This window comes from Janthinobacterium sp. YR213, from assembly GCF_900099875.1.
Taxonomy (GTDB): Bacteria; Pseudomonadota; Gammaproteobacteria; order Burkholderiales; family Burkholderiaceae_D; genus Janthinobacterium; species Janthinobacterium lividum.
In genome coordinates this window covers 114663-172333 of record NZ_FNDA01000008.1, presented here as the reverse complement: position 1 = coordinate 172333, position 57671 = coordinate 114663, and the positions used below count along the sequence as shown (strand labels likewise).

The 57671-nt window shown below is 61.3% G+C and carries 47 protein-coding genes and 4 tRNA genes (2 of these 51 cut by a window edge); 24 read left to right on the top strand and 27 right to left on the bottom strand.

Going from position 1 to position 57671, the window contains the following annotated elements; genetic code table 11:
- Positions 1 to 65, bottom strand: partial view of a glutathione binding-like protein gene (locus BLT98_RS27215; protein ID WP_092613294.1) — the 5' portion only. 634 nt of this gene lie to the left of the window's left edge; the window shows 65 of its 699 coding nt (coding positions 1–65); the start codon lies at positions 63 to 65; its stop codon lies off the left edge, out of view.
- A gap of 177 nt (positions 66 to 242) precedes the next feature.
- Between BLT98_RS27215 and BLT98_RS27210 the strand changes: the two genes are divergently transcribed.
- Positions 243 to 668, top strand: a complete 426-nt coding sequence (locus tag BLT98_RS27210; RefSeq protein ID WP_070280118.1) for a hypothetical protein — start codon at positions 243 to 245, stop codon at positions 666 to 668.
- Positions 669 to 672: 4 nt separating this feature from the next.
- Here BLT98_RS27210 and BLT98_RS27205 read toward each other — a convergent pair whose 3' ends face one another.
- The gene (locus BLT98_RS27205) at positions 673 to 2325 is read right to left on the bottom strand and encodes a methyl-accepting chemotaxis protein (protein WP_034781259.1); all 1653 of its coding nucleotides are present in this window, start codon (positions 2323 to 2325) and stop codon (positions 673 to 675) included.
- Between the two features lie 313 nt (positions 2326 to 2638).
- On the opposite strand from BLT98_RS27205, the gene BLT98_RS27200 reads away from it, so the two are divergent.
- Positions 2639 to 3004, top strand: coding sequence for a hypothetical protein (locus tag BLT98_RS27200; RefSeq protein ID WP_034781254.1), 366 nt, complete (start codon positions 2639 to 2641; stop codon positions 3002 to 3004).
- Positions 3005 to 3135: 131 nt separating this feature from the next.
- Here the strand turns inward: BLT98_RS27200 and BLT98_RS27195 are convergent, their stop codons facing one another.
- Complete coding sequence (locus BLT98_RS27195) at positions 3136 to 3540, bottom strand: hypothetical protein (RefSeq protein ID WP_092613291.1); 405 nt, start codon at positions 3538 to 3540, stop codon at positions 3136 to 3138.
- Positions 3541 to 3711: 171 nt separating this feature from the next.
- Here BLT98_RS27195 and BLT98_RS27190 point away from each other — a divergent pair, with 171 nt between their 5' ends.
- Positions 3712 to 4554 (top strand): AraC family transcriptional regulator, encoded by an 843-nt coding sequence (locus BLT98_RS27190; RefSeq protein WP_225317128.1) that lies wholly within the window; start codon positions 3712 to 3714, stop codon positions 4552 to 4554.
- A gap of 54 nt (positions 4555 to 4608) precedes the next feature.
- Here the strand turns inward: BLT98_RS27190 and folE are convergent, their stop codons facing one another.
- Together folE and nudC are read right to left on the bottom strand one after the other, a co-directional pair.
- Positions 4609 to 5175 (bottom strand): GTP cyclohydrolase I FolE, encoded by a 567-nt coding sequence (folE, locus tag BLT98_RS27185; RefSeq protein WP_034781250.1) that lies wholly within the window; start codon positions 5173 to 5175, stop codon positions 4609 to 4611.
- Positions 5176 to 5249: 74 nt separating this feature from the next.
- On the bottom strand, positions 5250 to 6089 hold the full coding sequence (nudC, locus tag BLT98_RS27180) for an NAD(+) diphosphatase (protein ID WP_092613393.1): 840 nt from the start codon (positions 6087 to 6089) through the stop codon (positions 5250 to 5252).
- A 293-nt stretch (positions 6090 to 6382) separates the two neighbouring features.
- On the opposite strand from nudC, the gene BLT98_RS27175 reads away from it, so the two are divergent.
- From BLT98_RS27175 to BLT98_RS27155, 5 genes are all read left to right on the top strand, one after another.
- Complete coding sequence (locus BLT98_RS27175) at positions 6383 to 8728, top strand: catecholate siderophore receptor Fiu (protein ID WP_070280121.1); 2346 nt, start codon at positions 6383 to 6385, stop codon at positions 8726 to 8728.
- A 384-nt stretch (positions 8729 to 9112) separates the two neighbouring features.
- Positions 9113 to 10426, top strand: coding sequence for a dicarboxylate/amino acid:cation symporter (locus tag BLT98_RS27170; protein WP_034781235.1), 1314 nt, complete (start codon positions 9113 to 9115; stop codon positions 10424 to 10426).
- Between the two features lie 108 nt (positions 10427 to 10534).
- Entirely contained in the window at positions 10535 to 11527 is a 993-nt protein-coding gene (locus BLT98_RS27165) for a porin (protein WP_070280122.1), read from the top strand.
- 121 nt (positions 11528 to 11648) lie between these two features.
- Positions 11649 to 13559 carry a sensor histidine kinase gene (locus tag BLT98_RS27160; protein ID WP_092613285.1) on the top strand — a complete coding sequence of 637 codons (1911 nt, stop codon included), beginning with the start codon at positions 11649 to 11651 and terminating at the stop codon, positions 13557 to 13559.
- Complete coding sequence (locus BLT98_RS27155; protein ID WP_034781227.1) at positions 13552 to 14895, top strand: sigma-54-dependent transcriptional regulator; 1344 nt, start codon at positions 13552 to 13554, stop codon at positions 14893 to 14895. Before BLT98_RS27160 ends, BLT98_RS27155 begins: the two co-directional genes overlap by 8 nt.
- Here the strand turns inward: BLT98_RS27155 and BLT98_RS27150 are convergent, their stop codons facing one another.
- Together BLT98_RS27150 and BLT98_RS27145 are read right to left on the bottom strand one after the other, a co-directional pair.
- Entirely contained in the window at positions 14896 to 15633 is a 738-nt protein-coding gene (locus tag BLT98_RS27150) for a metallophosphoesterase family protein (RefSeq protein ID WP_092613282.1), read from the bottom strand.
- Positions 15630 to 16196, bottom strand: coding sequence for a GNAT family N-acetyltransferase (locus tag BLT98_RS27145; RefSeq protein ID WP_092613391.1), 567 nt, complete (start codon positions 16194 to 16196; stop codon positions 15630 to 15632). The genes BLT98_RS27150 and BLT98_RS27145 overlap by 4 nt, the downstream gene beginning before the upstream one ends.
- A 177-nt stretch (positions 16197 to 16373) precedes the next feature.
- On the opposite strand from BLT98_RS27145, the gene BLT98_RS27140 reads away from it, so the two are divergent.
- Positions 16374 to 17222 carry a MipA/OmpV family protein gene (locus tag BLT98_RS27140; protein ID WP_092613279.1) on the top strand — a complete coding sequence of 283 codons (849 nt, stop codon included), beginning with the start codon at positions 16374 to 16376 and terminating at the stop codon, positions 17220 to 17222.
- Between the two features lie 6 nt (positions 17223 to 17228).
- Here BLT98_RS27140 and BLT98_RS27135 read toward each other — a convergent pair whose 3' ends face one another.
- Entirely contained in the window at positions 17229 to 17738 is a 510-nt protein-coding gene (locus BLT98_RS27135) for a GNAT family N-acetyltransferase (protein WP_139179388.1), read from the bottom strand.
- 254 nt (positions 17739 to 17992) lie between these two features.
- Here BLT98_RS27135 and BLT98_RS27130 point away from each other — a divergent pair, with 254 nt between their 5' ends.
- From BLT98_RS27130 to BLT98_RS27120, 3 genes are all read left to right on the top strand, one after another.
- Positions 17993 to 18910: an ABC transporter ATP-binding protein gene (locus BLT98_RS27130; RefSeq protein ID WP_092613273.1), complete on the top strand. Its 918-nt coding sequence runs from the start codon at positions 17993 to 17995 to the stop codon at positions 18908 to 18910.
- A gap of 10 nt (positions 18911 to 18920) precedes the next feature.
- Positions 18921 to 22502, top strand: coding sequence for an ABC transporter permease/M1 family aminopeptidase (locus BLT98_RS27125; protein WP_092613389.1), 3582 nt, complete (start codon positions 18921 to 18923; stop codon positions 22500 to 22502).
- 135 nt (positions 22503 to 22637) lie between these two features.
- The gene (locus BLT98_RS27120) at positions 22638 to 23066 is read left to right on the top strand and encodes a hypothetical protein (protein WP_092613270.1); all 429 of its coding nucleotides are present in this window, start codon (positions 22638 to 22640) and stop codon (positions 23064 to 23066) included.
- 6 nt (positions 23067 to 23072) lie between these two features.
- On the opposite strand, the gene BLT98_RS27115 is transcribed toward BLT98_RS27120, so the two are convergent.
- From BLT98_RS27115 to ssb, 6 genes are all read right to left on the bottom strand, one after another.
- On the bottom strand, positions 23073 to 24296 hold the full coding sequence (locus tag BLT98_RS27115; protein ID WP_070280128.1) for an MFS transporter: 1224 nt from the start codon (positions 24294 to 24296) through the stop codon (positions 23073 to 23075).
- A gap of 19 nt (positions 24297 to 24315) precedes the next feature.
- Positions 24316 to 25074, bottom strand: a complete 759-nt coding sequence (locus tag BLT98_RS29005) for a nucleotidyltransferase domain-containing protein (RefSeq protein WP_139179387.1) — start codon at positions 25072 to 25074, stop codon at positions 24316 to 24318.
- A complete protein-coding gene (locus tag BLT98_RS27110) occupies positions 25071 to 26156 on the bottom strand; it encodes a DUF455 family protein (RefSeq protein ID WP_092613264.1) in 1086 nt (361 codons plus the stop codon). The genes BLT98_RS29005 and BLT98_RS27110 overlap by 4 nt, the downstream gene beginning before the upstream one ends.
- Before the next feature lie 108 nt (positions 26157 to 26264).
- Positions 26265 to 27386 (bottom strand): tRNA lysidine(34) synthetase, encoded by a 1122-nt coding sequence (locus tag BLT98_RS27105; RefSeq protein ID WP_092613261.1) that lies wholly within the window; start codon positions 27384 to 27386, stop codon positions 26265 to 26267.
- Between the two features lie 134 nt (positions 27387 to 27520).
- A complete protein-coding gene (locus BLT98_RS27100) occupies positions 27521 to 27745 on the bottom strand; it encodes a hypothetical protein (protein ID WP_131688859.1) in 225 nt (74 codons plus the stop codon).
- 283 nt (positions 27746 to 28028) lie between these two features.
- Positions 28029 to 28538 carry a single-stranded DNA-binding protein gene (ssb, locus tag BLT98_RS27095; RefSeq protein ID WP_034781209.1) on the bottom strand — a complete coding sequence of 170 codons (510 nt, stop codon included), beginning with the start codon at positions 28536 to 28538 and terminating at the stop codon, positions 28029 to 28031.
- A 381-nt stretch (positions 28539 to 28919) separates the two neighbouring features.
- Here ssb and uvrA point away from each other — a divergent pair, with 381 nt between their 5' ends.
- The gene (uvrA, locus tag BLT98_RS27090) at positions 28920 to 31769 is read left to right on the top strand and encodes an excinuclease ABC subunit UvrA (protein WP_070258657.1); all 2850 of its coding nucleotides are present in this window, start codon (positions 28920 to 28922) and stop codon (positions 31767 to 31769) included.
- A gap of 276 nt (positions 31770 to 32045) precedes the next feature.
- On the opposite strand, the gene BLT98_RS27085 is transcribed toward uvrA, so the two are convergent.
- Positions 32046 to 33917, bottom strand: a complete 1872-nt coding sequence (locus BLT98_RS27085) for a phosphoenolpyruvate carboxykinase (GTP) (protein ID WP_034781200.1) — start codon at positions 33915 to 33917, stop codon at positions 32046 to 32048.
- Between the two features lie 356 nt (positions 33918 to 34273).
- Between BLT98_RS27085 and BLT98_RS27080 the strand changes: the two genes are divergently transcribed.
- Entirely contained in the window at positions 34274 to 35287 is a 1014-nt protein-coding gene (locus tag BLT98_RS27080) for a D-2-hydroxyacid dehydrogenase family protein (RefSeq protein ID WP_092613258.1), read from the top strand.
- Here the strand turns inward: BLT98_RS27080 and BLT98_RS27075 are convergent.
- Positions 35275 to 36048, bottom strand: coding sequence for an L-asparaginase (locus BLT98_RS27075; RefSeq protein WP_092613255.1), 774 nt, complete (start codon positions 36046 to 36048; stop codon positions 35275 to 35277). The genes BLT98_RS27080 and BLT98_RS27075 overlap by 13 nt on opposite strands.
- A gap of 178 nt (positions 36049 to 36226) precedes the next feature.
- Here BLT98_RS27075 and BLT98_RS27070 point away from each other — a divergent pair, with 178 nt between their 5' ends.
- Both BLT98_RS27070 and BLT98_RS27065 read left to right on the top strand, forming a co-directional pair.
- Positions 36227 to 36712: an asparaginase domain-containing protein gene (locus BLT98_RS27070; protein WP_034781194.1), complete on the top strand. Its 486-nt coding sequence runs from the start codon at positions 36227 to 36229 to the stop codon at positions 36710 to 36712.
- Positions 36713 to 37319: 607 nt separating this feature from the next.
- Positions 37320 to 39977: a TonB-dependent receptor gene (locus tag BLT98_RS27065; RefSeq protein WP_244517741.1), complete on the top strand. Its 2658-nt coding sequence runs from the start codon at positions 37320 to 37322 to the stop codon at positions 39975 to 39977.
- A 136-nt stretch (positions 39978 to 40113) separates the two neighbouring features.
- Here the strand turns inward: BLT98_RS27065 and BLT98_RS27060 are convergent, their stop codons facing one another.
- Entirely contained in the window at positions 40114 to 41010 is an 897-nt protein-coding gene (locus tag BLT98_RS27060; RefSeq protein ID WP_034754435.1) for a recombination-associated protein RdgC, read from the bottom strand.
- 118 nt (positions 41011 to 41128) lie between these two features.
- Entirely contained in the window at positions 41129 to 42283 is a 1155-nt protein-coding gene (dinB, locus tag BLT98_RS27055; RefSeq protein ID WP_092613249.1) for a DNA polymerase IV, read from the bottom strand.
- A 173-nt stretch (positions 42284 to 42456) separates the two neighbouring features.
- On the opposite strand from dinB, the gene BLT98_RS27050 reads away from it, so the two are divergent.
- From BLT98_RS27050 to BLT98_RS27015, 8 genes are all read left to right on the top strand, one after another.
- Positions 42457 to 44616, top strand: coding sequence for a S9 family peptidase (locus tag BLT98_RS27050; protein ID WP_092613245.1), 2160 nt, complete (start codon positions 42457 to 42459; stop codon positions 44614 to 44616).
- A 100-nt stretch (positions 44617 to 44716) separates the two neighbouring features.
- Positions 44717 to 44792 (top strand) — tRNA-Val (locus BLT98_RS27045).
- Between the two features lie 54 nt (positions 44793 to 44846).
- Positions 44847 to 44923: transfer RNA gene (locus tag BLT98_RS27040), tRNA-Asp, on the top strand.
- 217 nt (positions 44924 to 45140) lie between these two features.
- Positions 45141 to 45216, top strand: a tRNA-Val gene (locus BLT98_RS27035).
- 56 nt (positions 45217 to 45272) lie between these two features.
- Positions 45273 to 45349 (top strand) — tRNA-Asp (locus BLT98_RS27030).
- 112 nt (positions 45350 to 45461) lie between these two features.
- Positions 45462 to 46559 (top strand): hypothetical protein, encoded by a 1098-nt coding sequence (locus BLT98_RS27025; RefSeq protein WP_244517739.1) that lies wholly within the window; start codon positions 45462 to 45464, stop codon positions 46557 to 46559.
- A complete protein-coding gene (locus BLT98_RS27020) occupies positions 46550 to 47176 on the top strand; it encodes an ATP-binding cassette domain-containing protein (protein WP_070280137.1) in 627 nt (208 codons plus the stop codon). The genes BLT98_RS27025 and BLT98_RS27020 overlap by 10 nt, the downstream gene beginning before the upstream one ends.
- A 136-nt stretch (positions 47177 to 47312) precedes the next feature.
- Positions 47313 to 47651 carry a CzcE family metal-binding protein gene (locus BLT98_RS27015; protein ID WP_070280138.1) on the top strand — a complete coding sequence of 113 codons (339 nt, stop codon included), beginning with the start codon at positions 47313 to 47315 and terminating at the stop codon, positions 47649 to 47651.
- Positions 47652 to 47719: 68 nt separating this feature from the next.
- Here the strand turns inward: BLT98_RS27015 and ahpF are convergent, their stop codons facing one another.
- From ahpF to BLT98_RS26970, 9 genes are all read right to left on the bottom strand, one after another.
- Positions 47720 to 49315 carry an alkyl hydroperoxide reductase subunit F gene (ahpF, locus tag BLT98_RS27010; RefSeq protein WP_092613242.1) on the bottom strand — a complete coding sequence of 532 codons (1596 nt, stop codon included), beginning with the start codon at positions 49313 to 49315 and terminating at the stop codon, positions 47720 to 47722.
- Positions 49316 to 49413: 98 nt separating this feature from the next.
- The gene (gene ahpC / locus BLT98_RS27005; protein WP_034780873.1) at positions 49414 to 49977 is read right to left on the bottom strand and encodes an alkyl hydroperoxide reductase subunit C; all 564 of its coding nucleotides are present in this window, start codon (positions 49975 to 49977) and stop codon (positions 49414 to 49416) included.
- A 188-nt stretch (positions 49978 to 50165) separates the two neighbouring features.
- A complete protein-coding gene (locus BLT98_RS27000) occupies positions 50166 to 50570 on the bottom strand; it encodes a DUF3597 domain-containing protein (RefSeq protein WP_034780875.1) in 405 nt (134 codons plus the stop codon).
- 170 nt (positions 50571 to 50740) lie between these two features.
- On the bottom strand, positions 50741 to 53584 hold the full coding sequence (locus BLT98_RS26995; RefSeq protein WP_244517737.1) for an EAL domain-containing protein: 2844 nt from the start codon (positions 53582 to 53584) through the stop codon (positions 50741 to 50743).
- Between the two features lie 134 nt (positions 53585 to 53718).
- The gene (gene rbsD / locus BLT98_RS26990) at positions 53719 to 54111 is read right to left on the bottom strand and encodes a D-ribose pyranase (RefSeq protein WP_034780878.1); all 393 of its coding nucleotides are present in this window, start codon (positions 54109 to 54111) and stop codon (positions 53719 to 53721) included.
- 13 nt (positions 54112 to 54124) lie between these two features.
- Positions 54125 to 55033 (bottom strand): ribokinase, encoded by a 909-nt coding sequence (gene rbsK / locus BLT98_RS26985; protein WP_092613236.1) that lies wholly within the window; start codon positions 55031 to 55033, stop codon positions 54125 to 54127.
- The gene (locus tag BLT98_RS26980; protein ID WP_092613234.1) at positions 55030 to 56088 is read right to left on the bottom strand and encodes a LacI family DNA-binding transcriptional regulator; all 1059 of its coding nucleotides are present in this window, start codon (positions 56086 to 56088) and stop codon (positions 55030 to 55032) included. The genes rbsK and BLT98_RS26980 overlap by 4 nt, the downstream gene beginning before the upstream one ends.
- 14 nt (positions 56089 to 56102) lie before the next feature.
- Positions 56103 to 57074 (bottom strand): ABC transporter permease, encoded by a 972-nt coding sequence (locus BLT98_RS26975; protein ID WP_034780885.1) that lies wholly within the window; start codon positions 57072 to 57074, stop codon positions 56103 to 56105.
- Positions 57075 to 57091: 17 nt separating this feature from the next.
- On the bottom strand, positions 57092 to 57671 hold the 3' end of the coding sequence (locus BLT98_RS26970) for a sugar ABC transporter ATP-binding protein (RefSeq protein ID WP_092613231.1). The gene runs 971 nt beyond the window's last position; 580 of the gene's 1551 nt are visible here — the last part of the coding sequence; the start codon falls outside the window, past its right edge; it ends in the stop codon at positions 57092 to 57094.

Sequence of the window (57671 nt, the reverse complement as noted above, 5' to 3'; positions counted from 1 at the left end):
GCTTCTTCCAGGAACATCGTCACTTTGTGCCCGTTGGGCGTGGTCCAGTAATACAGGTCGATCATCGTGGTCTTTCCAGATAGATAAGTAGGGCAGGCGGCCTCCGCATCACTATTGTCGCGCCGCAACTGATATGCATGGATATAATGCCACGTAAGCGAAAAACAAGACGGCGCAAGCATTCACTAGCGCCGTCACGCAGGCATCCCGACATTCCCGAGCACCAACCAAGAAAGCCGACCATGCGCAAACTCCTGATCGTCATGCTGTCCGTCCTGCTGTCAGGCTGTGTCCAGGACTTCGCCATCTACATGTTCGATGGACAGGACCATTCTCTGACCGTGCGCCGCCAGCAACGTTATTTTTGGCAAGATACCGTGGAAGTGCAGCTGATGGCGACCAATCTGCCGCAATGCCAGCGCCTGCATACCCTGTCGACGGACGCGCCAGCCGACATCACCGTCGAGCTGTTTGCAGCCGGCGATGGCATCTGGAATATCCGCATGGGCAAGCAGCTGTGGCAGGCGGAAACGAATACCTGCAATGCGCTGACGGAAATGGAAAACGACCCGAAAGCCGACCTGGGCCAGCCGGTCGGGCAATTCGTGGTCGTCGATGACAAGCTGGAATTCGAACCGGCGCCGCAGGCGGCGGCGCCAGCCCAATAAAGTCCTAGCGCGCCGCCAGGCTGCGCAGCGGCTTTTTCGCCACGGCGCGTGGCGCGCCAGCCGAACTTGCCGCCAGGCGCGGCGACGTCCCCATCCCCGGCTCCTGCGCCGACAGCTTGAAGCGCGCCACCAGTTGCGCCAGCACGGCCGCCTGGTCCTGCATGCTCGACGCCGCGGCCGCCGCCTCTTCCACCAGTGCCGCATTTTGCTGCGTCACGCTATCCATCTCCGTGATCGCCTGGTTGACGTGGCCGATGCCCGTGCTTTGCTCGTGCGAAGCGGCCGTGATGTCGGCCATGATGTCGGTCACGCGCGAAACGGAAGCCACCACCTGATCCATGGTCGTGCCCGCCTGTGCGACGAGCGTGCTGCCTGCCGCGATGCTGTCGACGGAAGCGCCGATGAGTTCCTTGATTTCCTTCGCCGCGCCAGCGGACCGTTGGGCCAGATTACGCACTTCCGACGCCACGACGGCAAAGCCGCGTCCCTGCTCGCCGGCGCGCGCCGCTTCCACGGCCGCGTTAAGCGCCAGGATATTCGTCTGGAAAGCGATGCCATCGATGACGCCGATGATGTCGACGATCTTGCGCGACGAAGCGTTGATGGTATCCATGGTGCCGATCACTTGCGCCACCACGGCGCCGCCCTGGCGGGCCACGGCGGAAGCGGACTGCGCCAGTTCATTCGCCTGCACGGCGTTGCCCGCGTTTTGTGTCACGGTCGAGGTCAATTCCTCCATCGAGGCCGCCGTTTCTTCCAGCGAACTGGCTTGCATTTCCGTGCGTGCCGACAAGTCCATATTGCCGCTGGCAATCTCGCTCGATGCCGTGGCAATCGTCTCGGCGCTGTGGCGGATTTCACTGATCGCATCGACCAGGTTGGCTTGCATGGTTTTCATTGCGTACAGCACGCTGTGGCGGTCGTTGGCATGCGTGCGCACGACGCCGCTCAAATCGTTATTCGCGATCTTTTCGGCCACGTCGGCCGCATACTCGGGATCGCCGCCCAGCGCATGGCGCAAGCTGCGGTTGATCACGACGACGACGGCGGCCAGCAACGCACACACGAGTACCAGCACGCCCAGCGAAGTCAGCAGCGACTGGCGGAAGGCCGCATCGATATCATCCATGTACACGCCCGTCACGATGGTCCAGCTCCATGGCTTGTAGGCCACCACGCGGCTCATCTTCGGTTCCGGGGTCTTCTGGCCGGGACGGGGGAAATAATAGTGGACGAAGCCCTTGCCTGCATCGGTCTTGCCGACGGCAACGATGTCGCGGTACAGATAAGTGCCGTTGGCATCTTTAAAATCCGACATGTTCTTGCCATCGGTTTGCGGTGCGGCGGGATTCATCACGACGACGGCATCGAGGTTGATGATGGACAAATAACCGGTTTCGCCGAAACGCATGCTCTTGATGACGGCCGTGGCCTGCTTCTGCGCTTCTTCCTTCGTCAAGGCGCCGCTGGCGGCCAGGTCGCCGAACATCTTGACGGCGCCCAGGCCCAGGTCGGCGGCATTGCTCAGGTCGGCGCTGCGCTCTTCGATGCGGATCTTGCGAACTTCCAGCGCGTTATAGACAAAAATAACGGTGATGCACAACAAGCTGCAAATCAGGGGAATCCATAACTTCTGCTGGAACGTCAATTTCTTCATGCTGTGTCTCCAACTATCTATTTGCGGCGATGGGGCGTGGCCCGCTTCCTGCCCTGCAAGCCAGGAATGCGGCGGCGACGGTGCTCTGGCGGCACCGTTCAGACTGCTTCAGCATACGCTCGAACGACCGATATTTACAATGCCGGGAAGCAATGAATTTTGCCCAGTGTTGTTAATGCGTTGCGACAATTGATGAGAATTGATGCTGCATTGCAGTAAAAAAGCATGCAGATAGGCATCGGCAAGGCAGGCGGGGGTGGCGTGCCTGTGTCAAAATGCACGCCGTATACTCGACGAATCACGAAAGAACAGCATGACCAAGAATGAAGCCATGAAACGCATCAACGACCGCCTGGGCAAACCCACCCTGACGGACAAGAACACGCATTTTGCCAGCGTCGCCAGCTATGGCACGGACGAAGGCTGGTGGCTGAAGATTCCCTTCCTGACGTTCAAGCAGGAATTGCACTTCATCCTCAACAATGAAAAAACGAAAAGCTTCCAGCACCTGAAAATCGGCGCCAACCAGATCCTCAGCCCCGGCATGAAGTTCCGCAGCACGGGCGGCGCGGCCGACGCCTTCATGTCGGCCTCGGCGCCGAAACGCCTGGTCGACCTGCTCGACGGCGGCAGCAAGTACAACTTCACCAAGCATTTCGTCAACGACTACCGCTACTAAAACACCTGACCAAACCTACTGCGCGGCGCGCTTTGCGGCCTGCGATGCTCACCGTACTAGAAGTACGGTTGCGCTTCTTAGCCACAAATCACTGCCGCTCGCTACGGTTTTTTCAGGTGCTCTTGAGTTTGTCAGCCCTCCCTTGGCGGCAGCCACGCCCTGAGCAAATGCTGCGCGATGTCGAGCGCGTCGTCGCGGCTGGTGCCGAAATGCAAGGGATAGCCCCAGAACTTGCCGAACATCACGGCAAAGGCCTTGCCGGCCAGGCGCTTGGCGGCGCTCGGTTCGACCAGCACCATGCCCTGGATATACGCGCGGATGGCCGCCTTGTTCTGCTTCATCCATAGTGAAGCCCGCTTGCGCTCTTCCTGCGGGTGTTCATGCCCATCTTCGTCAAAGCCTTCCTCGCTGAGAATGACAAACGCCTGGCGGCGCGCCAGCAGCGCGTCAAACTGGGCAAACAGAATATCGGGCTGGACAGGCGCTGCCTCGCGGCGCATCCAGACGAGGGGAAAAGTGGATAGATCAAGCTGCATGGTAATGACTCCTTCAAGGGGGTTGCCGTTCCTCCTCACCTTCATCAGAACACGGGCGGCGGCGGTTGCCGTTGAAGCGGGGCTGCGGATGCCCATACGATAGCGTTGGCAGCGCTGCGCGTCATTGCATAAAATAGCCACAATATTATTCAATCCAGCCAAAGTAACCCCATGCCCCATCCCCTCTTGCCCAGCATGCTGACGGCCCACCTGGGTCTGGACGACGACGCTTCCATCCTCGATTTCGACGTCGATGGCGTGCTGCGCCCCTTGCTGGCCGTGGGCCTGGCCAGCGTGCCCGAGGATGCGGAGCAGGCGCCGCATCAGCACCGCAAGGGGCAGTTGCTGTATGCCACGCGGGGCGTGATTCATTGCGAGGTGGAAAGCGGCGTGTGGATCGTGCCACCGCAGTGCGCCGTGTGGATACCAGGCGGCCTGATGCATGCTGCGCAGGGCGTGGGCGAGGCGGAATGTTATTGCCTGTTTATCGAGCCGGCCATGGCGCCAGCCTTGCCGGCCGTCTGCTGTACCGTGGCCGTCTCGCCCTTGCTGCGCGAACTGATTGCCAAGGCGGCCGGTTTTCCCACCCTGACCGTGCTGCAGGGCGCGCAGGAACGCCTCGTGCTCACTTTGCTCGACGAGCTGGCGGCCGCGCCCGTGGAAGACTTGCATCTGCCGATGCCGCGCGATGCGCGCTTGCGCTGCCTGGCTTCCCTGCTGCTGGCGCAGCCTGCCGATAAAAGTACCCTGGCCGAATGGGCCAGCCGCATCGGCATGAGCGAGCGCAGCATGACCCGGCAGTCACTGGAGGAAATGGGCATGAGCGTGGGCCGCTGGCGCCGGCAATTGCACGTCATCCTTGCCTTGCAACGGCTGGCGCAAGGGCGCAGCGTGAAAGCGGTGGCGCTGGAACTCGGTTACGAAAATACCAGCGGTTTCGTCACCATGTTCCGCAAGGCCGTGGGCAAGCCACCGGCGCGCTACCTGGCGGAACGGGAATCCAAGAGGCTATAAAACGCATAAAAAAAGGCGGCATATGCCGCCTTCATCTTGCATCGTCGCTGAAAATCAGACTTCGCGCGCCAGCGCCAGAAATTCCGTGCGCAGCGCCAGATTCGGCTGCATCTCGCCCAGCATGGCCGAAGTGATGGTTTCTTCGCCCGGCGTGCGGATGCCGCGGCTTTCCATGCACAGGTGGCGGCAGCGTACGACCACGCCCACCGATTTCGGTTCCAGCACTTCCATCAGGGCATTGGCGATCTGCATCGTCATGCGTTCCTGCACTTGCAGGCGCTTGGAGAAGCAATCGACGAGGCGCGTCAGTTTCGACAGGCCGACGATCTTGCCGTTGGGCACATAGCCGATGGTGGCCTTGCCAAAGAATGGCGCCAGATGGTGCTCGCAATGGCTGTAGACGGGAATGCCGCGCACGACGATCAGCTCGTTGTACTGTTCCGCGCCATCTTCGAAGGCTTTCAGCAAATCCACCGGATCCTGGCCATAGCCGGACGTCCAGTGTTTCCAGGCTTTTGCCACGCGCGCCGGCGTTTCCAGCAAGCCAGGACGCTGCGGATCTTCGCCAAGGCTGCTGATCAACCGGCGCCAGTCGTTTTCGGAGAATTCTTCTTGAGACATGCTAAACCACCCTAAAATTTTCAATTGCCGCCAGTATATAGAAAATGCGGCAAGCTGCCCGAGCAGTCCCCGCTTTACGACACTGCCGGCGGACGGTGGGCGCCGACCAGCAGCGCGGAAATCGACACGCTTGAACTCGCTTCCGGCCACGCATCGCCGGGGCCGAACCAGCGCGCCTCGGCGATTTCATTCTCGTCGAGGCGGATTTCGCCATCGAGGTAGTCGGCCGTAAACGCGATCATCAGCGAATGGGGAAACGGCCAGGATTGGCTCATGAAGTACTGCAAGTTATGCACGCGCAAGCCCACCTCTTCCATCACTTCCCGGTGCACGGCTTCCTCGATCGATTCGCCCGCTTCCAGGAAGCCGGCCAGCGGACTGAAACGCTGCGATGGCGAATGCTTGTGCATGGCCAGCAGCACCTGGTCGCCCTTGCGGATGAGTACCATCATGGCTGGCGAAATACGCGGATACGCGAGCATGCCGCAGGCGGCGCATGTGAAGCAGCGCTCGCCAGGCGTGCGCTGCATGGGCGTGGCGCATACGCCGCAATGGCGGTGCGTGCGCGCCCACTCGGCCAGTTGCGCGGCGCGGCTGGCCAGGCCCAGAAAAGCATCGTCGACGGCATTAAACAGCGAACGCATGCCGTGCCAGGCCAGAGTGCTATCGGCGGGCAACAGCTCCTCATCCGTCCAGACGGTCTGGCAATAACGGCCCTGCCACAGGCCCACGGGCTGGGCGCGGCTCAGGTCGATATCGAGCGCGGCCGCCTCGGCGGCATTGGGTAGGGCCAGCTCGGACGTGCGCAACAATAAACGTCCGCGGTGAAAGACGAATGTGAGCGTGTCGGCTGCCGCCGGGGCCGGTTCGGGCGCATCGATCAGGGGAACAAAGGCTTCGGGAGTTTGCAGCATGCTTGGCGGAAATTTGTAAAGGTTGCTCATCATACTCCCGCCGGCGGACGCCTGCGCGCATAGCAGCGGCCAGGCCGCAAAGCAAGCATTCATGGGCCATGACAGTGTTTTTTTTGCGGCACACCCAATCCGTTGCGTAAACGATACTGATAACGATTCTCATTTACGAAATAGCGCCCAGTTATTACAATACGGCCTATTCCGTCTCCATCGCCAGCCACTTGCCCGCGTGCCCAAGCACAGCGGCGCAGAGCCAGCCAGGAACCACTACCTGACCTTATCGAGAGAGCAAGATGGCAATCAAGAGCCGCAAACACGCCCCAACCCGTTTCAACCAGCACATCGGCGCCGCCCTGGCCGTGATGCTGCTGCCCGTCGCCGCCCAGGCGGCAGACCCGGCCGGCCAAAGCGCCCCGGCATCGCAGCAAACCCTGAACGAAGTCAAGGTCATTGGTTCCAAGGAAAACGACTTCAAGGCCGAAAAAGCCTCGTCGCCAAAATACACGGAAGAGCTGGTCAATACGCCGCAAACCATCGTCGTGATCAAGAAGGAATTGATCGAGCAGCAAGGCGCGCTGACCCTGACGGACGCGCTGCGCAACACGCCTGGCGTCGGCACTTTCTTCCTCGGTGAAAACGGCAACACCAACACGGGCGACGCCGTCTACATGCGTGGTTTTGATTCATCCGGCAGCATCTATGTCGATGGCGTGCGCGACGTGGGTTCCATCTCGCGCGACGTCTTCAACATCGAACAGATCGATGTATTGAAGGGCCCGGCGGGCACGGACAGCGGCCGCGGTTCGCCGACCGGTTCGATCAATCTGGTCAGCAAGACGGCCACCATGGAAAACAAATTCAATTCCCTGCTGACGGCGGGCAGCGGCAAGCAGAAACGCGCCACGGCCGACTGGAACCGCATCCTCGACAGCGATACCGGCACGGCATTGCGCCTGAACCTGATGACGCAGGACAGCGGCAACGCGGCGCGCGATGAAGTCAAGAACAAGCGCTGGGCCTTCGCGCCCACCGTCACCTTCGGTATCGGCAAGCCGACGCGCATCACGGCCAGCTACCTGCACGTGGATCAAAACAACGTGCCCGACGGCGGCGTGCCGACAATCGGCTTGCCTGGCTACTCGACGCCGGACGTCCCCACGAAGGACAAACCGATCATCCGCACCTACCTGAACAGCGCGGCCAAGGTCGATCCGAAGAATTTCTACGGTTCCACCTCGGACTATGACAAGATCAAGGCCGACATGGGCACCTTGCGCATCGACCATGATTTCTCGCCGAACGTGCAAATCCAGAACACCACGCGCTACGGCAAGACCCAGCAGGACTACCTGCTGACGGCCTTCATGGCCAACACCGCCAACCTGAATACTGACAAAGCTGGCGCAGTGAAAGACAATCCGTCGACCTGGACCCTGGCGCGCTCGCTGCGCACCGTCAAGGACCAGGAAAACACGATCCTGACCAACCAGACCGTGGTCAGCGCGCAATTCGACACGGGCGTGCTGAAGCACTCCCTGGTGGCCGGCGCCGAGTTCACCAGCGAAAAACAGACCAACTACAGCTATGTGCCCGCCAGCCTGGGTACCTTGCCGGCAGCGAACCTGTACAACCCGAATCCGCGTGACACCGTCACCGGCCATAACCCCGTACGCAGCGGCGCCTTCACGGAAGGCGAAGTCAACACGCAAAGCCTGTATGTCTTCGACACCATCAAATTCGGCGACAAGTGGCTGTTCAACGGCGGCGTGCGCTTCGACCATTTCAATACCACGTATGACGCCATCACCCTGCAAACGGCCGTGACTGCGCCCGCGGTACAGCCATTGCCAGTGGGCACGCCGATTCCTACCCACCTGACCCTGAGCGACACCCTGGCCAACGGCAAGATCTCGGCCATGTACAAGCCGACGCCGGACAGCAGCGTGTACGCCTTGCTGGCCACGTCGAAAGCGCCACCTGGCGTCAACTTCGCCCTGAGCGCCGCCGCCAGCAGCGCGCAAAACCCGAACTATGACCCACAGGAAACCATCACCAAGGAAATCGGCACCAAGTGGGACTTCCTGAAGCAAAAACTGTCGCTGTCGGCCGCCGTCTACCAGACCACCGTCAAGAATGAAGTGGAGCAGGATCCGGTGATCTCGACCATTTATTACCAGACCGGCAAGAAGCGCGTGCAAGGCCTGGAACTGGGCGTGGTGGGCGAGATCATGCCGAACTGGCTGGTCAGCGCCGGCTATACCCGCATGAATACCAAGGTCGAGTCGAACAAGGTCTTCACGGCCAGCGGCGACAAGAACCTCACCTACACGCCAAAACAGGCGTTCACCAGCTGGACTTCGTACACCCTGCCGTTCGGCCTGAAGATCGGCGGCGGCGCGCGTTACGTGGGTGAAATGCTGCGCGGCACCGATGGCGCCGTCGGCACGCCGGCCCGCGTGGATGCCTACTGGGTCTTCGATGCCATGGCAACCTATACCGTCAACAAGAACCTCGACTTGCAGCTGAACGCCTACAACCTGGCCGACAAGACCTATGTGGCGGCCATCAACAAATCCGGCTTCCGCTACACCCCGGGCCAGCCACGTTCGTTCAGTCTGACGGCGAATATCAAGTTCTAACGTCAAGAGAACACGCATTGCGTCACATCAAGCCCCTCTTCGGAGGGGCTTTTTTATTGTCCTGCCAATCTTGTCTTTTTGGCGCACCGCCGCCCTGCCGCGACTAGCGTATGAAAAGTCATACAGCGATATCCCGCCGCGTCCAATATTTCGCGCAAGCACGCCAAGTTGCGACATCTAAACAACAAAAAAGCTTCCTTAAATCAACAACTTAAGAAGTTAGGTTCCAAATTCCCATTTCAGGCATATCCTTTGCTATGTACAGGTTTTGCTGCAAATAATCGCTGGCACGCAAGGGCTTGTTTTTGAGAAATATTGACTCCAAGCTTGAGTTGCTCGCTATCAATAATCCGCTCACAGCGGCGTTTCACCGGAGGAGTCAAAATGAAAAAGAAACGGCCATTAACCCTGTACATCCTGATTGCCATGATCCTCGGCATTGCCGTGGGCTATGGATGCAACACCGCCTTCCCTGATGCCAAGCTCAGCGCTCAGATCGCTGGCAATATTTCCATCGTCACCGACGTCTTCCTGCGCCTGATCAAGATGATCATTGCGCTGCTGGTGTTCTCCACCCTGACGGTCGGTATCGCCCACATGGGCGACGGCAAGACGGCGGGCCGCATCGGCCTGAAAGCCATGTGCTGGTTCGTCGTTGCCTCGCTGGTGTCGCTGGCGCTGGGCATGGTGCTGTCGAACCTGATGCAGCTGGGAACCAACCTCGGTTTGCCATTGCCGGACATCCACGCGTCGACGAATCTGAAAACGGCCGCCTTCACCTTGAAAGATTTCTTCACGCACCTGGTGCCGAAGTCGCCGATCGAGGCCATGGCCAACAATGAAATCCTGCAAGTGCTGGTGTTCTCGATCTTCTTCGGCGGCGCACTGGCCGGCCTGGGCGAATCGGGCAAGACCCTGACGGCCGTCGTCGACCAGCTGGCACAAGTCATGCTGCGCATCACTGGCACCATCATGAACCTGGCCCCGCTGGCCGTGTTCGCTGCCATGGCCTCCGTCATCACCACCCACGGCCTGGGCGTGCTGGTCACGTTTGCCAAGTTCATGGGCGGCTTCTACGTAGGCCTGCTGTGCCTTTGGGCCCTGCTGATCGGTGCCGGCTTCGTCGTCATCGGTCCGCGCATCTTCAAGCTCGTCGGCCTGATCCGCGAACCGTTCCTGCTGGCATTCTCGACGGCCAGCTCGGAAGCGGCCTATCCCAAACTGCTGACGGCGCTCGACCAGTTCGGCGTGGACCGCAAGATTTCCAGCTTCGTGCTGCCGATGGGCTACTCCTTCAATCTGGACGGCTCGATGATGTATTGCACCTTTGCCGTGCTGTTCATTGCGCAAGCCTATGGTATCGACCTGTCGATCGGCACCCAGATCACCATGCTGCTGCTGCTGATGCTGACCTCGAAAGGCATGGCCGGCGTACCGCGCGCCTCGCTGGTGGTGATTGCCGCTACCCTGAACCAGTTCAATATTCCGGAAGCGGGCCTGCTGTTGCTGATGGGCGTCGACCAATTCCTCGACATGGGCCGTTCGGCAACCAACGCAGTCGGCAATGCCGTCGCCACGGCCGTCGTCGCCAAGTGGGAAGGTGGCCTGGCCACCGAGGAAGAAGCAGCCGCGGCCAACGCGGCCAGCCAGAACACGGAAAGCCATTGGGGCGAAGCGGATCACGCTAGCAAAGCCTGATAGCGCCATGGCCCGCCACAAGCGGGCCATTTATTTGTTGTCCATGTTGAGTAACAAGCAGTCAGGTAGTGCGATCAGTAGTCATCCCAACTTATTAGAGAGATTTTCATGAAAAAAGTCCTGTTTACCCTGCTGGCCCTTGGCGCAGCTTCCGGCGGCGCGCTGGCCCAATCGAGCGTGACCATCTATGGCGTGGCTGACGCCGGCCTGGTGTTCGACAAGGATGCGGCTGGAGACCGCCTGAACCGCGTCGCTTCCGGCGTCGCCTCGGGCTCGCGCATCGGCTTCAAAGGCAAGGAAGACCTGGGTGGTGGCCTGGCCGCAACCTTCGTGCTGGAAAGCGGTTTCAATATCGACACCGGCACCTCGGGCCAGGGCGGCTTGCTGTTCGGCCGCCAGGCATATGTCGGCCTGACCGGCAGCGCCGGCGCCGTCACCCTGGGCCGCCAGTACTCGCCGTACTACCTGGCCCTGCGCGACGTGGCCGATCCGTTTGTCATCGGCCTGGCCGGCACGGCATCGAACCTGATGGCGACGAATATCCGCGTTGACAACATGGTGCAATACACCACGCCAACCTATAGCCACCTGTCGGCCGACCTGGCGTATGGCTTTGGCGAAGTAGCTGGCGACAATGCGAAAAACCGCAGCATGGGCGGCGCCGTCCACTACATCGACGGTCCACTGAACGTGACCCTGACGCACCACCGCAAGGAAAATGCGCTGGCGACCCAGCAAACGCGCAACACCCTGCTGGCCACGCGCTACGACTTTGGCGTATTGCAAGGTAACTTCGGCTACGCCGACAACCGCGCCCTCGACAACAGCAAGAGCAACGACATCCTGGTCGGCTTCAGCGCACCGTTCGGCGCCACCAAGCTGGTCGCGTCCTACATCCGCCACAACGACAAGAGCAACCTGAACCGTGACGCCCAGCAATGGGCCATCGGCGCCTTCTACGCCCTGTCCAAGCGCAGCGACCTGTACACCGGTTACGGCCATATCAGCAACAAGAACGGCGCCACCTTCGTCGTCGGCAATGCCACCGACAATGGCACCGGCAACAGCGGTTTCAATTTAGGCATGCGTCATACCTTCTAAGGACGTCGAGCTGTCCGTGACATAGAAGTGTGAGCCGCCGGATGCATATCCGGCGGCTTTTTCTTTTTACGCAATATTTAAATGCGATACTGTGGGTTCTTGCAAGTTGGCAGCTGATTTTATGAATAGCAGTACTACGAAACCCTCCCTTTCCTGGCGCCAGCGCCTGTCGCAACGGTCGGGCCGCGAAACGCTGGCCTGGGGCGTGGTGCTGGCCGCCTGCCTGGCCACCGTCTGGCTCGTGTATTTCTGGACCGAACGCATCGCCATCGGCAAGCTGCAAGCGAGCGGTGCGCAACGCCTGGAAGTGTATGTCAGCAGCCTGGAAAATGCGCTGGAGAAATACGACTTCCTGCCCAAGACCCTGGAGCTGAACCGCGACGTGATTCGCCTGCTGCAGCACCCGGAAGACCCGGTGCTGGTCGATACGGTCAACCATTACCTTGAGCAGATGAATGACCAGGCAAAATCCTCGACCATTTTCATCAGCAACCTCGACGGCAACACGCGGGCCGCCAGCAACTGGCAGCAGCCCGACAGCTTTATTGGCGACAATATCTCGTTCCGCCCCTACGCCCAGGACGCGTTGCGCGGCACGCCGGGCCGCTTCTATGGCGTGGGCACGACGCGGCTGGAGCCCGGTTACTTCTTTGCCCACGGCATCTACCAGAATGGCCACATGCTGGGCCTGGCAACGGTGAAGGTAAACCTGGAAAACCTGGAAAAACGCTGGGTGCAAGGCGCCGACAAGGTCATGCTGGCCGACGAGCATGGCGTGATCTTCCTCAGCTCCATGGCGGACTGGAAGTACAAGACCCTGGCGCCGCTGTCGCCCGCGATCGTCGAGGAACTCAACCGCACGCGCCAGTATTATTCGAAGCAGCTCGCAGCCATCCCCTTCGTTTCCGACCGCCAGCTGGGCAATGGGGCGCGCGTGATCAGTGTGCGCGAACAGGAACATGCCGACACGCCACCGAAGATCAGCTCCAGCGTCATGACGCAGATCAAGCTCAAGTCCCCGCAAGGCTGGACATTTATTTACCTGTCCGACCTGGCGCAAGCGAAGGCCAGCGCGCGCGCGGCGGCCGCCTTCTCTTGCGTGCTGCTGGGCTTTTTCATGCTGCTGTTCTTTTACCTGCGCCAGCGCCGCGCGGCCGTGGCGCAAAAACTGCGCGCCCGCGAAGACCTGCAGCATGCCTATGACAACCTGGAAGCCATGGTCGAGGAACGCACCTCGGAACTCAATGCGATGACGCAAAGCCTGAGCCAGGAAATCGAGGTGCGCAGCAAGGCCGAGCAAAAACTCCACATCACGCAAAACGAACTGTTTCAAGCAGGTAAGATGGCGGTACTGGGACAAATGTCGGCCAGCATCACGCATGAACTCAACCAGCCACTGACGGCGCTGCGCACCATGTCCGACAATGCCGTCATCCTGCTGGAACGGGGACGGTTCGACGACGCGCGGCGCAATCTGGCGAAGATTTCGCAAATTGCGGCCAGGATGGGGACCATTACGGGCCAATTGAAGATTTTTGCGCGCAAGTCGACCACCAGCCTGACCTCCGTCTCGATCCCCACGGCGATCAGCAATGCCCTGTTCCTCGTCGAACGCCGGCTGCAGGTGGAAAATGTGCGTTTCACCCTGCAACTGCCGCCCGAAGATATTTTCGCCATGTGCGAAAGCAACCGCCTGGAGCAGGTGCTGGTGAACCTGTATGCCAATGCGCTCGACGCCATGAATGGCAGCGACGTGCGCAGCCTGCGCGTGGCCGTGGAATGCACGCCCGAACACGTGCTGATCCACGTGGCCGACACGGGGCCCGGCTTGTCCACGGAAGTGTGCGAACACCTGTTCGAACCGTTCTTCACGACCAAGCCGCAAGGCCTGGGACTGGGCCTGGGACTGGCCATTTCCGAACAGATCACGCGCCAGTTCGGCGGCGTGCTGCGCGCCGAGAACGCCCCCGGCGGCGGCGCCATCTTCACCATCGAACTACAGATTGCAACGCAGGAGGAAAAACATGTTTGACGGCTTGAAGGTCTTGCTGGTCGAGGACGACCCCACCGTACGCGAGGGCAGCGAGCAGGCACTGCAGCTGGCCGGCCTGGACGTGCTGGCGTTTCACTCGGCCGAGCTGGCCTATAAACTGCTGACGCCGGATTTTCCCGGCATCGTGGTCAGCGACGTGCGACTGCCCGGCATGAGCGGCCTGGAATTGCTGCAAGCGGTCAAGACACTCGATGCCAACCTGCCCGTGATCCTCGTCACGGGCCACGGCGACATCACGATGGCCGTGCACGCCATGCGCACGGGCGCCTACGATTTCATCGAAAAACCGTATTCGTCCGAGCAACTGGTCGACGTCATCCTGCGCGCGCTGGAAACGCGGCGCCTGACCCTGGAAGTGCACAGCTTGCGCCGGCAACTGGAGGACGGCGGCGGCATCGAATCGCGGTTACTGGGCAATTCCGTGGCGATGCGCGACATACGGCGCCTGATCCTCGACGTTGCAGACGAACCGGCCGACGTACTGATCTATGGCGACACGGGCACAGGCAAGGAAATGGTAGCCCGCTGCCTGCACGACTTCAGCCACCGCCGCAAGCACAACTTCGTCGCCGTGAACTGCGGCGCGATTCCGGAAAGCATATTTGAAAGCGAAGTCTTCGGCCACGAACCGGGCGCGTTTACGGGCGCGGCCAAGCGGCAGGTGGGCAAGATCGAGCACGCGGATCAAGGCACTTTTTTCCTCGACGAAATCGAAAGCCTGCCCCTGTCCCTGCAAGTCAAATTGCTGCGTGTACTGCAGGAACGCTATATCGAGCGCCTGGGCTCGAACGTGCCCACGCCCGTCGACGTGCGCGTCATCGCGGCAGCCAAGCTGGACCTGGAAGACTTGTCGCAGCAACAGAAATTCCGCAGCGACCTGTACTACCGCCTGAATCTGATCGTGCTGCATCTGCCGCCGCTGCGCGAGCGGCGCGAGGATATTCCCATCCTGTTCGAGCACTTCGTGCTGGCCGCCGCCGCCCGCTACAACCGCGCCGCGCCCGTCGTCTCCAGCGCGCAGATGCGCAACCTGATGGCACATTCCTGGCCCGGCAACGTGCGCGAGTTGCGCAATATCGCCGACCGCTTCGTGCTGGGCATCGCCGGTGGCGCCTCGAGCCTGCTGGCGGCCGGACTGGCCAGCCCCCTGTCACTGGCGGAACAGGTCAACGGCTTCGAACGCGCGCTGATCGAACAGGAATTGCGCGCATATTCCGGCAACGTCAGCGAAGTGAGCACAGTGCTCGGCTTGCCGAAACAGACCCTGTATCACAAGATGCAGAAGTACAACCTGGTGGCGGAAGAGTTCCGCTAATCAGCCAACCCGGCCCGTGCGCAAGGGCGTGACCCAGTCGGGCCGCCCATTCGCCAGCGCCAGCCGGGCCGCCTTTTCCCAGTCATATGCCACGGCATGCAGCTGCGCCGTCCAGGCACCATCGCTTCCCTGTTCGGCGATGGCATAGCGGGCATGCGGCGCGCCGTTTTCCATCACGTGCGGATAACCATGGTCGTCGTCGTAGGCTTGCAAGCCCACGCTGCCCGGATTGACGATCAGCCGCCCATCGGGCAGGCGCACCTGGCGCGGCATGTGCGTATGGCCGCACAGGATCAAGGCCGCGTCCGTCATACCGGCCCGTTCGGCCACCTCCTCCGGCGTGGCCGCGCGGCTGCCTTGCGGCGTGACGCTGTCGAGAAAATATACGAGGTCGCTGTTGGGCGTGCCATGCACGAGCAGCACGTCCTGCCGCAGGCGCACGGTGGCGGGCAGCGCCGCGATCCAGTCCAGCTGCTGCGGCAGCAGTTGCGCGCGCGCATAGGCATCCGAGACGCCCATGCGGGCCGGATCGCCCAGCAACTGGCGCTCGTGATTGCCGCGGATGGTGGGCAAATCGAGCGCCATCAGACGCGCCGCCGTGGCGCGCGGCTGCAAATGGCCCGAAACGATATCGCCAAGGTTGACAGTCACGTCCACGCCACGCCGGGCGATGTCGTCCAGCACGGCCTCAAGCGCATCCAGGTTGCCGTGGATATCGGAAATAGCGGCGATTCTCATGTTACCTCCCTGTGCAACCATTCTGCACGCGTCAGACGATACAGGCAATGCGTGCGCAATGCATGTCCTGGCGGTAAGGCCGGATGCTCGAAAGTGGCGGCCTCGCGGCGCATGCCCAGACGCGCCATCAGCGCGCTCGAGCGCACGTTGGGCAGCGCCGTAAACGCGACGATTTCCGGCAGCTGCAAGCGCTCGTAACCAGCCTGCAGGGCGGCCTGCGCCGCTTCCTGCGCGTAACCTTGTCCCCAGTAATCGAACGCCAGGCGCCAGCCGATTTCCACGCACGGCGAACATGGCAGTTGCGCAGCGGGAATATGCAAGCCCGTCATGCCGATGAAGGCATCGTTTGCTCGCAAGGCAACGGCCCATAAGCCCCAGCCCCGCTCGTCGATCCAGCCGCTACAGCGCCGCGCCATGGCGTCGCTGGCTTCGCGCGACAGGGCCGCCGGGAAATATGCCATCACGCGGGGATCCGCATTCAGGGCCGCGAACGGCGCCAAGTCGCTGTCGCGCCACTGCCGCAGCATCAGTCGCGGCGTCATCAGTTCCATAATCTCCTGCATCGTTTCCATCCCTTCATTACCAGTCGTTACAGTGGATTTACCGGCGGTAGGACAAGTCCGACGGCCACTTGCGACGTGCGGCTACGTAATTTAAAAGTAACAATTGCTACCATTTCCTCATTGCACTGTTGCCCAAAGCGTCGCGACAGTTTTCACTTTATCTTGAGGAGTAGCCCCATGTTTGCCATGTCCGTGTCCACCCGCCTGTCCCCACCACGCCCGCACCACCTCGCCTTGCGCGGCGCCATGATGCTGGGCATGCTGGGCATTGCCACGGCCGCCGCCACGGCGCGGGCCGAACCGTCGCCGACCCTGGACCGTGTCAGCATTTCGGTGGGAGCGTTTTCCGCCGATCCGCGCATCAATGTCGGCGCCGACACGCAGTTTGGCCGCATCGACGCGCCCGAATCGAATCCCAGCCGCACCACCATTCCCCGCATCAAGGCCGAATTGCTGATCGGCGACCATCATGCCCTGGCATTCGACTACTACCGCTACGACAAATCCTACACGCCAACGCTGACCGGCCAGACCACCATCAATGGCCAGCCGGTTTCCGGCACCGCCACGGCGGACGCCGACCTGAAGCTGGACCTGGCCAAGATGTCCTACCGCTGGTGGCTGGGCAGCGGCAACGACACCTTCGGCATCGGCCTGGGTGCCGCCTACTACAATGCCAACCTGAACGGCACGGCCACCGGCGTCGTCAATGGTGAGACGGCCACGGCGCGCGATTCCATCGGCGAGCACGCGTTCGCGCCGCTGCTGGAAGTAGGCTGGCGCCACGCCTTCACGCCGGACTTGCGCATGTATGCGGAAGCGTCGGGCATCAAGAAAAATGGCGGGCGCATCAACGGCCACATCTACGGCGGCAATATCGGCGTGGAATGGTTTCCGTTCAAAAATATCGGTTTCGTGGCCGACTACGGCATCTCGAAAATCAAGCTGCACCGCGACAGCGAACGCGATGCCGACTTGAACGTGCGCCTGACGGGGCCGTCGGCGTATGTGAAAGTGCGCTTCTAAACGAGTTCAAGCCGCCGGTTTCAGCAAAGTCAGCTGGAACTGCGGCAAGTCCGGATCGTCCCACGCCTCGACGCTGGCAAACGGCAGGCGCGCAAACGCCTGCCGCCAGAACGCGCAGGCAGCGGCATCGTCGCGAAACGTCGCCACCAGCCACGTCTGCGCGCTGTCCAGCAGCACGCGCCGCACCACTTCAAGCGCCACGCCCCGGCGCCGGTATTTCTTCAGGATGAAAAAGTCGCTGAACTCCTGCACGGCCAGCTCACCCGCCATGCCAGGCTCCGTGATGAAAAAACCGGCCAGTTCGCCATCGACCTCGATCCAGCTGGCCGTGTGGCCGGCGCCATGCACATACGATGCCAGCCCCGCATCGCACACATCGTAGCGGCCGTCGGCCAGCAGCGCCTCGCAGCTCCAGGCGGAATTGTCATAACAGTAGAGCTGGAACAGCCGCGCCAATGCGCCCTCTTCGCCCGGGGCAATGGCGCGCAACGCGATGACCTTGTTTATTGCATGCATGAAGAACTTTCCCGCACGATGGCGTTGATCCAGTCCGCGATCTTATCACCGTCACTCATCCCCGCCCTCCGGCATTTCATGCCTGCATTTCCTCCCTTGGTCGCAAAACCATTCTTTTCCTTTCAGTTGCATATACATTATTGTTTTTAAGTAACGTCCGCCATCGCGGCTGATAAAAACAAGGGGGATCCCCTTCCACAGGCCGGCAGGCATGCATCTGCCGGCTTTTAGACCCATGTCCTGGAGAGTGCTGCATGCTAAAGATCAAACAGCTGAACAAAACATATGCCAATGGCGTCAAGGCCATCAACAATGTCAGCCTGGAAATTCCCAATGGAATGTTCGGCTTGCTGGGGCCGAATGGCGCAGGCAAGTCTTCGCTGATGCGTACCATTGCGACATTGCAAGATCCCGATAGCGGCAGCATCCATTTCGACGGCGTCGATGTGTTGCAGGACAAGGCCGGCTTGCGCCGCCAGCTCGGCTATTTGCCACAGGATTTCGGCGTGTATCCGAAGGTCAGTGCGGAAACCCTGCTCAACCACTTTGCCGTCCTGAAAGGCTTGACGGAGAAGGGGCCGCGCAAGGAAGCCGTGGAAGCCTTGTTGCAGCAAACCAATCTGTGGGAAGCGCGCAAGCGCAACCTGGGCACGTATTCGGGCGGCATGCGCCAGCGCTTCGGCATCGCCCAGGCGCTGCTGGGCGCGCCGCGCCTGGTGATCGTCGACGAGCCCACTGCCGGCCTGGACCCGGACGAGCGCAACCGCTTCCTGAACCTGCTGGCAAAGATCGGCGAGCAGGTGGTGGTGATCCTGTCGACGCACATCGTCGACGACGTGACGGACCTGTGCCCGCGCATGGCCATGATCGTCAAGGGTCAAGTGCTGGTGCAGGGCGAACCGCAGGCGGCCATCGACACCTTGCACAACAAGGTGTGGCGCCGCAGCGTCAGCATGGAAGAACTGGCGCAGTACCAGCAGTCGCACAATGTGCTGTCGACGCGCCTGGTGGGCGGCAAACCGCAAATCAATGTGTATGCCGACAGCCAGCCCGACAGCGGCTTCGTGCAGATCGCTCCGGACCTGGAAGACGTGTACTTCCTGCATGTGCGCAACGCGGCCCGCGACGGCGCTGCCGTTCCCGCTGCGGCACCATCCGCCGTCGCGGCGTAAGGAGCACACCATGTGGAAGGAATTTTTCAAGTTTGACCTCGGCTATCAGCTGAAACAGCCGCTGCTGTGGGTATTTGCCGCCGTCATGGCCTTGATGGCCTTTGGCGCCAGCAGCAGCGATTCGATCCAGATCGGCGGCGCCATCGGCAATATCAACCGCAATGCGCCCACCGTGGTGGCGCAGATGCTGGGGATCTTCAGCCTGCTGGCGATGTTTCTCGTCACCGTCTTCATCGCCGGCGCCGTGTTGCGCGACAGCGAAGTCGGCATGGCCGACATGCTGTTCGCCACGCCCATGCGCAAGTGGGATTACCTGTTCGGCCGCTTCGGCGCCGGCTTCGTCGCCTGCCTGGTGATCTTTGTCGCCATCGCCCTGGCCACCATGCTGGGGCCCCTCATGCCATGGGTCGATCCCCTGCGCGTGGGCGCGTTCTCGCTGCACACCTATGCGTGGAGCTTCGCCGTCCTGGTCATCCCCAACCTGCTCTTCATCGGCGCCCTGCTGATGCTGCTGGCCGCCACCACGCGTTCGATGATGCTCGTCTACGTGGGTGTGCTGGGATTCTTCGTGCTGTGGGCCGTGGCCGGCGCCTTTACCCGCGACATCAACAACGAATGGCTTGCCGTCCTGCTCGACCCGTTCGGCGTGCGCGCCTTTGGCCGCATGACGCGCTACTTCACCTCCGCCGAATCGAACGCGGGCCTGCCGCCGTTTTCCGGTTTCCTGCTGGCCAACCGCTTGCTGTGGCTGGGCATCACGGCGCTGCTATTCCTCGCCACCGTCGTGCTGTTCAAGCCGCAGCGCACGGGGACGGGAAAACGCCTGTTCGGCAAGGCCAAGGCCGCCGCCGCCGCACCGGCCGTCACGGCGCCGCTGCACCTGCCGCGCAGCACTCCCGCATTTACCGCCGCGACAGCCTGGCGCCAGTGGTGGCACATCCTGCGCTTCGACGCCGCTGGCGTCTTCAGGAGCCTGCCCTTCCTCGTCATGCTGCTGTTCGGCATGATCAACCTGATCGCGGCCGCCAATGTCGACAAGAACATGTATGGCACGGCCGTGTATCCGATGACGCATTTGCTGTTACAGCAAATCAGCAACAGCTTCAGCTTCCTCCTGATCATCATCGTCACCTTCTATGCAGGCGAGCTGATCTTCAAGGAACGGCAAGCCAGGATCGCCGACGTCGGCGACGCCATGCCCGTGCCCGACTGGGTGCCCCTGCTGGCCAAATGCACGGCTTTAATCGGCGTCATCGCCGGCTACCTGCTGGCGGGCGTCCTCACGGCCATCGGCTTCCAGCTCGTCAAGGGCGGCGCGCCCGTGGAACTGGGACTGTACCTGCAAGGCACCTTGCTGGGCGCCCTCTTCTTCGTGCTGATGGGCTTGTGCGCCCTGACCCTGCAAGTGCTGTCGAACAACAAGTTCATCGGCTACCTGCTGGTGATCCTGCTGATGGTGGCGCAAGCCGTGCAGGGCATGCTGCACTTCGAACACAAGCTGTACAACTTCGCCGCCACGCCGTCCATCAAGTATTCAGACATGAACGGCTATGGCCACTTCCTGACGGGCTGGGCCTGGTTTGCGCTGTACTGGAGCCTGTTTACCGTGGCCCTCGTCATGCTGGCGCAAGCGTTCTGGGTGCGCGGCCTGTCCAACGGCTGGCGGGCACGCGTGCGTCTGGCAGGCCAGCGATTGCAGGGCCGTACGGGTGCCGCGCTGGCAGCGGTGCTGCTGTGCTGGATAGGCACGGGCAGCTGGATCTTCTACAACACGAATGTGCTGAACCGGTACGAGACATCGAACATCGGCATGGACAAACAGGCGCGCTACGAAAAATTGTACAAGCGGTACCAGCACTTGCCGCAGTCGAAGATCACGGAGGTCCAGGCCAACGTGGATATTTATCCTGAGCAACGCCAGGTGCTGATCAAGGGCCACTACGTGCTGCAAAACAAGACGTCGCAAGCGCTCGACACCCTGCGCATCCAGCTCGACCCCGAGCTGAAAACGGCATGGCTGAACTTGCCCGCGCACAAGGTCGAACTGGACGACAAGGAACTCGGCTTCAGCATCCTCAAGCTGGCCCAGCCCCTGGCACCGGGCGCCACGCTGCCGCTGGACTTCACGGTGACCGTCACGCACCAGGGTTTCACCAACAGCGGCGCGCCGGACCAGCTCAACCTGAACGGCAGCTTCTTCAACAACCAGGCCTTTTTCCCCCACTTCGGCTATGCCAAGGAAATGGAATTGCTGGACCGCAATGAACGCCGCAAGCGGGGCCTGGGCGAGCCGCAGCGCATGGCCAAGCTGGAAGACTCTTCCGCATATGGCAACACTGTGCTGGGCGGCGATGCCGACTGGATCCATTTCGACACGACGGTTTCCACCAGCGGCGAGCAGATAGCCCTGGCGCCCGGCTATCTGCAAGGCAGCTGGGAAAAGGATGGCCGCCGCTACTACCGCTACAAGATGGACCAGCCGATGCTGCCCTTCTTTGCCTACCTGTCGGCGCGCTGGGAAGTCAAAAAAGGCGAGTGGCACGGCTTGCCGATCGAAATCTATGTCGACAAGAAACACGGCTACAACACGGACCGCATGATCACTTCCGTGCAAAAGTCGCTCGACTACTACACGACCCAATTCACGCCCTACCAGCACAAGCAGGTACGCATCCTGGAATTCCCCGGCTACCAGAGCTTTGCACAGTCGTTTGCCAATACGATTCCGTATTCGGAAGGCATCGGCTTCATCGCCGACCTGCGCGACAAGGACGACATCGACTACGTGTTCTACGTCACGGCGCATGAAATGGCGCACCAGTGGTGGGGCCACCAGGTGATCGGCGCAAACGTGCAAGGCGCCAGCATGCTGATGGAATCGCTGTCGCAATACTCGGCCCTGATGGTGATGGAAAAGGAATACGGCCGCGACAAGATGCGCCGCTTCCTGCGCTATGAACTGGACCGCTACCTGAGCGGACGCGGCGGCGAAGCCATCGAGGAATTGCCGCTGGCGCGCGTGGAAGGACAGCAATACATCCACTACAACAAGGGCAGCCTGGTGTTCTATCGCCTGCGCGACGAAATCGGCGAAGCTGGCTTGAACCGTGCCCTGAAACGCTATCTGCAGGACAAGGGCTACCAGCAGGCGCCGTTCACCACCTCGTCGGAATTGCTGGCGTACATCCGCGCCGAAGCGCCGCAGGACAAGCAGGCCCTGATCACGGACCTGTTCGAAAAGATCGTCTTCTACGACAACCGCGTCACGCAAGCGACGGCCGTCAAGCGCCCGGATGGCCAGTGGGATGTCACCATGCAGTTGCACCTGGCCAAGCTGGAGTCCGACGGCAAGGGCAAGGAAAGCGCGCGCGCCTATGACGAGCCGGTGGAAATCGCCATCTTCGCGCGCGCGCCGGGCGCCAAGGAGAAAGATGAAAAAGTCGTGTTCACCGACAAGCGCATGTTGTCCGGCAGCGACCCGGTGATCACCATCACGGTGAAGGAAAAACCGTTTGAGGTGGGTGTCGATCCGTACAACAAGATGATCGACCGGGTCTCGCGCGATAACCGCAAGGAAGTCAGTTTCAATTAAGGCTTGCGTCAACGGGCTTGACGCAACGCAAACCGGCCGCGCCTTCGACCAGTGCGCGGCCGGTTTTTGTGCCTGGCGTAAGATGACAAGCGTCGCCAGCAAGTGCGCTGGTGTCCACTTCAAGGGGAAAACCGCATGCCGCATCGTCCACTGCCCATCCGCGCCAGCCTGCTGCTGGCGGCACTCGTCTTTGCCACGCCCGCCTGGAGCGCCGATCCCATCCACAAGGAAAGTGTGACATTGACGGCGAACCAGGCCACGCATACGGTCAAGGGCAAGATCAAGGGCTATGCCACGGCCGAATACACGGTGTCAGGCAAGGCGGGACAGACCTTCAGCGTCAAGCTGAAAACCAATCAGCCATCGAACTACTTCAACATCCGCCAGCCAGGCCAGGATGAAGCCCTGTTCATCGGCTCGACCAGCGGCAACACTTACCAGGCGGCACTGCCGGCCGATGGCGAGTACACGGTACAGGTATATTTGATGCGCAATGCGGCGCGCAGGAATGCGGTGGCGAATTACAGCCTGGAAATGAGCATCAAAGAAGCCGCAGCGCATTGATGCGCATCATGCCGGCTTGCTGCCAGCCGAGTATTTGCTGGCGGCGATCGCCAGGCAGGCGGCCAGCAACAGGATGGCGGCCAGGACAAATGCCGCACCGCTGTCGTGGCTGGCAGGATCAACGGCGACCAGCATGGCGAACAGGGCCGGTGTCGCCAGCCCCGCCAGGCTGCCGGCACTCTTGACGGCGCCCTGCAGCCAGCCCTGCTGCCGCGCCGATACGGCACTGGTCAGCAGACCCTGCAGGGCCGGGTTGGCCATCTCTCCCACGCCGAGCAGGAAAATGGCCAAATATGCCCCCGCCGACTGGCGCGACAGGGCAAGGCAAAGGAAGCCGGCACAGCAGCCGGCATACGCCAGCATGGCCGTGCGCCGCGGGCCGTATCGTGTCATCAGAAACGGTGCACATTTCATCTGCGCCACGCCGCCCCAGCCTGCCAGCACGGCAAGCATCAAGCCGACCTGGGTGGAGTCCCAGCCATACCGCTGTTGCGTGTAAAACACGAACGCCACGGAAATCGACCAGTGCGCGCTGGCCACCAGCAGATACGCGAGGGTCAGGAAACGCAGTTCGGGACGCCTGGCCAGCTCGAACACGGCACCGAATGGATTGCTCATGCGCCAGCTGACGGGAACGCGCTTGTCCGGCGGCAAAGACTCGGGCAAGACCAGCACGCCGTACAGGAGATTGCCGAGCGACAACCAGCCGGCAAGGTAAAAGGGCAGGCGCACATCGATATTACCCAGCCAGCCGCCCAGGGCCGGCCCCGCCACCAGACCCATGCTGTACGCCGCGCCCATCGAGGCAAACGCGCGGGTGCGCGCGGCGCCTTCGGAACAGTCCGCAATAAATGCATAGGCGATACCAAAGCTGGAGGCGGTGATGCCGCACAAGATACGCCCCAGCACCAATTGGCCCAGCGTTTCAGTATCCGCCAGGCAGAAGAAATACACGGCCACGCCCAGGTTCGACAATAACAGCAGCGGGCGCCGGCCAAAGCGGTCCGACAATGCTCCCAGCAGTGGCAAGGCAAACATTTGCGACAGCGAAAACAGCATCCCCAGATAACCGAGCCATAACACGGGCTGGGCGGGACTGTCCCTCAATTGCAGCAACAGGCGCGGCAAGACAGGGGCCACCAGTCCCGCGCACAGGACGTCGATCAGGACGGTCATGAAGACCAGCGGAAAACCGAACAGCTGTACCGGCCGGCCCTGCACCGTGCGCATCAACACAGTGCCAGCCGTCTCAGGCGGCAAGCGCTGGCGTGTCACTCTTCCATTCCGCGGACGCATGCAGGGCATACCCGTCGAGCAAGGGCCCGCCATACGGCTGCAGCGCACGCGCGACCAGGTCGCCAAACGCCTGCTTGCCAGCGAGTGGGTCGAGCAGGATCGCGCGCATGGCGGCATGCAGGTCATCCGCAATCGACGGGCTATGGGCCCTGAGCCGGCGCGCCAGATGCTTGCCGACGCCACTCCACGCGCCCCCGGCACGCAGCACGAAATTGGCCAGCACATCGTACAGCTTGGTGGCGATCGCCAGTGTTTCCTCGGCTACCGTGCTGTCAACGAGGTCTTCCAGCAAGGTCGTGATTTCATAGCGCCGGCTGGCCAGGGCATCGGGCGTCAGCGCTGGCGGGCCTTCATCGTATATGGCTTGCGCCAGCTGGTACAGGGCGGCGGACGCGCTCGTCTGCGGCAAGAGATTTTTGCCCTCGATGACCATCATCGCCATCGGGATCCGGCCACCGGGACGGTCCATCTTGCGGCAAAAGTAATCGAAGGAGCGCAAGTCATGGCCATACAATTCCACCGTCTGCTGGCCCAGCTTGAGCGTCTCGCGCCAGGCATGCGGCACGTTCTCGAACAGGACCAGAAGGTCGATATCCGAGGTGGCCGTTCCCTGGCCGCGCGCGATGGAACCACCGATGATCGCCGCCTGGGCATGCGGATAGGCGGGCAGGATGTGTTGTTCCACCAACTGGCGGGCTGCGTCGAAATTCATTCCATCATCCCCTGCAGATCAGGTAACTCCACCGCTTGCGAACGGCCCCGCTGGCGTTCGATTTCCGTCGCGCTGAAACCGACATACTGGCGCGCGGCGGCATTGAAAAACCGTCCGCCGATCACGCTCACCTTGGACGACTCTTCCAAGGTGCGCAAACGCTGCACGGCCTGCGCGCCGAGCAGGGTGTGAAAACTGGCCAAGCCATTCTTCACGTGGTTGACCTCGTCGATATAAATGCATTCATGCAGCAGGGAAATATCAGCGCGCCCGATGGCACGGTACAGCTCCGCATAGTACAGGTCGGCCCCCAGCGAAAAGCCTTCGCCGATCACTTGCTCGAGGCCGATGCAGTCTGCCGCATTCTGCGCCGCCCGGCAGCTTTTCCAGATGCCCAGGGATACCGGCGTTTCGCCGATGCGGCCCCCCTCATTCGCCAATGCGCCCAGCAGCAGCTGCGCGTGGCGGAATTCTTCCGCACACTGCAAGGTCAGCGATTCGGCCACGGCGCCCGGCAACTCAGGGAATCGCAGCACCAGCATGGCGCACACTTCGCCGGCGCATACTTCCACATTGAAAATCTGCTGGTGCAATTTCCTGCGAGGATAATCACGGTCCAGCTCATAGCGCACGTAGTCGACGATCTCCAGCTGCTCGGGGCGCCCGGGCAGCTCGGGACAGTCCCACTGCGCCGGCAGCACCTGGCCTTCGAGGCGCTGGCAGCCGCTCTGCATGGCAGGCAGTAACCACAGGACCTTCTGTGCCGCCAGCTCGCTCTTGGCCCACAAGCCGAGCGAGGCGAGCGCCTGCATGCTGTGCCGGAGGGCGTCGAAATGCGCGTCGATGTGCACGCCCTCATCCCCGCCATGCGGGGCGCCGGACGCTTCGCCCAGGGAAAAACTCTGGCAGCAATCCTGTACCGTCGACAGTGCCTGCTGCGCCGCATGCAAGGTCATGGACCACGCGATCTTGCCAGCCACCTCGCGTTCCGTAATCAACGCGTACGCCGAGGCGTTCCGGATGGCCGCGAGGGCGTGGGCGGCAGCAGCCAGGTGTGCCGTGTGTTCTTTGATGACGGACATATCATTCCCAACGGTAGCTAATGGAGTATCAACAGCATTTGAACAACCGTGGCGCGCGGCAATGCGAAGGATGCCCGGGGCAAGGCGCGCCAGCGGTTGTCCGGCAGGCTAGGCGGTGGTGCGCAACATCCTGAGGAAGCGCTCCCTCAGTGCCCAGTTCACGGGCTCGAGCGTCTCATAGCCCAGCACCTCATCCACAGGGAACACCGTCTCCCCGGCAGAACCTTCCTTTGCCGCCCAGCGCAACATTTTCTCGGGCAAGCCAGGAAACGCCGACGCCATCCAGTACGCCATCGAATAGTATGCGTTGCGTCCCTCCGCATAGCCGGGATAACGGTCTGCGTAATTCGAGAACGAATACTTGGGGAAGCAGCCATCGATGATTTTCTTGGGCGTCATCCACAGGGGATAGACGAGGGTGACGTCGCCGATCGGACGGGCCGGCAGGGGCAATAAACGACGCTCGGTTGCCATGATCGCGAACATCTCGCCCAGCAAGTCTTCGAAATTCAGGCCGGTGGCGATGAATTTCGCATCGAGCGATTTGGCCACGCTCGTCAGTACGCGCCGGATGATCAGGGTGCCGAGGAATTCGAAGTCATCGTCGGGAAATTCCCGGGCAAACCGGTCGGTGATGCCCAGGCCGCCAGCGCTGGCGCCGAGTATCGCTTTCGATTCTTCTTCCGATACTACGGTCAGCGGCAGATTGTAGGCCTGCGCCAGCTCGCGCGCGCGCGGAACGCCGGAATTCCACTCGCCCGGTCCTTCGATAATGACCGGATGGATGTCAATCGGGAACTCGTCAAATTGCGACAAGGCATACAGCAGGGCATTGCTGTCGCCTCCGCCACTCACGCCGACCACCAGCTTGTCGCCAGGCGACAGGGTGTCGCGCAGCGTTTGTGCCACGGCATCGCGCACGGCCAGCTTGCACTCGTTCGACGAGAGGCGTTTCAGGATATTCGGGCCACCCTTTGCCGCGCCGTTGGCGTAGATATATTCGGCAACGGCTTCTTCGTTGTTGGCTGGCGGGGACACCTGCAAGGTGTTGTTGGTGTGCAGAAAAGGATCAATATTTCTTTGAAAAAATGCAAAGACTTGCCGGTCCAGCGGAATCGAACTGCCAGTTTCACTCAGGCAGGGAAAAAGGGTATAGGCGCCGGATGGGTCGCGCAGATAGGTCGCCACCGCCGTCCAGGGCACATGATTGCGCGCCAGGGCATCGAGCACGCGCTCGTCTTCGCCGATGTCAAAACTGGATGTTCCATGGGTCGTTACTACAATTAATTCTCGATTCATTGAGCTTCCCTCGGATAAAGCCCAAGGTGGGCTAGGCCTAGCACCACCTTGGGCACAGTCAGTGATTACATCGACGACAGTACGGTGCTCGGGCCAACGATGCACTCGAGGTTGTTGCGCGAGCATTTCGGAGCGGCGCCGTGCATGCGGCTGTTTTCCAGCGCGGCAATATCCAGTGCGGCAACGGCGACATTGCTGGCAGGAGCGATATCGCGGCTGGCGCGTTTCAGGGAATAGCCAGAGGTATTGAAAGACCCGGTACCATGAACCACTTGAGTGTTACTAATCATAAGTTTCTCCTTGAGTGATGGACCTGCGCTCGGAACCGCAAAAAATGCACGCTTCCGGCCACCGGCAAAGGGCGGCGTAGATTATTTTATAAGCTTTCATCTACGACATTCTCTCGTTTTGTCACCACCGGGCAGTAAACTGTATCGACAGCGGTTTTTGCTCCCTCAAACAATAGTGCGCTTCGGCCTGTGCGCTGGACGTGCGCGCTTGTGCCGCGCCAAAGAAAAATGCCCTGCACATCAAGGATGTGCAGGGCATTGCTGATGACATGATGTGTTCCGATCAGAACGGGATGTCGTCATCCATATCCGAGAAGTTCGGTGCTGGCTTCGGTGCCGGGCGTGGTGCCGGGGCTGGGGCTGGGCGCGGAGCCGGTGCCTGGCGCGGGGCCGGGGCTTCGTAACCGCCGCCACCGCCGTAGCTGTCATCGCCACCGCCGGCGTCGCCGCCCATGCCGGAGCGGCCGCCCAGCATTTGCATCTGTTCCGCGATGATGTCGGTTGCGTACTTCTCGACACCGTCCTTGTCCGTGTATTTACGGGTTTGCAGACGGCCTTCAACGTAGACGGACGAACCTTTTTTCAGGTATTGGCCGACGATTTCCGCCAGGCGGCCGAAGAACGAGATACGGTGCCACTCTGTCAATTCTTTTTGTTCGCCCGTGTTGCGGTCCTTCGATTTGTACGAAGTGGCCACGGCGATGTTGGCGATCGCGTCGCCGCTAGGCATGTAGCGGATTTCCGGGTCACGGCCCAGATTGCCGACGATGATGACTTTGTTGACTGATGCCATGAATAACTCCTGATGAACTGCAGCGGGAGCCGGTGTCCCGCGCGTTAGTTTAGTGTACTAAACGAGGATTATAAGCGACCACGCGGCGCAAAGCACCCGCTTTCTGGCGGACGCCCTCTCCCGTGCGGCAGCACGTTTTTTTCACGGCAGGTGAAAACAAGAAACTTGAATACTGGTATTATATACAGTGTTTAAACGTCTGCACGCATCTGTATCAAACTTTGTCAGGGCACGTTCGCCTGGCGGCGCAATCCGCCCGTGGCTGCCCCAGGCATGCAGAGCAAAACCCGGCTATAGTTACAGGTTGACCCGTTGTGGCTCCTCATCCGCACCCAGGCACAATGCGCCGGCCGCACCACTCACTGAAAGCAAGGCAATCACATGGAACAGATCCGCATTCGCGGCGCTCGCACGCATAACCTCAAGAATATCAATCTCGATTTGCCGCGCAATAAGCTGATCGTGATTACCGGCTTGTCCGGCTCCGGCAAGTCTTCGCTGGCCTTCGACACCTTGTACGCGGAAGGGCAGCGCCGCTATGTCGAATCGCTGTCGGCCTATGCGCGCCAGTTCCTGCAATTGATGGAAAAGCCCGACGTCGACCTGATCGAAGGCCTATCTCCCGCCATCTCCATCGAACAGAAGGCAACTTCGCACAACCCGCGCTCGACGGTGGGCACTGTGACGGAAATCCACGATTATCTGCGCCTGCTGTATGCGCGCGTGGGCACACCCTACTGCCCCGACCACCCGGAAAACGCGCTGGCGGCCCAGTCCGTATCGCAAATGGTCGATGCCGTGCTGGCCATGCCGGAAGACACCAAGCTGATGATCCTAGCGCCCGTCGTCGCCAACCGCAAGGGCGAGCATGTCGACCTGTTCGAGCAGATGCAGGCGCAGGGCTTCGTGCGCTTTCGCGTACAGAGCGGCACGCATGCGGCCAAGATCTATGAAGTCGATGATCTCCCGAAATTAAAGAAAACGGAAAAACACACGATCGACGTCGTCATCGACCGGGTCAAGGTGAACCAGGAGATCAAGCAGCGCCTGGCGGAAAGTTTCGAGACGGCCCTGCGCCTGGCCGATGGCCGCGCCATTGCCTACGAAATGGATACCGCCCAGGAACACGTGTACTCCAACAAGTTCGCCTGCAATGTGTGTGGCTATTCCCTGCAGGAACTGGAACCGCGTCTGTTCTCGTTCAACAACCCCATGGGCGCCTGCCCCGAATGCGACGGCCTGGGACACATTGAATTCTTTGACCCGAAACGCATCGTCGCGTTCCCGAACCTGTCGCTCGCCTCCGGCGCCGTCAAGGGCTGGGACCGCCGCAACCAGTTTTACTTCCAGATGCTGTCGAACCTGGCCGCGTATTACGAGTTCGACCTGGACATGCCGTTCGAACAGCTGGACTTGAACTCACAGCAAGCCGTGTTGTACGGTTCCGGCAAGCAAGTGATTCCGTTTAGCTATGTCAACGAACGGGGCCGCACCGTCATCAAGGAACACACGTTCGAAGGGGTGGTCAACAATCTGCAGCGCCGCTACCGCGAGACGGATTCGATGGCCGTCAAGGAAGAGCTGGCCAAGTTCATCAATGAAAAATGCTGCCCCTCATGCGATGGCGCGCGCCTGCGCGTGGAAGCGCGCTTCGTCAAGGTCGGCACGGGCAAGCAGCAACGGGCCATCTATGAAGTGGCGGAAAAGCCGCTGCGCGAAACGCTGGAATTCTTTGAAAAACTGAAACTGACAGGCGCCAAGAAAGAGATCGCCGACCGCGTGGTCAAGGAAATCATTTCGCGCCTGAAATTTCTCAACAACGTGGGCCTCGACTACCTGTCGCTGGACCGCAGCGCCGACACGCTTTCCGGCGGCGAAGCACAGCGCATCCGCCTCGCGTCGCAAATCGGCTCCGGTTTGACCGGCGTCATGTATGTGCTCGATGAACCGTCGATCGGCTTGCACCAGCGCGATAATGACCGCCTGATCGAAACCTTGAAACACTTGCGCGACATCGGCAACAGCGTACTGGTGGTCGAGCATGACGAAGACGCCATCCGCACGGCCGACTATATCGTCGACATGGGCATCGGCGCGGGCGTGCACGGCGGCGAAATCATCGCCGAAGGCACCTTGCCCGAAATCTTGAAGAACAAGAAATCGCTGACGGCGCAATACCTGAACGGCAAGCTGAAAATCGCCGTGCCCGCCAAGCGCCACGCCAGCAATCCGGAGAAGCAGCTGGTGATCACGGGCGCGACGGGCAACAACCTGAAAAAGGTGTCGCTGAGCTTGCCGGTGGGCTTGATGACGTGCGTCACGGGCGTGTCCGGTTCAGGCAAATCGTCGCTGGTCAACGATACCCTGTATCCTGCCCTGTCGCGTCATTTGTATGGTTCGCAGACGGAACCGGCGCCGCACGATTCGATCAGCGGCCTGGAGCATTTCGACAAGGTCATTTCCGTCGACCAGGCACCGATCGGCCGCACGCCACGTTCGAATCCGGCCACCTACACGGGCTTGTTTACGCCGATCCGCGACCTGTTCTCCACCGTGCCGACAGCCAAGGAACGCGGTTACAGCGCGGGCCGCTTCTCGTTCAACGTCAAGGGCGGACGCTGCGAAGCGTGCCAGGGCGATGGCGTGATCAAGGTCGAGATGCATTTCTTGCCCGACGTCTACGTGCCATGCGACGTCTGCCACGGCAAGCGCTACAACCGCGAAACCCTGGAAGTGCAATACAAGGGCAAGAACATCACGGAAGTGCTGGGCATGACGGTGGAAGAGGCGCATGAGTTCTTCAAGCCGGTGCCACTGATCGCGCGCAAGCTGCAAACCCTGCTCGACGTGGGCCTCGGCTACATCAAGCTGGGCCAGAGCGCCACCACCTTGTCCGGCGGCGAAGCGCAGCGCGTGAAATTGTCGCTGGAACTGTCCAAGCGCGACACGGGCCGCACCCTGTACATCCTCGATGAACCGACGACGGGCTTGCACTTCCACGATATCGACTTGCTGCTGAAAGTCATCCACCGCCTGCGCGACCAGGGCAACACCCTCGTCATTATCGAGCACAACCTCGACGTCATCAAGACGGCCGACTGGATCGTCGACCTGGGCCCCGAAGGCGGCGCCGGCGGCGGGCAGATCATCGCCACGGGCACGCCGGAAGACGTGTCACTGAACCCGGCCAGCGTGACGGGCAAGTACCTGGGACCGCTGCTGAAGCAGTAACGACGGCAGCGCAATAAAAAACGGCGCGGATTGCTCATGCAATCCGCGCCGTTTCTCGTTTTACTAGCACCCCAGTCATTGCCGGCGTGTCATTTATCGCACGCCAGTCTTTGCCGGCGTGTTTCTCCCCCACTACAACTCTCAACACCTGACAAGCTACTGCGCGGCGCGCTTTGCGGCCTGCGATGCTCACCGTACTAAAGTACGGTTGCGCTTCTTAGCCACAAATCACTGCCGCTCGCTACGCTTGTCATGTGCCGCTTTACGTTAACTTACTTACGCACTCAGCCGCTTTTCCAGCGCAGCCTTGTTATCTGCCAATTCTTGCGGCAGATGATACGCGAGTTTTTCAAACAACTCCGTATGCAATTTCAATTCTTCCACCCACGCGGCCTTGTCGATCGAGGTGATGGTGTCGAACTGTTCCTGCGTGAATGGCAAGCCATCCCAGTTCAGGTCGCCATACTGCGGTGTCGTACCGAACAGGTTTTCCACGCCGCCCGCCTTGCCTTCGATACGCTCGAGCATCCATTTCAGCACGCGCATATTGTCGCCAAAGCCAGGCCAGACGAATTTGCCAGCCTCGTCCGTACGGAACCAGTTGACGCAGTAGATCTTCGGCAGGGCGGCCGGGTTGACTTTGCCCACCTTGACGCCCATGTCCAGCCAGTGCTGGAAGTAATCGCTCATGTTATAGCCGATAAACGGCAACATGGCAAATGGATCGCGGCGCACGACGCCCATCTGGCCCACGGCGGCGGCCGTCGTTTCCGAGCCCATGGTGGCGGCCATGTAGACGCCTTCAACCCAGTTGCGCGCTTCCGTGACCAGCGGCACGGTGGTCGAGCGGCGGCCGCCGAAGATGAAGGCCGAGATCGGCACGCCGGCCGGATCGTCCCAGGCTGCGTCGATCACGGGGTTTTGCGTTGCCGCAACCGTGAAGCGCGCGTTCGGGTGCGCGGCCTTGGTGCCGGACGCTGGCGTCCAGTCCTTGCCTTGCCAGTCGATCAGGTGGCTTGGTGCTTCTTTCGTCAAGCCTTCCCACCAGACGTCGCCATCGTCCGTCAGCGCCACGTTGGTGAAAATCGTGTTGTCGCGCATGGACGCCATGCAGTTGTAATTGGTTTTTTCGTTGGTGCCCGGCGCCACGCCAAAGTAGCCCGCTTCCGGGTTGATGGCGTACAGGCGGCCATCGGCGCCCGGCTTGATCCAGGCGATATCGTCGCCGATGGTGGTCACTTTCCAGCCGTTAAAACTTGCCGGCGGGATCAGCATGGCGAAGTTGGTCTTGCCGCAAGCGGACGGGAAGGCTGCTGCCACGTAATGCTTCTTGCCTTCCGGCGATTCCACGCCGAGGATCAGCATGTGTTCGGCCAGCCAGCCCGGGTTGTTATCGGCCGATTGCGCTTCCTGGTAACCCATGTTCGAGGCGATGCGCAGGGCGAAGCATTTCTTGCCCAGCAAGGCGTTGCCGCCGTAGCCCGAACCGAAGGACCAGATTTCACGCGTTTCCGGGAAATGCACGATGTACTTGGTGCTGTTGCACGGCCATTTCACGTCGGCCTGGCCGGCGGCCAGCGGTGCGCCCACGCTGTGCACGCATGGCACGAATGCGCCATCGGTGCCCAGCACGTCATACACGGCACGGCCCATGCGGGTCATGATCTTCATGTTGACGGCGACATAAGGCGAATCGGACAGTTCCACGCCGATGTGCGCGATTGGCGAGCCCAGCGGGCCCATCGAGAATGGCACGACGTACATGGTGCGGCCGCGCATGCAGCCGTCGAACAGGCCGTTCAAGGTATGGCGCATTTCGCCTGGTTCGGTCCAGTTGTTCGTCGGGCCGGCCGCTTCTTTCGTTGCCGAGCAGATATACGTGCGGTCTTCGACGCGGGCCACGTCGCTCGGGTCGGAGCAGGCCAGGTAGGAATTCGGGCGCTTTTGCGCATTCAGTTTTTTCATGGTGCCACTGGCAACCATTTCGGCGCACAGGCGCTCGTACTCTTCTTGCGAACCATCGCACCAGTAGATGCGCTCTGGCTTGGTCAGCGCAGCAATGTCGGCCACCCAGTTGATCAGTTTCTGTTGTTTAATATAAGCTGGGACGTTGAGTGCGGCGACGCCACCCATGACGGGCTGATTCATATTACCTCCAATACCAATAAAAGAAATTCTGGTCGTTCTGCAAGACAGGCAGCATCGTTGAGAGGTGGCTGCGGCTCACTGCGGGCGGCGTGTTCACGCGGGCAGGGCTCTGGTGTCGTGTCAGCCGCGGCGTTCGCGCCAGCGGCATTTACCTGGATCATGCTCCCAGGCTGCAAGAACAGTTTGCGCTATAACTATAATCAGGAAGCTTCAAAAGTGCCGGCGATTGTACACCCGCCAAACAGCTATTCTCGCAAAAATGTAGGAGAATAGCTTGACTAATGTAGTAGGCTATTCAGCATTTCCCGTATCCTGTTATTTCCCTACCAAATCCTCACTAAAATCGGCCATCCACCATGAAAATTGCCATACTTGATGATTACCAGGATGCCGTGCGCAGCCTCGATTGTTTCCAGTTACTCGATGGCCATGAGGTCAAAGTGTTCAGCAATACGGCGCGGGGCCTGGGCCAGCTGGCGATCCGTCTGGCGCCGTTCGATGCGCTGGTGCTGATCCGTGAGCGCAGCAGTTTCAACCGGGCCTTGCTGTCGAAACTGCCGAATTTGAAACTGATTTCGCAAACGGGCAAGGTCAGCGGACACATCGATGTACCGGCCGCCACCGAGCTGGGCATTGCCATCGCGGAAGGCATCGGCTCGCCCACGGCGCCGGCCGAACTGACGTGGGCGCTGATCATGGCGGCGCAGCGCAAGATCGTGCCGTACGCGCAACATTTACAGGAAGGGCTGTGGCAAACGTCATCCATCGAGCCGGCGCGCAACACGCTCGGCACGGTATTGAAAGGGCGCACCCTGGCCATCTGGGGCTACGGCAAGATCGGTCAATTGATCGCCGGCTATGGCCGCGCCTTCGGCATGACCATCCTCGTGTGGGGCAGCGAAGCGAGCCGCGCGGCAGCCGTGGCGGCAGGCGATACGGCGGCGACATCGCGCGAGGCCTTCTTTGAGCAGGCTGACGTGCTGAGCTTGCACCTGCGCCTGTCCGACAGGACGCGCGGCCTGGTCACAAACGAGGACCTGGCGCGCATGAAACCGACTTCCCTGTTCGTCAACACCAGCCGCGCCGAACTGGTCGCCGATGGGGCACTGGAAGCGGCACTGCCGCAGGGACGCCCGGGCGCCGCGGCGCTGGACGTGTTCACGGACGAGCCGCTGCCGCCAGGCTCGCCATTGCTGCTGCTGCCGAACGTGCTGGCCACGCCACACCTGGGCTACGTCGAGCGTGACAGCTATGAGCTGTATTTCCGCTACGCCTTGCAAAACATCGTCGATTTTACGCAGGGTCAATGCACGCGCCTGCTCAATCCCGAGGCATTGCAACACGCGCGGCAAGCCCCTCAGGAGCGCTGAAAGCCCTTCAACAAATCGGGCTCGCCCGTGATGCGGATGGCGGGCGCGGGCAACACGTGCCGGCCGCGCCACAGGCCGGCCCAGCCGGGCGGCCAGGCGATGTCCGGCCCACTGTACGGCGCCACGCCGGCGCGCACGGCGACGACCGGCACGGGCGGCATGTCTTGCAAGGGCTCGCCTGGCGTGCGCTGCATGTCCAGGCTGTACATGTAATTAGGCAATAAAGCATCGCAAACGCGGCCAAACCAGTCGCTATGGTCGTCGTCGCGCCCCAGCGCCTGCGCCAGGCCTTGCGGATCGAAACGGGCCAGGGCATCGATCAGCTCGCCAGTGGTGGCGCCGGGCGTATCACCCCAGCCCATCACGGGGTTGACGTTGTAATCGGCGCCCGAGCCGTACCAGCCTTCGCGCCAGGGCCGCTGCATCCAGTCGCGCGGCCCCGCAAACAAATGCCAGCGCCAGTGCAGGCCGGACGGCTTGGGCCAGGAATACAGATACAGTTTTTGATAGCCGGCCTGGTGCAGCTCGCGCACCATGGCCATCAGGCGCGCGTGCGGCATGCGGTCCGGCGGCGCGCGGCGAAACAGGATCGCTTCGCCATCGGCGAATTGCACGTCGTCGGTCGACAGGTTCAGGTCCAGGGTCCGCGCTTCGCTACCGAAACGGGCGGCGATCCAGCCCGTCAGCAAATTGACGGACGTAATCACCCCGTAACCGCGGTGGCGGTGAAAAATGACGGTGCCGGGAGCGAGCGCTTTCATACGGAGTCGGGGTGGCAGGCAAACAAAGAAACCAGTGTACTCACAGATGGCCAAATTTTCCAGATGCGGCGCGGCAGCAGGGCGGCAGGCACGCTGCCCCATCTGCGGCGGCATTCACGCAACGGTGCCAATCCACGCTATCATGCGCGTCATTCTCCACTGACATCGTGACCACATCATGACTTTGCGCATACTCGCCACTGGCGGCACTTTCGACAAACACTACAACGAATTGAACGGTACCCTGGGCTTTTCCGACAGTCATTTGCCGGCAGCGATTGCCCGTGCGCGCATGACGGCGCCCGTGGCGCTGGAGCAACTGCCCCTGCTCGATTCGCTCGACATGCAGGATGCGGACCGCCAGCGCGTGCTGGCCTCGTGCCGCGCGGCACAGGAAAAAGCCATCGTCATCATCCACGGCACCGACACCATGCGCGAAACGGCGCAAGTGCTGGGCGCGGCGAACCTGCAGCAAACGGTGATCTTGACGGGCGCCATGATTCCCTACGAAATCGACAACTCCGATGCCTTGTTCAACCTGGGCTTTGCCTGCGGTGTGGCGCAAACCTTGCCAGCCGGCGTATATGTGGCCATGAATGGCCAGATCTTCGCCTGGGACAATGTGCAAAAGAACCGCGCCGCCGGCGTATTCCAGCCCTTGTAAGCCTTTGGCAGACGGGGCGCGGCAAGCGGACCGGCACACGGTCTGACTGACACTCTGTCACAATTCGACCAGCCCGTTTTAACGGGCTTTTTTTACATTTTTTTACCTTTCATAAATTCTGCAAAGCAATAGTTTTTCTCGAATTATTGTAGGTAAAACATCGAATTGCCAATAGAATAATTTTATGTTGTAAAAAAACACCATTGATCATTTTTAAAAACGACGATATATATAAATATAAAACTGCAATTTAACAGTTAAATTAAATATTCTTCTGTATCCACAATTTATTGCCAAATCCGACACGGTTGAGGTGCATTTTTTCTTGCTGAGACGACATAATGTTTGCCTCGACAAGTAAGAAGTGCATTTATAACAATATTGCGCTAAGTAGTCTTCCACCTCCCCCAGACGTGGTTCCGCCTACCGTACACGCCTCCGCTGGCCATCCATCCGATGGCTTGAGCGGTGCTCGTGTACTGCTTGTCGTTATTAAAACTACTACGGAGTAATTGTTATAATGGCATTTAAAGAAAAAATTGGCGTGCGCAGCGTACGTCTGGCCCTGACCGTCCTGGCAGGTAGTGTCTTGTTCTCTGGCCAATCCATGGCGGACGAAGCAATTCAAAAAGTTGAAATTACCGGTTCGAGTATCAAACGTATCGCCGTCGAAGGCGCACTGCCAGTGCAGCGCCTGACGCAAGAAGCGATCGCCCGTACCGGCGCCACCACCGTGGCTGACCTGGTACAAAGCCTGCCAGCCATGCAAGGTTTCACCATCGGCGCCGTGGCTGCCGGTTCCAACTCGGGCGGCCGCACCAGCGCGTCGATCCATGACATCGGCGAAAGCTACACCCTGGTCCTGTTGAACGGCCGCCGCATCGCGCCACAAGGCTCGGGCACCTCCGTCAACCTGAACGCCATTCCAATGAGCGCGGTTGAGCGCGTCGAAATCCTGACCGACGGCGCTTCGGCACTGTACGGCTCGGACGCTATTGCCGGCGTGATCAACTTCATTCTGAAGAAAAATGTCCAAGGCGGCACTCTGGAAGCCACCTATGGCGGCCCGGAAAATAAAGGCGGCAACGCCTGGAACACCAACGTCACCTACGGCTTCGGCGATCTTGACGAAGACCGTTTCAACGTGCTGGTATCGTACCGCCACGATGAGCAGTCGAAACTGCGCGCAACGGACCGTTCGTTCGCCCGTTCGTCGTTCATTCCTGTCAGCTATGGCGGCAAGAACTACATCTACGACCGTACCAGCACCTCGACCGCGCCAGCGAATGCCACCGTTGCGTTCAACAATAGCGCGACGCAACCGATCATGTTCAATCCGTACCTGGCAGCCAGTGGCCCCCGCAACGATTGCGGTCCGACCAACTACGTCACGGCAACCAATAGCAAGGCTTGCGGTTTCGATGGCGGCTCGACGGTTGAAATCGTTCCAGAATCGAAACGCGACAGCCTGTTCGCCCGCGGTACCTACAAACTGACGGACAACCTGAATGCGTTTGCCGAAGTGGCCCTGTCGCGCTTTGACCTGACGGCACGTATCGCCGCCAACCCGGTACCGATCAGCATCGCCAAGAACAGCGCACTGTACAACCAGTACGTGCGCCCAGGCCTGACACAAGCACAGCATGACGACGTGAAATCCGTTACCGCCAACTACCGCATGGTCGACTGGGGCACCCGCGCCAGCAACACCATCACCGACACCAAGCATTTCGTCGTCGGCGTGGAAGGCGAAGTCGGCGAATGGAACGTGGAATCGGCCCTGACCTGGTCGCAAAACGCGATCGACGAGCGCTACGTGGGCGGCTATGCCAAGAACGCCGACTTCGTCAAGATGCAGAGCAATCCGCAGTTCAACCCATTCTTGCCAGCCGGTAACGCATCGCCAGAACTGCAAAAGCTGATCAACGATTCGCAATTCAACGGTTCGATCCGTACGGCATCGACCACCATGCGCGGTATCGATGCGCACGGCTCGCGCGAACTGTTCACCCTGCCAGGCGGCAAGGCCAATATCGGTATCGGCGGCGACTACCGCGAATACAAGTACGAGCAATCGCCAAGCGCCGGTGCCAGCACCAGCACGATCTACAACTTCAACACCTCGCCACGTTACGACCTGAGCCGCGAGACCTACGGCGTGTTCGCCGAGTTGCTGGCACCTGTCACCAAAACGGTGGAAGTGAGCCTGGCTGGCCGTTACGACACCATCACCAAGATCGACAACGGTGTGGTGAACAAGTCCATCGGTAAAGACCAAAGCGCCAGCACCTACAAAGTGACGGCACGCTGGCAGCCAGTGCAGCAAGTACTGCTGCGCGGTTCGTACGGCACGGGCTTCAAGGCACCGAGCATGCTGGACATCGGCCAGCCGCTGGTCAACAACGGCTTCACGGCAAAACCATGGAACTGCCCGTTCCCAGGCGACGCCATGTGCCGTCCAGCAGCAACCCAGTACAACCAATTGGCTGGTGGTAACGAAAACCTGAAACCGGAAAAATCGAAGCAATACACCGTCGGTTTCCGTATCGAACCTAGCTCGGCATTCTCGTTCGGCGCCGACCTGTGGGACGTGAAGATCACCGACGCGGTCTCGGCCGTCAGCGAAACCCAGGCCTTCGGCAATCCAACGCTGTACAAAGACCTGTTCGGTACCTACATCGAGCCATCGACCGGCCTGCCTTACTTCGCCTTCAAATCGCTGTCGATGAACATCGGCCAGACGCATAACCGCGGTATCGACTGGGACATGACGGCGCGTCATCGCTTTGATTTCGGTAACCTGACGGCCAACCTGAGCGGCACCCACATGCTCAAGGCTGACTACACCGTGCCAGGCACCAAGAATCAGTGGACGACCAACATGAACTACTTCGGCATCACCGATGCAGTCACGTTCCGTAACCTGGTCAAGCTGAACATGAGCCTGGAAACCGGCAAACTGACCAGCACCATGGTTGTCAGCTATCGTAACGGCTACACCGATGCAGCCGCTTCGGTACTGAACGTCGATACCAGGAAACTGGAAACGATCCGTCTGGAAGTTCCTTCGTACACCACCGTCGATCTGCAAGGCCGCTATGCCTTCAACTCGGCTGTGACGCTGCGCGCTGGTATCAAGAACCTGTTTGACCGTGAACCGCCTCTGTCGCTACGCGCTTCGTCGGGCCACCAGGTTGGCTTCGATCCACGCTACGCCGATCCAATGATGCGTTCGTTCTACTTCACCGGTAGCTACAAGTTCTAATTTGATGTCTTAAATTAGATTGTCCTGAAAGCGCCTTACACCTCACCGTGCAAGGCGCTTTTTTTATGTTGCAACATATTGCACAGGCGAAAAAAAAGGAGCCGCAGCTCCTTTTTTTGTAGCAGCATGGCTGCTGTTACGCCGTCGCTTCGCCGCCCAATGCCTCGACCACGTCGGCCATCAGCTTGCTCAATTCGCCCGTCATCAGCATCACGTCGCCGTCGAAACGTTCTTCGTCGTTCTTCGTGCTCGATTCCGTTTCCTTGATCACGTCCAGCGGCTTGACGCTCTTGATGGCCAGCGATTCCGTCAGCACGAACGAAATCTTGTCGTTCCACGTCATCGCCAGGCGCGTGCACTGCTTGCCGGCCGCGATGTGGCGGCGCACGTCGTCCGCTTCCAGGGTGTGGCGCACGTAGCGCACGGTGGCCTTGCTTTCGCCCGTGGCGCGCAATTCCGTATCCATGTCGACCGTGAAGCCGGCAGGCGCATCGTCGGCCTGTAGCCATTCCGTCATCACCGCCACGGGCGAGCGCTGCACGCGCAGGCTTTCCAGCGGCAATTTGTCGACGGCTTTCAACAGCAGCTTGATGACTTCATCGGCCTTTGCCGGACTGGCGGCATCGACCACCAGCCAGCCATTGACGGGGTCGATCCACGTCCAGACGTTGCTGCGGATGCTGAAGGCGCGCGGCAGCAACTCGTCGGCCACGCGCTCCTTCAATTCCTTCATGGCTTTCTTGCCTGGGGCAAAGCCTTGTGCTTCTTCCATCTCGGCAGCGCGGGCCTTGGCCACCTGATTGATGACGGTCGCTGGCAGCAGTTTCTTTTCCGTGCCCAGCAAGATCAGCATCTGCTTGTTGACCACATGGACCAGGCCGCCGTTCGGGCGTGGCGTATCCCAGCCCTGGCGCATCAGATCCATGCTGGTCGCCGGCGTAAATTTGTTCGAGGACAAGGCCTCTTCCAGTTGTTCTGGCGTATAGGCCCATGGTGCGGGCAGGCGGTAAATCTGAAGATTCTTGAACCACATAGTTTTTGTCTTCCGTTTGTTTCAGTAGTGCCAGGGGAACGCCATTCTACACTTTCGACACGGGAATGCCGTCAAAAGCGCGGACTGGCGCGGTGTTGTTGATGCATGGGGAATGCCGCTACAGGGCGGGAAACAGCTCCGCCTGGGCCGGCGCCTGCCGCGTCACGATGGCCGGATCGGACAAGGTCGAGATACGCACGCCCAGCAGGCGGATTTTCTTTTCAAATGGCACGCGCCGCAAGCAATCGCGGCTGGCGCGCAGGATGGCGGCCGCGTCCGCCGTGGCGCTGGGCAAGGTGATGTCGCGCGTGACGGTGCTGAAATCCTCGAAGCGCAGCTTGATGCCCACCGTGCGCCCCGCCAGCGACTGCTTGTCGAGGTCACCGGCCACGCGCGTGCACAGGCTTTCCAGCTTTTCCGACAGGGTGGCGCGGTCGCGCACCACCTGCAAGTCGCGCTCGAACGTCGTTTCGCGGCTGACGGACTTGGTTTCCCGGCTCGTCTGCACAGGCCGGTCATCGATGCCCAGCGCCGCCTGGCGCAGCCAGCCCGTGTACAAGTCGCCAAACTGCGTGCGCAGCATGGCCATGTCGGCCCGTGCCAGCTCGCCGATGGTGACTATGCCCAGGGCCTCCAGCTTGGCTGTCGCCTTCGGGCCGATGCCATTGATTTTTTTCGCCGGCAAGGGCCACACGCGCGCTTCGATATCCTCGGGCTGCAAAATGGTGAGCCCGTCCGGTTTTTCCAGATCGGAACAGATTTTCGCCAGCAACTTGTTGGGCGCCAGGCCGATCGAGCACGACAGGCCCGTCGCCTCGAACACGGCCGCCTTCAGGCGCGCCGCCATGGCCGGCGCCTGCTCGCCATACTCCGTCAGGTCGACATAGATTTCATCGATGCCCACGTTCTGGATGATGGGGCACAGCTGGGCCACGGCCTGCTTGAAGCGCGCCGAATACTCGCGGTAAGCCTCGAAGTCGGCCGGCAACAGGATGCTGTCGGGCGCCAGCTTGGCCGCCTTCATGATGCCCATGGCGGAAAACACGCCAAACGCGCGCGCCGCATAGGTCGACGTGGTAACGACGCCGCGCCCCACATAATCGCGCATGCGCGCAAACTGCCGCGTGCCGTCTTCCTGCAGCACGGGCTGCTGCAAGCGCCCGCCGCCGATGACGACGGCTTCGCCGCGCAGTTCCGGATATTTTAATAGTTCCACGGAGGCAAAGAAGGCATCCATGTCCAGGTGGGCAATCCAGCGGCGGGTTTCAGGCAATGTAAGGGCAGATGTGGTCAAGGGCACCTCGCGGCGGGATGCTGTCGAATACTGTAGTTATATACAGTATCGCTGGAAATGTCCGTGGATGCAAGTTGAAACGCACAAGCACGGCGGTTGCTTTTCTCAATAGCAAGATTACAATCCTGACACAACTATGAAAGGGAATCGCCTTGTCCATCGCCCATCACGCTTCGCGCCGCCGGTCCGCCTGGTTATCCATCCTGCCGGCCCTGCTGCTGTCCACACTGGCGCCATCCGCGCTGGCCGACACCAGCCCCCTCGCCACCGCGCCTGTCGCCGCCAGGACGGCGTGGCAGGAAACGCGCCACGGCACGGTCGTCACGGACGACTACCGCTGGCTGCAAAAGAAAACCGATCCTGCCGTGATCGATTACCTGAATGCGGAAAACGCCTACACGGCCGCCGTCACGGCCCCGATCCAGCCGCTGGCCGACAAGGTGACTGCGGAGGTCAAGGGCCGCATGCAGGAAGTGGACCTGTCCGTGCCTGCGCGCCAGGGCAATTTCTACTATTACACGCGCACGGAAGCGGGCAAACAATATCCGATTCACTGCCGCCGCCCCGTCGGCACGAACGGCGCCTACGATGCGCAGGCGGCTGAGGAAATCTTGCTGGACCAGAATCAATTGGCCGAAGGCCAGAAGTTCTTTGCCGTGCGCGCATTCAGCATCAGCCCGAATGAACAGTTGCTGGCCTACACCACCGACACGACGGGTTTCCGCCAGTACGAGCTGCATGTCAAGGACTTGAAGACGGGCAAGTTGCTGGGCGATACCATGCCTCGAGTCACGTCCCTGGCCTGGGCGGCGGACAATGCCACCCTGATGCTGACGCAGGAAGACGCCACCACCAAGCGCGCGGACCGATTGTTCCGCCTGCCGCTGGGCGGCACCTTGCAGCAGGTCTACCACGAGCCAGTGGAACAGTTCGCCATCGGCGTGAGCCGCACGCGCGACCATCGCTACTTTGTGCTCACCGCGCGCAGCACGGATACGAGCGAAGTGCTGCTGCTGCCAACGAGCACGCCGCAAGGCACCTTTCAATCCGTGCTGAAACGTGAAAAAGGCCACCGCTACGGCATCGAGCACCGCGATGGCCAGCTGTATATTCTGACCAACAAGGAGGCGAAGAATTTCCGTGTCGTCAGCGCGCCGCTGTCCGCGCCGCAGCCGAAGAACTGGAAGACCGTCGTGCCGCACAACAAGGATGCCGTGATCCAGTCCATCGACGTCTTCCAGGGCTACCTGGTGGTGATGGAAAAGGCCCGTGCCCTGAACCGCGCGCGCATCCTTGATTTCGCGCATAAAAACTGGAAAACGGTGCAGTTCGACGACCCCGTCTACCTGGCGACCTCCGTCGGTACGCCGGAATTTTCCTCCACGCAATTTCGCATGTCCTACCAGTCGCCCGTCACGCCGCCCACCATCATCGACGTCAGCATGCAAGACGGCAAGCGCACGGTGCTGAAGCAGCAGGAAATCGTCGGCGGCTTTGACGGCAGCCGCTACACCACGCAGCGCCTGTGGGTGAAGGCGCGCGATGGCGTGCAAGTACCGCTGTGGATCGTCTACAAGAAAGGCGTCAAGCTCGACGGTTCCGCGCCGCTGCTGCTGTACTCGTATGGTTCGTATGGCATTTCCACGGAAGCCAGTTTTGCCATCAGCCGCATCAGCCTGCTGGACCGTGGCGTCATCTATGCGCAGGCGCATATCCGCGGCGGCACCGACATGGGCGAAGCCTGGCATGAAGACGGCATGCTGATGAAGAAGAAAAACACCTTCAATGACTTCATCGACAGCGCCGACTACCTGGTGCGCGAAAAATGGACCAGCCCGAACCGCCTGATCATCCAGGGCGGCAGCGCGGGCGGCTTGCTGATGGGCGCCGTCGTCAACATGCGCCCGGACCTGTTCCACGCCGTGCACGCGGCCGTGCCGTTCGTCGACGTGATGAACACCATGATGGACGCCAGCCTGCCGCTGACGACGGGCGAGTACCTGGAATGGGGCGACCCGAACCAGAAGGCGGCCTACGACTACATGCTCAGCTACTCGCCGTACGACAACATTGCGCGCAAGAATTACCCCGCCATGCTGGTGACCACGGGCCTCAACGACAGCCAGGTCATGTACTGGGAACCGGCCAAGTATGTGGCCAAGCTGCGCGCGTACAAAACGGATGGCAATCCCCTGCTGCTGAAAACGAATATGGGCGCCGGCCACGGCGGCGCCTCTGGCCGCTATAACGCCATCGCCGAGAATGCGTTCAATATGGCGTGGATGCTGTCGCAATGGGGTATTACAGAGTAAAGTGAAAAAAAGCGCTTGCAGAAGGATTTCGCCCGTCCTATAATAGCGCCTCTTCCAGACGTGGTGACAAACGTCGGGATGGTTTTCTGAGACAAGCAACGGGTGCTTAGCTCAGTTGGTAGAGCGGCGCCCTTACAAGGCGTAGGTCGGGAGTTCGAGCCTCTCAGCACCCACCAAATCAGAAAACTGTCCAGTGCTTCATGGATCAGCAATACAGATCATACGAGCTTGGAGTGGTAGTTCAGTTGGTTAGAATACCGGCCTGTCACGTCGGGGGTCGCGGGTTCGAGTCCCGTCCGCTCCGCCAATAAAAGAAAAGCCCTTTGGTTCCCAGAACCGAAGGGCTTTTCCCATTTCAGAAGCAGAAAAAACGCCAGCCCTCCCTCGCCCCGAATATTTTTGCGTTTTTCAGCAAAAAAATGCTTTTATCCCATAAGAATAGTTGCACAAGGGGGAAAGCGCCCCCTATAATAGTGCCTCTTCCAGACGTGGTGACAAACGTCGGGATAGTTTTCTGGGTATGCGGGTGCTTAGCTCAGTTGGTAGAGCGGCGCCCTTACAAGGCGTAGGTCGGGAGTTCGAGCCTCTCAGCACCCACCACCAAACAGAAAATTATCCAGTGCTTCATGGATCAGCAACACAGATCATACGAGCTTGGAGTGGTAGTTCAGTTGGTTAGAATACCGGCCTGTCACGTCGGGGGTCGCGGGTTCGAGTCCCGTCCGCTCCGCCAATAAAAGAAAAGCCCTTTGGTTCCCGGAACCGAAGGGCTTTTCCCATTCTGGGACCGCAAATGCTCTAGAATCAGCGCTCCTGCTGACTCTGCCGCTCCTGCCTCGATGCGCTTGCCCCGTAGTACTCATCCCTATATCGCTCTGCGGCTGCGCCTGGCCCATCATGCTTTGCTGCAATTTGCCGCCAGCCTGACCAGTTCCATGGAAATCTTCTTTTTCCTGGCCGGCCCCGTCTTGCTGGGCTTGCTCAGCGTCATCGCCTTGCCCGGTTTTCTCGCCGTGGGCCTGCCCTGGCCCGCCGCCCTTGCCCTGCTGGGCGGGCAAGCCTTGCTCACATGCCTGCCCGCCTGGCTGTTGCGCAAGCGATTGTTGCCGGCCCCCCTCGCCGCCTGGCTGCGCCAGCTGCCCTTGCCGCGCCGCCTGCGCTGGCAAGCGGATGTCGCCGTGGCCGGCCTGCTGATGCTGCCGCTGGGAATCGCCTATGCCGTCTCGGCCAGCATCTGGCTGGCGCAATCGCCTCCCTGGCTGCGCCCGATTGCCGCGCCCGGCATGGCCGCCACCCTTATCGTCTGGCTGCTGGCCTGGCTGTTGACAACGCTCATCGTGGCGCAGCGCCTGCGCGCGCCGCGGCCCGCAGCAAAGGCGCGCCCGCCAACGATGACCGCGTATGTGCCGCAACGGCCCCGCTGGCGCACCGGGTTCCTGTGGCGCCAGCTGTTCTGGCTGCCGTTCTGGCGCAATGACAATGTGATCGGCCTGCAGCAAAGCGTGCTGCTGGCCACGGCTGGCGCCAGCATGCTGGCCTGGCTGCTGCGCGCACCGCTCGTGCCTGCGCCACTGCTCGGTTTGCTGGCCAGCGCCAGCCTGGTCATTCTGACGGACCGGGGCGACAAGGCCGTGCGCGAGCAGATCGCCGTGCTGCGCCCCACGCTGAACGCCTGGCCCATGGCCAGCACGGCCTTGACGCGCCTGACCTGCACGGCCAGCCTGCTGCCGCCGTTTGCCGTGCTACTGGCAGGCGCCGTCTTGCTGTACGCCACCGATCCCGCCGCCTTGCGGCAGCGCGTCACCAGCGTGTACGCCATCACCGCCAGCCTGGCCCTGCTGGCCATCGTCGGCCTGCCCCGCCTCACGGCGCGTGGCCGAGTCGCCCTCGTCGTCCTGTCCATCCTTGCCTTGAGCGCCATCGGAAGCGAATTATGGAATTGAACCTGTCGTCCCCCACCCTGCAGATCGAACACCTCGATTTCCACTTCCCCACGCACAGCGTCTTCCAGGGCTGCAATCTGCAATTCGGCCCCGGCATCACCTGGCTGCGCGGCGCGAACGGGGCCGGCAAGACGACCTTGCTGAAGCTGGCAGGCGGCGCCCTGCTGCCCGCGCGCGGCGCCATCCGCCTGGACGGTATCGACAGCGGCTTCATGCCGCTGGCCTACCGCGCGCAAGCGTTCTATTGCGGCGGCGACGCCCCCGCCCTGCCCTGGCTGCAAGTGCACGAATTTCTCGACCTGCACCTGGCCCTGTATCCGGGCAGCGACCAGTCCCTGCTGAACGACGAGCTGAGCGCGTTTGCCATGACGTCGACCTTGCAGCAAAGCATCAACGCCCTGTCCCTGGGCCAGCATAAAAAACTGCAACTGGCGCTGGCCCTGGCCTTGCCCGTGCGCCTGCTGCTGATCGATGAACCGTTCAACGGCCTCGATGCGGCGGCCATGCTGCACCTGCGCGCGCGCCTGGCCGATCCCGCCCGTCTGGCGCGCCAGTGCATCGTGCTGACCAGCCACCTGGCGCCGGACGTGCCGCTGGCGGCCACGGTGGAAATATAGACAGGAAATACAGCTTTGCAGATCGACCAAGGACAGCTTACGATGCCGTGTTGCAAAATCCGGCGATCCCGGTGCAGCCATTACCCATAACACGACGCGCTTATTCACCGCGCCAGGCTTATTCTTGGAGATTACTATGTTGAACACCCACCGCAGCGCCCTGGCGATTTTGTGCGCCGCCTTCGCCGCCTCGGCCATCGCGGCCGGTCCGACAGGCACGCCCGCCGACTATGGCAGCAGCGCCCCGCACGCCGCCGCCCAGCGCAGCATCGACCTGCAGCCCGACACGCGCCACATCAACGTCACGCACGGCGAAACCGTCACCATCGCGCGCGCCGGCCAGCGTTTTACGTGGCACGTGCAAACCTTCAACAACAAGACCGTCTTCGCCCTGGCCGAGATCGCGCCGAAGGACATGCCCGTCGATGGGATTCAAGTGTATGTGGCCGGCAATCCCCTGTACGCGGGTAGCTGATTTCCTGCGCCCATAAAAAAACCGGAACCACCTTGCGGCGTTCCGGTTTTTCTTGATACGGCTAATAGTTACGCCGTCAGCGCTTCCTTGGCGGCAGACTCTTCGACCACTTCCTCGTCATCCGAGCGGATCAGGTGGTCAAAGGCGGACAAAGCTGCCTTGGCGCCTTCGCCGGTGGCGATGATGATCTGCTTGTACGGCACCGTGGTGACGTCGCCGGCCGCAAACACGCCGGGGACCGAGGTCTGGCCGCGTGCATCGACTTCGATTTCGCCGTGGCGCGACAACGCTACCGTGCCCTTCAGCCATTCCGTGTTCGGCACCAGGCCGATTTGCACGAAGACGCCTTCCAGCTCGACCTTTTTCGACTCGCCGCTGACCCGGTCCGTGTAGCTCAGGCCATTGACGATCTTGCCGTCGCCGTGGATTTCGGTGGTTTGCGCCGACGTGATCACGGTCACGTTAGGCAAGCTGTGCAGCTTGCGTTGCAGCACCGCATCGGCGCGCAGTTCCGCGCCGAACTCGATCAGGGTCACGTGCTTCACCAGGCCGGCCAGGTCGATCGCCGCTTCCACGCCCGAGTTGCCGCCGCCGATCACGGCCACGCGCTTGCCCTTGAACAGCGGACCATCGCAGTGCGGGCAGTAGGCGACACCGTGGTTGCGGTATTCCTTCTCGCCCGGCACGTTGATTTCGCGCCAGCGGGCACCGGTGGCCAGGATGACGGTCTTGGCTTTCAAGATGGCGCCATTGGCCGTTTCAATCTGCACCAACTTGCCTGGCGTCAATTTCGCGGCGCGCTGGGTGTTCATGATGTCGACTTCGTATTCCTTGACGTGCTGTTCCAGCGCCATGGCGAACTTCGGACCATCCGTTTCCTTGACCGAAATAAAATTCTCGATGGCAAGGGTGTCGAGCACCTGGCCGCCGAAACGCTCGGCCAGCACGCCCGTCTTGATGCCTTTGCGGGCCGCGTAGATGGCCGCTGCCGCGCCGGCAGGGCCGCCGCCGACGATCAGTACATCAAAGACGTCTTTCTTGTTCAGCGCTTCCGCCTGGCGTGCACCGGCGTTGGTGTCGAGCTTGGCGAGGATTTCCTCGACATTCGTGCGTCCCTGGCCAAAGTGTTCGCCATTCAGGAACATCATCGGCACGGCCATGATCTGGCGCGCTTCCACTTCTTTCGGGAACACGCCGCCATCGATGGTGGTGACCTTGATGCGCGGGTTGATCACGGCCATGGCATTCAATGCCTGCACCACTTCCGGGCAGTTATGGCAGGAGAGCGAAATAAACGTTTCAAACTCGTAATCGCCGTCGAGGTTGCGGATCTGCTCGATCACGGCGTCGTCGAACTTGATGGTGTGGCCGCCCACTTGCAGCAGCGCCAGCACCAGCGAGGTAAATTCGTGGCCCAGCGGCACACCGGCGAAACGCACGCCGATGTCGGAGCCGGTACGGTTGATGCTGAACGACGGGGCCCGTACGCCAGCGTCAAGGCGCTCGACCAGCGTGATCTTGTCGCTCAACAGGACTATCTCCTGGAGCAATTCCTTCATCTCGCGGGCTTTTGCGCTGTCATCGAGAGAGGCGACCAGCTCAAGCGGATACACCACTTTTTCCAGGTAGGATTTCAGTTGGGTTTTGAGGGTTGCATCTAACATGATTTTTTCTTCCTTTACAAATATTTAGGCGAATGCCGGGCCGGACGCCCGGTCCGGCATCGCGGTAACTACTTGTTTGCTACGTGCTGCATCGAGACTTAGATCTTGCCAACCAGGTCCAGCGATGGGGTCAGGGTTGCTGCGCCTTCCGTCCATTTGGCTGGGCAAACTTCGCCTGGGTGAGCGGCAACGTATTGAGCTGCCTTAACTTTGCGCAACAGTTCCGATGCGTCACGGCCGATGCCGTTGTCATGCACTTCCAGTACTTTGATGAAACCGTCCGGGTTGATGACGAAGGTACCGCGCAGTGCCATGCCTTCTTCTTCGATCATGACTTCGAAGTTGCGCGACAGGGTACCCGTTGGGTCGCCGATCAGTGCGTATTGCACTTTCTTGATCGCGTCCGAGGTGTCGTGCCATGCTTTGTGCGCGAAATGCGAATCGGTCGAGATGCCGTAGACATCGACGCCCAGCTTCTGGAATTCAGCGTGGTGATCGGCCAGATCTTCCAGTTCGGTTGGGCAAACGAAGGTGAAGTCGGCTGGGTAGAACACGAATACCGACCACTTGCCTTTCAGCGACGCTTCCGTCAGGTCGACGAATTTGCCATTGTGGAATGCGGTTGCCTTGAATGGTTTAACTTGGGTATTGATGAGCGACATAGTCATTTCCTCTCGTGTGGTGAATCAGTAAGACCCTAGTGTAAGGGGTTTTATTCCATATGCAAAATTGATTGTCACAATAGTTTCAATTAGTTTTAGCTATCACGACGCCATGGGAACTCCATGATAGGCAGTTCCCACGGGATTGGATAGCGGTGACAGTGGATACCCCTGCCGCCGCCAGGTGTTTAGTTCTTCAGTTCGTCCGGTACCTTGCCGCCGTTTTCCGCCAGCTTGATCATCACCTGGCGGTGCAGCCAGATATTCATGCTGGCCGAATCATTGGTGTCACCCGTGAAATGCAGCTCTTGCGCCAGTTCCTTGCGCGAAGCCAGGCTGCTGTCGAGTTGAAGCAGTTTCATCAGGTCGACGATGGACGTGCGCCAATTGAGTTTTTCCGCGTTCTTGCTGGCCAGGTCGACCAGCACCACTTCCACGTCCACCACGGGCACGGCAGCCGCTGGCGCAGCAGGTGCAGGTGCGGCCGCCGGTGCTGCGGCAGGTGCTGTCGTGGCGGCGGCCGGCGTGGCTGCCGGGGCAGCGTCGGACGAATGGTGGAAGATCTTGTTGTAGATATTGCTGAAAATGCCCATGAGGTCACCTCGAGTTGAGTGAATGGAAGAAATATTGCCTGCGCACCCGGTGTAGGTACCGGTGACAGCAAAGCCAGGCGCAGGCGCCAGCCCGTCGAGTATAAGCCCGTTCAAGCCGGGAGCCCTGTCCCGCAGGCTTGCGTCAGATCTGGTGGCCGGCGACGCCTGTTTCAAGGGTGCAAGGGCCGCTGCGCATGCAGCAGGGCATCGAACGCTTCGATGGTCAGCGGCGGCGCAAACAGCTCGCCTTGCGCAAAATCGCAGCCGATCTCCAGCAGCCGCGCGCGCTGCTCTTCGGTCTCCACCCCTTCGGCAATGACCTGCAAACCCAGCTTGTGGGCCATGGTGACGATGGCTTCGCACAGCACCAGTTCGCTGGCACCGGGCGCCAGCTTGCGCACCAGCACGCCATCGAGCTTCAGGTAATCGATGCCGCACTGCTGCAGCTGCGTCAGCGAGGCATGGCCGCTGCCGAAGTCGTCGAGGGCGATCTGCAGGCCCGCTTCGCGCAAATGCTGCAGGCGGGGCGCCATGCTATTGCCGCTAGGTAAAAGTACATCTTCGCGCATGTCGAGCACGATGGCCGAGGCCGGCACATCGAGCGCCATCAGCTGGCGCAGCCAGGTGCCGGGCGCCTCCAATTCGCGCTGCAGCTCCAGCGGCGACTGGTTCAGGCACAGTTGCAGCCCCGGCAAACCGATGGCATGGCCCTGCGCGCGCCAGTGCAGCAGTTGCGCGGCCGCCGTGTGCAGCACCCAGTCGCCGATCTCCACGATCAGGCCGCTGCTTTCGGCCAGCGCCAGGAAATCCGGCGGGCAGACCACACCCCGCTGCGGATGGTGCCAGCGCAGCAAGGCTTCCGCCTTGGCAAGCTTACCGCTATGCAGCTCGACGATGGGCTGGTAATACAGCTGCATCTGCTGTTCGCGCAGGGCCGTGCGCAAATCCGCCCCCATGCGCATGCGGTTGACGGCCGCCACCTGCATGGCAGGCGTAAAGTAACTGTAGCGGTTGCGCCCCGCCCCTTTCGACACATACATGGCCTGGTCCGCCTGCTTGAGCAAGTCCTCGATCGTGCCCGCGTCGTCCGGATACAGGGTGATGCCGATCGAGGCCGAGACGAACGCCTGCTCCTGTCCCAGCAGAAACGGCGCCAGCAAGCCGTCGAGTATCTGCCGCGCGATGCGGTCAACTTGCTGCAGATCATCAAGGTCGGACAGGATTACCGTGAATTCATCGCCACCCAGGCGCGCTACAGTATCCGTCTCGCGCACGCCCACGCGGATGCGCCGCGCCGCCTCGATCAGCAAGATATCGCCCTGGTGGTGGCCCAGCGTGTCGTTGACTTCCTTGAAGTGGTCGAGGTCGATGAACAGGATGGCCACGCGGCTCGCATCGCGCCGCCCCTGGGCCAGCGCCTGGCGCAGGCGTTCGTGGAACATGCGCCGGTTCGGCAATTGCGTCAGGGTATCGAAATTGGCTTGCTGCCAGATCAGCGCTTCCGTTTGCCGCTTGTCCGTCACGTCTTCCAGCATGCACAGGTGGTGCGGGCCGCCGTGACGCGCCGTGGCGATGGCCGTCACCGACGCGTCGACCCACACCACGCCGCCATCGGGCCGCACGATGCGCTTGGCATGGCGAAAGCCCTGCAGACTGCGCGCCAGCAACTGCGCCACCTGCTCTTGCTCGCCGGCCACATCGTCGGGATGGCTGATCTCCATCCAGCTCGTTTGCTTCATGTGTTCCAGGCTGCGCCCGCTGATGGCCAGGTAGCGCGGATTGATGTCGAGAAACTGTCCGCTCACGGTATCGATCAGGGCGATGCCCATGGGCGCTTCCTCGAACATGGTGCGAAAGCGCAATTCTCCCTGGCGGATGGTGTCCTCCGTGCGGCGGCGCTCGCGCGCCAGGTTGTTGAAGTGAAAGGCGGCCGACACGGCCAGCAAGCTGCCCGCCAGGCCCAGCGACAGGTACAGCCAGCCCAGGTCGGCGCCTGGCACGGCACGGTACAAAAACCCCTTGTAGACGCGGCTGTCCGTGGCATTGCGCGGCAGCACGCCCATGCTGGCATACGTGTCGGCGATGTGCTGCCAGCGCTGGGGATTCATGTAGCCAAGCTCCACCAGCACGGGCTGCAGCAGCAATTCCATCTGCTGCGCCTCGTACAGCAGGTGCGCGCGGTCGTGGCGCTGGCTGTACTTGGCAAGGATCACGCGCGCCATTTCCTCGCGGTGCGCCATCGCATATTGCCAGCCGCGCAAGCTGGCCGCGCGGAACGCTTTGACACGCTCGGGATGGCGGCGCATTTCGTGCTCGCTGGTAAACAAGTTGTCGCCGTAGAAATCGATGCCGGCCGTGCGCGGCGTAAACTGGTAATAGGAAAAGCCCGCCCGGTCCAGGTAATCCGGTTCGTTGGTGGAATATGCGGCAATCGCATCGACCTTGCCATCGATCAAATCCTCGATACGGTAGCTGGGCGGCAAGTGGCGCATCTGTTGCGGCGCGACGCCCATTTTCGCCAGGAACAGCGACACTTCATCGGCTGCAAGCGCCACGTCGGTGGCCGCACCGATCATGACGGGCGCCCCCACCAGCTTGCGCACGTCGGGCGCGCCGCCATGCTGGCGCATCAGCAGCACGCTGGGCGAATGCTGGAACACCACGGCCAGCACCACCACGGGCTTGCCCGCCAGCCGGCTGAGCAACAAGGTGCTGTTGCCCACGCCATACTCGGCCTGGCCCGCCAGCACGGCCGCCTCGGCCAGCCGTCCGCCACCGCCTTCGACCAGCTTGACCTCCAGCCCCGCCTCGCGGTAATAGCCTTGCTCGATGGCCGCATAATAGCCGGCAAACTGGAACTGGTGTGTGAAATTGAGTTGCAGGGTAACGGGTTCCAGCGCCCGGGCTGGTGTGGCCAGGCACAGCAGCAGGAGGAAAAAGCCGCGCCAGCCGTGCGCCAGCCTGCCGGCGAGCGGCAAGACAAAGCGGAAAGCGTCGGGGGCTTTCATCGGCATGGCGGAACACCACAGGAAGCTGCCGAGCTGGCAGGGGTAAGGCTATTGTAGCCGCCCCTTTTGCTGATGGATAATTATTTCAGTGAGGACAATAGCGTTGATGTTTTTGGCAAACAATTTCGCGTTTGTTTGCGCTAGAACACGACGCCGGCCACCAAAATCACGTTGGCGTACGGACTGCACTCGCCCGTGCGCACGATGGCGCGCGCGCCCTTGCTCAATTGCTTGAACTCGTCGTGCGTCACCTGGCGCGCATCGGGCAAAGCCAGGGCCGCCACCTGCGCCGCCATGGCCGGATTATGCTGCGGCAACTCGCTGGCGAGCAAATGGTATTCCACCTGCATTTCGCTTAATACCGTGTTGACGGTATCGATGAAGCCGGGGATGCCGCGCGTCAGGGCCAGGTCGATCAGGGGCACGCCCGGTTGCGACGGCAAGCCCGCGTCGCCGATGACGAGCATGTCGCCATGGCCCAGCGACGCGATCAGTTGCGACAGTGCGATATTGAGCAGCGGTGATTTTTTCATGGGCGTGGTGTCGTTAGAACAGCTCGTGCAAGTGGGGGATCGACGTTTGCGCGCCGGGCTTGGTGACGCTCCAGGCAGCCGCGCGCTGGCCTTGCTGGATGGCTTCCGCCTCGTCCATGCCGGATGCCAGGCCTGCCACAAAGCCGCCGATGAAGGTGTCGCCGGCGGCCGTCGTGTCGACGGCTTTCACCACTTCGGCGGGGAAGGTGAAGTCGCCGCCGTACAGGGCCGCGTGCACGCCCTTGGAACCCAGGGTGATGATGACGTTGTCGCTGCCCAGCTTTTGCAGCGCCGCGGCCAGCGCCTTGGCATCCGCGCCTTCCGGGCTGACGCCGGCCAGCATGGCCGCTTCGATTTCATTCGGAATCAGGTAGTCAACCAGTTCCAGCACGCCTTCCGGCAGGCTGGCGGCCGGGGCCGGGTTCAGCACCACGGTCTTGCCCAGCGAACGGGCCAGCTTGATCGCGTGCACGACGGTAGCCATCGGCGTTTCCAGCTGCAGCACGACAATATCCGCCTGTTCGATCAAGCCTTGCGCCGCGTCAATGTGCGCAGGGCTGAGCAGATCGTTGGCGCCGCCGGCGATCACGATGCTGTTCTGGCCGTTGTCGTCCACCAGGATGGAAGCGATGCCGGACGCCACGCCCGGCAAGGTCGTGACGTGGCTGTCGATGATGCCGTCGCCAACGAGCGCCGCGCGCAGGGTCGCGCCGAACGCGTCGTCGCCCACGCAGCCGATCATGGCCACTTGCTGGGCACCGGCCACCTTGCCGCTCAGGCGCGCGCAGGCGACGGCCTGGTTGGCGCCCTTGCCGCCAGGAATGGTTCGAAAGGCGCCGCCCGTCAGGGTTTCGCCGGGGAGGGGCATGCGCGGCACGCGCAAGACCAGGTCCATATTGATGCTGCCGATAACCACGATCATGATGTCATTCCCATCAGTTCAGTTGCAGGTGAAGAAGTAGGTGCGGAAGAAGGTACAGCGGCAGCCACGCTGGAGCCGCGCACGTGCAGTGCGGGCGCAATGCTGCGCTGCTGGCGCGGCAGGGCGGGGTCGGCAATGCGCGCCAGCAGGCAGGCGGCCGTGATGCGGCCCAGCTCGCGCGTATTTTGCGCCACGCTGGTCAAGGCCGGATGCACGAAGCTGGCCAGGTCGATATCGTCGAAGCCGACGACGGCCAGTTCGCCCGGCACGGCAATCCCGCGCTCGGCGGCGGCGCGCAAGGCGCCGAAGGCCATCAAGTCATTGCAGCAGAACAAGGCGTCGGGGCGCTGGCCTGGCGGCAGCGCCAGCAAGTCCAGCGTGGCCGCATAGCCGCCCGCGCTCGTGAAATCGCCATGGCGGCACAGGGCGTCGGCCAGAGCCACGCCCGCCTCCGCCATGGTGCCGCGCATGCCGGCTATGCGTTCATTCGAGATGCTCACTTCGCGGGGACCGGCGATGCAGGCGAGGCGCCGGCGTCCCAGCTCCAGCAGATGGCGCGCGGCAAGGGCACCGCCGGCGCGGTTGTCGACGGCCACGGCATCGATGGACAGGTCGCTGGGCGCGCGGTCCAGCAGCACGGCCGGCACCTTCATCTTGCGCAGCAATTCGCCATCGCTGTCGGCAAGCGCGGACAGAATCAGGCCGTCGCAGCGCTTGGTCAGCAGCACGTTCAGATAGTCGCGCTGCTTGACGGGGTCGTCATCGGAATTGCACAGGATCACGCTGTAGCCGGCCGCGTAGCAACTGTCCTCGATGCCGCGCGCCACTTCCGAGAAATACGGGTTCGTATTATTCGGAATGATCAGGCCGATAGTGCCCGTGCTGCGGCTGCGCAAGGAACGCGCCAGCGCGCTGGGCACGTAATGCAATTGCTCCGCCGCCGCCAGCACGGCGCGGCGCGCCTCGTCGCTGACTGGGCGGGTATTGTTGAGGACGTGCGAGACGGTGGTAAACGACACCCCCGCCGCCTGCGCCACTTGTTTGATGGTTGCCATGGGCGATGTGGCGCTTAGGCGCGTTCGCCGCGGCGGCGGTAGGTGTCGAGCACCACGGCCGCGACGATCACCAGGCCCGTGACGATGCGTTTCACGGGTTCGGACACGCCCACTTGCGCCAGGCCCGCTTCCAGCACGGAAATGATCAATACGCCGATAAAGGTGCTGATGACGGAACCGCGCCCACCCATCAGGCTCGTGCCGCCGATCACGACGGCGGCGATCACTTGCAATTCCATGCCTACGCCGCCGTTCGGGTCGGCCGCTTCCAGGCGCGACACCTGGAACAGCGCGCCCACGCCGGCGAGAAAGCCCATCAAGGCAAACACCAGTACTTTCGACGGCTTCGTATTGATGCCGGACAAACGCACGGCTTCTTCATTCGTGCCGATGCCGATCCAGTGGCGTCCCAGCACCGTGCGAGTGAGCACCAGGTGGCCGATGACAACGATGGCGATCGAGGCGATGAAAGCGGGCGACAGGCCGAAGGCGATCGGCGAACTGATGCCGTCAACGGCGCTGCCGATGTATTCCGTGCGCGAGTTCGTCACTTGGTACGCGAGGCCCCGTGCCATTTCCAGCACGCCCAGGGACACGATGAACGAGGGAATGCGCCAGCCGACGGAAATCAGGCCCGTGGTGGCGCCGCACAGGGCCGCGACGAACATGCCCAGCAGGGCCGCGCTCCACACGGGCCAGCCCCAATGCACGACGGCCAGCGACAGCACGGAAGCGGCCAGGGCCATCACGGAACCGACCGATAAATCGATGCCGCCGATGATCAGCACGAACGTCATGCCGACAGCCATCACCACCAGGGTCGGGATGTTGTTCGACAGGGTGCTCAAGGTCGCCAGGGTAAAGAAGTTTTCGCTGGCAAACGAGAACAGCACGCACATGGCGACCAGGGCGCCGATCAGGCCCGCATAGTTTTTCAGGTCGGCCAGGCTGCGCTGCAGATACGAAGGAGAGGAATTGGTGGTCATGGGAATCTTTCCGGCGATCAGGCCGCAGCTGGAGTGGAAGTGGGGGTCAAATAGCCGGAGAAGGCGGCCGACAGCAGGGCGTCCTGGCTCCAGGCGCCGCGCTCGAAGGTGTCGACGATGCTGCCCGCGCTCATGACGGCGATGCGGTCGCAAATCAGCATCAGTTCGCGCAAGTCGCTCGAAACGATGACGAGGCCCTTGCCCTGGCGCGCCTGTTCGGCCAGCACCTGATAAATATCAAACTTGGCGCCGATATCGATGCCGCGCGTGGGCTCGTCGAACAGCATCACGGGGCAGTCGCGGTACAGCCAGCGGGCGATCACCACCTTTTGCTGGTTGCCGCCGGACAGCTCGGCCACCGTTTGCGCGCTGTTGCGCGAGCGGATGCCCAGGCGTTGGATGTAGTCGTCGGCCACCGACGCTTCGGCCGTATCGTTGAGCCAGCCGGCGCCGCTGACGGTATCGAGCGACGCGAGGGTCGTGTTGACGGCAATCGACTGGCGCAGCAACAAGCCCTGGCCCTTGCGGTCTTCCGTGATCATGGCGATGCCGGCTTTCACTGCTGCCTGCGGCGAGTGCAAGGCGGCGGGCGTCGCG

What these genes read in the sequence shown, in the direction of transcription:
- BLT98_RS27210 (WP_070280118.1), top strand. Translation starts at nt 243, where the DNA reads ATGCGCAAACTCCTGATCGTCATGCTGTCCGTCCTGCTGTCAGGCTGT.
- BLT98_RS27205 (WP_034781259.1), bottom strand. Translation starts at nt 2,325, where the DNA reads ATGAAGAAATTGACGTTCCAGCAGAAGTTATGGATTCCCCTGATTTGC.
- BLT98_RS27200 (WP_034781254.1), top strand. Translation starts at nt 2,639, where the DNA reads ATGACCAAGAATGAAGCCATGAAACGCATCAACGACCGCCTGGGCAAA.
- BLT98_RS27195 (WP_092613291.1), bottom strand. Translation starts at nt 3,540, where the DNA reads ATGCAGCTTGATCTATCCACTTTTCCCCTCGTCTGGATGCGCCGCGAG.
- BLT98_RS27190 (WP_225317128.1), top strand. Translation starts at nt 3,712, where the DNA reads ATGCCCCATCCCCTCTTGCCCAGCATGCTGACGGCCCACCTGGGTCTG.
- folE (WP_034781250.1), bottom strand. Translation starts at nt 5,175, where the DNA reads ATGTCTCAAGAAGAATTCTCCGAAAACGACTGGCGCCGGTTGATCAGC.
- nudC (WP_092613393.1), bottom strand. Translation starts at nt 6,089, where the DNA reads ATGCTGCAAACTCCCGAAGCCTTTGTTCCCCTGATCGATGCGCCCGAA.
- BLT98_RS27175 (WP_070280121.1), top strand. Translation starts at nt 6,383, where the DNA reads ATGGCAATCAAGAGCCGCAAACACGCCCCAACCCGTTTCAACCAGCAC.
- BLT98_RS27170 (WP_034781235.1), top strand. Translation starts at nt 9,113, where the DNA reads ATGAAAAAGAAACGGCCATTAACCCTGTACATCCTGATTGCCATGATC.
- BLT98_RS27165 (WP_070280122.1), top strand. Translation starts at nt 10,535, where the DNA reads ATGAAAAAAGTCCTGTTTACCCTGCTGGCCCTTGGCGCAGCTTCCGGC.
- BLT98_RS27160 (WP_092613285.1), top strand. Translation starts at nt 11,649, where the DNA reads ATGAATAGCAGTACTACGAAACCCTCCCTTTCCTGGCGCCAGCGCCTG.
- BLT98_RS27155 (WP_034781227.1), top strand. Translation starts at nt 13,552, where the DNA reads ATGTTTGACGGCTTGAAGGTCTTGCTGGTCGAGGACGACCCCACCGTA.
- BLT98_RS27150 (WP_092613282.1), bottom strand. Translation starts at nt 15,633, where the DNA reads ATGAGAATCGCCGCTATTTCCGATATCCACGGCAACCTGGATGCGCTT.
- BLT98_RS27145 (WP_092613391.1), bottom strand. Translation starts at nt 16,196, where the DNA reads ATGCAGGAGATTATGGAACTGATGACGCCGCGACTGATGCTGCGGCAG.
- BLT98_RS27140 (WP_092613279.1), top strand. Translation starts at nt 16,374, where the DNA reads ATGTTTGCCATGTCCGTGTCCACCCGCCTGTCCCCACCACGCCCGCAC.
- BLT98_RS27135 (WP_139179388.1), bottom strand. Translation starts at nt 17,738, where the DNA reads ATGCATGCAATAAACAAGGTCATCGCGTTGCGCGCCATTGCCCCGGGC.
- BLT98_RS27130 (WP_092613273.1), top strand. Translation starts at nt 17,993, where the DNA reads ATGCTAAAGATCAAACAGCTGAACAAAACATATGCCAATGGCGTCAAG.
- BLT98_RS27125 (WP_092613389.1), top strand. Translation starts at nt 18,921, where the DNA reads ATGTGGAAGGAATTTTTCAAGTTTGACCTCGGCTATCAGCTGAAACAG.
- BLT98_RS27120 (WP_092613270.1), top strand. Translation starts at nt 22,638, where the DNA reads ATGCCGCATCGTCCACTGCCCATCCGCGCCAGCCTGCTGCTGGCGGCA.
- BLT98_RS27115 (WP_070280128.1), bottom strand. Translation starts at nt 24,296, where the DNA reads ATGCGCACGGTGCAGGGCCGGCCGGTACAGCTGTTCGGTTTTCCGCTG.
- BLT98_RS29005 (WP_139179387.1), bottom strand. Translation starts at nt 25,074, where the DNA reads ATGAATTTCGACGCAGCCCGCCAGTTGGTGGAACAACACATCCTGCCC.
- BLT98_RS27110 (WP_092613264.1), bottom strand. Translation starts at nt 26,156, where the DNA reads ATGTCCGTCATCAAAGAACACACGGCACACCTGGCTGCTGCCGCCCAC.
- BLT98_RS27100 (WP_131688859.1), bottom strand. Translation starts at nt 27,745, where the DNA reads ATGATTAGTAACACTCAAGTGGTTCATGGTACCGGGTCTTTCAATACC.
- ssb (WP_034781209.1), bottom strand. Translation starts at nt 28,538, where the DNA reads ATGGCATCAGTCAACAAAGTCATCATCGTCGGCAATCTGGGCCGTGAC.
- uvrA (WP_070258657.1), top strand. Translation starts at nt 28,920, where the DNA reads ATGGAACAGATCCGCATTCGCGGCGCTCGCACGCATAACCTCAAGAAT.
- BLT98_RS27085 (WP_034781200.1), bottom strand. Translation starts at nt 33,917, where the DNA reads ATGAATCAGCCCGTCATGGGTGGCGTCGCCGCACTCAACGTCCCAGCT.
- BLT98_RS27080 (WP_092613258.1), top strand. Translation starts at nt 34,274, where the DNA reads ATGAAAATTGCCATACTTGATGATTACCAGGATGCCGTGCGCAGCCTC.
- BLT98_RS27075 (WP_092613255.1), bottom strand. Translation starts at nt 36,048, where the DNA reads ATGAAAGCGCTCGCTCCCGGCACCGTCATTTTTCACCGCCACCGCGGT.
- BLT98_RS27070 (WP_034781194.1), top strand. Translation starts at nt 36,227, where the DNA reads ATGACTTTGCGCATACTCGCCACTGGCGGCACTTTCGACAAACACTAC.
- BLT98_RS27065 (WP_244517741.1), top strand. Translation starts at nt 37,320, where the DNA reads ATGGCGGACGAAGCAATTCAAAAAGTTGAAATTACCGGTTCGAGTATC.
- BLT98_RS27060 (WP_034754435.1), bottom strand. Translation starts at nt 41,010, where the DNA reads ATGTGGTTCAAGAATCTTCAGATTTACCGCCTGCCCGCACCATGGGCC.
- BLT98_RS27020 (WP_070280137.1), top strand. Translation starts at nt 46,550, where the DNA reads ATGGAATTGAACCTGTCGTCCCCCACCCTGCAGATCGAACACCTCGAT.
- BLT98_RS27015 (WP_070280138.1), top strand. Translation starts at nt 47,313, where the DNA reads ATGTTGAACACCCACCGCAGCGCCCTGGCGATTTTGTGCGCCGCCTTC.
- ahpF (WP_092613242.1), bottom strand. Translation starts at nt 49,315, where the DNA reads ATGTTAGATGCAACCCTCAAAACCCAACTGAAATCCTACCTGGAAAAA.
- ahpC (WP_034780873.1), bottom strand. Translation starts at nt 49,977, where the DNA reads ATGTCGCTCATCAATACCCAAGTTAAACCATTCAAGGCAACCGCATTC.
- BLT98_RS27000 (WP_034780875.1), bottom strand. Translation starts at nt 50,570, where the DNA reads ATGGGCATTTTCAGCAATATCTACAACAAGATCTTCCACCATTCGTCC.
- BLT98_RS26995 (WP_244517737.1), bottom strand. Translation starts at nt 53,584, where the DNA reads ATGCCGATGAAAGCCCCCGACGCTTTCCGCTTTGTCTTGCCGCTCGCC.
- rbsD (WP_034780878.1), bottom strand. Translation starts at nt 54,111, where the DNA reads ATGAAAAAATCACCGCTGCTCAATATCGCACTGTCGCAACTGATCGCG.
- rbsK (WP_092613236.1), bottom strand. Translation starts at nt 55,033, where the DNA reads ATGATCGTGGTTATCGGCAGCATCAATATGGACCTGGTCTTGCGCGTG.
- BLT98_RS26980 (WP_092613234.1), bottom strand. Translation starts at nt 56,088, where the DNA reads ATGGCAACCATCAAACAAGTGGCGCAGGCGGCGGGGGTGTCGTTTACC.
- BLT98_RS26975 (WP_034780885.1), bottom strand. Translation starts at nt 57,074, where the DNA reads ATGACCACCAATTCCTCTCCTTCGTATCTGCAGCGCAGCCTGGCCGAC.